This is a genomic window from Streptomyces polyrhachis (genome assembly GCF_042663125.1).
GTDB lineage: Bacteria > Actinomycetota > Actinomycetes > Streptomycetales > Streptomycetaceae > Streptomyces > Streptomyces polyrhachii.
On sequence record NZ_JBHSZO010000033.1, the window covers coordinates 1 to 56,015 of the forward strand.

The following is a 56,015-nucleotide window of genomic DNA, read 5'->3' on the forward strand; positions in this document are numbered from 1 at the left end:
CCAGCAGACCCACAACAAGGTCATCCGCGGCATCCACGGCGTCTGCGAGCGCGCCCACTCCCTGCTCAAGACCACCTTCAAGGCCCTGCGCCGGGTCAGTCCGGACCCCAGCCGCATCACGAAGATCGCCGCCGCAGCCCTCGTCCCGCTCCAGATCGAGTACGACCGCACCATCTGAACGATCACGCAATGCCATGATCCGTTACTGGAAAAGGCTCAGTGCGCTACATGTTCAGCTCCGGCCGGATTCCCAACCAGGCTTCCACCTCTGCACGGAGAGCTTCCTCTAGGCGAGATGAATCAATCCACTCCAATGCAGAGAGGACCCGCTCCACATCTTGCAGCAAGTCGATACGAGGGTCCCGCTGCTCCCGATTTTGACAGGCCACACCGACGGGCGCATAGAAATCGTCACCAGCATCCCGGTAGCGATATGCGCGCTCTCTGGCATAGCCGACTATCTCTTCGCGTGAAGCCGGCATGTTGCTTACAGCCCACCTGACCGCACCTTCTGGTGTAAGCGTCCCAATCAGTCCAGGAAGCCCGGAATCGTAACGCGTAGCGATAACAGCAAGCCGCAGCTGCCAGTAGGCAACCAGGGAAGGTGACAGCTCTCCCCGCGCGCCCCCCGAGGCCAATAGCCGAGCGCCAGCGCCGAGCAGATCACTCCTCTGATCTGGCGAGATGTTCCGCAAGCCACTTGCGTTCGACTCGATGGACTCCAGGATGCCCCACCACCATTGGGGTGATGCGGAAGCATCTGCATGCGCGTCAAGCCATGCGGAAAGCTCGCGATCGCGAAGCGATTGAATACTCCGCAGATCCTCATTAACAGTCATCACGGAGCCATCCCGCCGTAGTCCCTAATTGCGCTCAGTGGAATCCTGATCCCTTGCGCGGCAAACGCATCCACTCCCCTTTGAATGAAGACACATGCGCATTCTGGTGTCGGCGTATAATGCCCCGTCATGTTATCGAAGGAAGTGACCGGGCCACCATTAAAGATTACCTGGCCAGCGGCCATCACGGGTTCCCCACCGGATGCGATTGTGTGGTGGATGCCCGGCGAACTCCGAACCATGTTGAGCTCACCACCTTCACCCACGGTCCAGAGGTAGCTACCATTTCCCGCCGCAGCTTGCGTGAATTCTGACGTTCCAGCCGAGATTTTGGTGACTCCTTCAAAGTCGGCCGCCATCTGCTCGAACGGGAGATCATCCGCCTTGCTGTTCTTTACGGGACCACAGCTGTTGTGCACTAGCACTGGAGTGGTTCCCGCCAGCACATAGTACGTGTGCTCGCGGGATGGCCCTGCCTGTGTTTTCGCAGGTCAGATACGGCGCGTCAGTCCGTAAACGTCCGCTCGGGTGTGCCGGGGTCCGTGGTTGTTGCCGTTACCATTGCCGTCAGGGGTCGGAGCCGGGGTGGCTATTTCAGGAAGCTGTTGAGGTCGTCCACGGTCCAGTCGGCCTGCCGCAGGATGGAGCGCAGGGTGCCGGGCGCGAGCGAGCGGTGCAGGGGCACGATGACGGTGCGGTCGTCCTTGCGGTACTTGGCGTGGCTGCCGCGCGTGGAGATGTGGTCGAAGCCTGCGCGCTCCAGGGCTTTGGCGATCTGGGTGCCGGACAGGCCCGTGGGTACGGCGGGGCTCATGCGACACGGACCTCGACGGGTGCGGTGATCACATCGGTGACTTCGGGGGCCGGGGCGTCCTCGAAGTAGAGTTCCAGGGCTTCGCGAAGGTTGGTGAGGGCCTCCTCGATGGTTTCGCCCTGGCTGGTGACCTCGGCCTGGAGGCAGCGGGCCACGTACCACTCGCCTTCGTGTGTGATCGCGGCGGTGAGATGCAGTGCATGCGACGTCATGGGCAAAGTCTGGCATGCCCGCCCTGTTGTCTTCCGTGCTTTGCCAGCCTGGCCTTGGCGCGCGGGCCTACGAAGCCAAGGCCCCTTGGACCGGGCCCACCGCAAAGGACGCGGCCGGCCCGGCAGACAGACGGCCTGAGTGGGTGGGGTCCCTCGTCGGTCGGGCAGCTTCGCCGTGCCAGGGTTCCCCGGGGGCCGCCAAGGCTCACATCGTGACGCGTGCGCTTGGCCTTGGCGGCCCCCGGGGGTTCCTGGTACGCCTCCGGTGACCGACCGACGAGGGACCCCACCCGCGGCCCCGAACCCCGCACCACGACGAAGCCGCACCCGAAAGTCGGCCCCCTGCCCCTCGGAGGGAGGGCCGGGGTCTAGGGCGGAGCCCCGGAAAAGGTTGGCTGTGCTGGTTGTTGCGCGCCCGGACCGGCGGGCCGTCGGCAAGCGGGGCGGAGACAGGAGCGGGCGGCGGCCCCGCAGGGCCGGGCGCGCGCGGGCCGCGCCAGCGGGCCGCCTTGAAAAAAATCAAGTAAAGAAATTCTGAACAACACTCCCCGTGCTACACGCGCCCCGTGCTATGCGTCCTGCCACTCCGCCGGGTGCGGCAGGTTCAGCGTCGGCGTCTGTCTTCGTTCAGCCGGTCGTATAGGCGCTGGACGCTGGCGGCCTGCTCTTCGGGCGTGTAGTTGCCGCTGAGGCGCTTGCGTTGCTCCATGACGGCGCGCATGGCGTCGCGGTGGGCGGTGGCGGCTTCGAACTCGACGCTCGCCTTGGCGAACCGTTCCTCGGCGGCGGCGAGTTCGGCGGCTACCTCGTCGTCGCTCTTGCCGCTGAGCCGCACCGCTTCCTCATCCGCCCGGCGCTGCGCCGCCATCTCCTCCAGCCCCTCGTTGTAGCGCTTGAGGAACTGATCGCGCGGGCTGAGCTGGCGGACGAAGACGCCCCGGCCCTGCACGGAGTAGATCAGCCCCTCCTCCTTGAGGACCCGCAGGGCGTTCTGCGCGGTGGAGTTGGCGATGCCGTACTGGGCTTGCAGGTCGCGGGCGGACGGGAGCTTGGCCCCCGGCGCGAGCCGACCGTCCTGAATCTGCTTGCGGAGCTCGTCCGCGGTCCGCACGTACGGGGGGCGTGGATCGTCAGCGGGACTGTCGGCGGTCCGCCAGCCGCGCCGGAGGTCGCCGAGACCTGTGTACGCGGGATCGGATTCGCCGGAGTCGGTCTCGTCGCCCGCTGCGGCCTCCGTCTTCGCTTCGGCCGGCGCTTCCTGCGCGCGCACGTAGCTGCCTCGGCCCAGGACGGAGTAGATCAGCCCCTCGCCCTTGAGGAGCCGCAGAGCGTTTTGGACCGTGGAGCTGGCAAGTCCGAAGCGCCGTTGCAGATCGCGCGCGGCAGGGAGTCGCTCGCCGGGGCGCAGCTCGCCGTCGTGGATGGCGGCGCGCAGGACGTCGGCGGCCTGGACGTACGGCGGCCGGGGGTCCTCTCCCAGTGGCAGCTTCATGGCATGAGGGTAGCGGCGTCAGCACTCAGGGCACACCCGGGCGTCCTCGGCGTTCCAGCCGTATCGGCGTAGCGATACGAATCGAGTGTCGCGTGTGTAGCGGGCGTGCCGCTATGGTCATGGTGAGTCGATCAAGCGGCTCCATCGAACGAGGATGTGATGGCATGGCCATGACCCGTATCCGTGTTGCTCTGCTGCCGTCGGCGGTGTGCATCGCGGGCACCGAGCCGGTGCTGAAGATCAAGGACCAGCAGACCGGGGAGGTCGCCACCGACCGGGAGACCGGTGCGTCGCTGTACACGGTGACTGTGATGCTCATGGAGGACGGCCGGGCCGAGGTCCTGAAGATCACCGTCCCGGAGACGGGCCTGGCGGCCGGACTCAAGCCGGGCGCGATGGTGCGGCCCGTCGAGCTGTTCGCGACTCCATGGGCGCGGATCTTCAACGGGCAGCTCTCCGACGGCGTCGCCTACCGCGCCGCCCGCCTGGAGCTGGTGACCGTGGAGGCAACCCAGTGATCCACTTCGAAAACCCCGTGCTGGAACGGGAGTTGTATCCGCTCCGGCCCCTGCCGGGGACCGAGGGCAAGGCCACGTTCGCCGCCTCGGCCACGGTGCTCGATCTGCTCGGCCTGAGCCCGGAGCACGCGGCCCGCCTGGACCTGGCCCACATGCTCCGCCTGATACGAGAAGAGGGGGCCTGATATGGAAACCATCAAGGGATACGCGTCGTACGCGCTGCCGATCGCTACTGCGCTGGTCGGTGTGTGGCTGCTGTGGACGGTGGTGCGCTACGTGCGGGCCGACCGGGGCACGCGGGTCAGCATGCGGCAGGCCGTCCGGGTGCGCTGGGGCTGGGTGCGGCTCGCGCGGATGGCTGGGCTGACGGTCACCGACAAGACGCCGGGCCTGCTCGCGCAGATCACCGCACAGAAGGACGGCCCCGCCCCCGCGCCCCGCGTGCTCACGCCCCGGATCAAGGTGAAGCCGGACCGGTTCGGCGTGGTCGTGCGGGCGAAGACGCTGCCGCAGGTCGGGCTGGAGGAGTACCAGAAGACAGCGCGGTTCCTGGCCGACGCCTGGAAGTGCACGCGGGTCTCCGTCCTGCCGGACGGCCCCGGCAAGGTGGTGATCCGGGGTGTGCGCTCCGACCCCCTGACCACGCCGACCTCACACCGGCCCACCGGCCTCCCGCCCACGGACCTGACGCGTTGGGAGCTGGGCGTGGATGAGTACGCCGCCAAGGTGTGCGTGTCCTTGGCCAACGTGCCCGGCGTGACCGTGGCCGGCACCCCCGGCGCGGGCAAGACCTCGACGGTCAACAAGTTCGTCTGCGACTTCGCGCCCTCCCCGGCCGTGCAGATCGTGACTGCGGACGGCAAGGTGTCCCGCGCCTCTGAGGGTGACTACGCCGACCTGGTCAAGCGGATGTTCGCGTTCTGCGGGGACGACCTCGACGAAGCGAACGCGCTGTTCAAGCGGCTGGTGGAGCTGCGTCGACGCCGGTCCTCGACCATCCGTGACGTGCTGGGGGTGAAGAACATGTGGCACGTCGGCCCCTCGCCGCAGTGGCCGCTCACGGTCCTGATCATCGATGAGGCGCATACGTACTTCCGTGAGTACAAGGGCAGCGACGCCGAGACGAAACGTTTGGGCGCGCTGACGGCGGAGAACGCCCGGCTGGTGGAGGACCTGGTCAAGAAGGGCCGCAGCGTCGGCATCCTGGTGATCCTGATCAGCCAGAAGACCACCGGTGACGCTCTGCCGACCTTCATCCGCGACGTGTGCCCCATCGGGCTGTCCTTCGCGCAGAAGACCGTGGAAGCCGCGGTGGCCGCGCTGGGTGACGACATCCGCAACTGGCCCGACGCCAGCCCGGTCACCTTGCAGGACCCCGCCTACGTCGGCGACGCCAGCCCGGTCACCTTGCAGGACCCCGCCTACGTCGGCGTCGCGGTGATGGCGATGCAGGGCCGCCCCGGCTACACCCGCATCCGCACCCCTTACGTCTCGGACGCTGACGCGGCTCGTGTCGCCGAGGCCACCTCTGATCTGACCGCCGACCCTGCCCTGTGCCTGGATGCCCTCCTCGACTCGACGGGCCGGACGTTCCCCGACGGAGAAGGACCGGACGGCGCCCCTGTCCCGCTCGCCAAGTAGCCCGAACAGCCCATGCCAGAAAGGAGGTTGGAGATATGGCGGAGGAACGGTTCACCCGGCGCACCGTGACCGTGGTCATGGCGGTCATCGCGGCCCTGGCCTTCGTCTTCTCCTTCGGCAACGTCTGGGCCCTCGCCCTGCGGCTCGGCGTCCCCCACCCGATCGCGCCACTGATCGCCCCCATGGTCGACCTGTCCGTCGTCGGACTCCTGGTCGCCCTGCGCTTCCTCGCCCTACACGGCGTACCCAAGGCGGAGTTGAAGGCCGGGACCCGACTGCTGCACCTGTGCGGGCTGCTTACCCTCGCCCTGAACACCGCCGAACCGCTGCTGACCGGACGCTACGGACGGGCCTGCCTGGACACCGTCGCCCCGCTCCTGCTCCTCGGCTGGGGCCACGTCGGCCCCGCCTTCCTCGCCCAGTTCCACACCCTCACCCACCCCACCCCGCACCTGGAGGCCGCCGCCGCCATCTCTGAACCGGTGCCCGACGAAGCACCCGCACCCGAGCCCCCGACGCCCGCCCCGGCCGTCGTCACCTCCCCGGCCGAGGAACTGGAACCCGCCCCGGCTCCGGCTCCGGCCGCTGTTCCGCCCGTCGCCGTCGCCAAGACGACTCGGCCCGCCTCCGGCCCAGCTCTGCCGACCGCGCTGCTGGACGCTGCCCGGCGCATCGCGGACACCCACCACGCCGAGCACGGAACACCGATCACCGCCGCCCACCTGGGCACGCGCCTGGGCATCGCCCTGCCAGTGGCGACCACCGCACTCGCTCAACTCTGAGCCCCGGCCTCACCGGCCGCATCCCCCTCGCTGAACCCACGCCCACCCCCTGGGTCTGGTTCGTCATGCCCCGAGCAGCGCCAACACGCCTACAGATCCGGCTGGTTGCTGCTCGGGGCCACCCGCACGAACAGAAGGGACACGCCCCGAATGGTCACCCTGGACCTGCGCCACGTGGCAAGCCCCGCCGTACGGGACCTGCTCCACCTCGTCAACCACCCCGACTTCAACCGCGCACAGCAGCAGATCGAACGCCTCGGCGGCTGCACCGAACCCATCCGCCTGACCGGCCACACCACCACCGTCGACACCACGACCGGCGAGGTACTGCGCACCTATGCCTCCTCCGAGGAGCCCACGGGCAGCCTGCTCACCGCGTGCGGCAACCGCCGCTCCTCCCGCTGCCCGGCCTGTTCCCGCCTCTACGCCGCCGACACCTACCACCTCATCCGCGCCGGCCTGTGCGGCGGCAAGACCGTGCCCGACACCGTCCGCACCCACCCCCGCGTTTTCGTCACCCTCACCCCGCCGTCCTTCGGCCCCGTCCACAACCGCCTCACCACCCCCGGCGGCGGCATCCGGCCCTGCCGCTGCCGCAAACTCCACGAACCTGGCGACGCTCTGCTCGGGACGCCGCTGAACCCCGCGACGTACGACTACGAGGGCGCGGTCCTGTTCAATGCCCACGCCTCCGCCCTGTGGGCCCGCTTCACCACGTACCTGCGCCGCGAGATCGCCGCCGGGCTCGGCATGACCCAGAAGGATGCCCACGCGGTCCTGCGGGTCTCCTTCGCGAAGGTCGCCGAGTACCAGCAGCGCGGCCTGGTCCACTTCCACGCCGTGATCCGACTCGATAGCCCGGACGGCAACACCGCGCCCCCGCCGCCGTACGCCACCGTCGCCGTACTCACCAAGGCCGCCCGCGCCGCCGCCAAGCGGGTTCACGTCACGGTGAAGTCGGATGCGGTGGGGGAGCGTGAACTCGGCTGGGGCGAACAGTTTGACGTGCGCGAGATCGCCTCGTTCGGAGCCGACGCCGAGTTCACCGACCAGGCCGTGGCCGCCTACGTGGCGAAGTACGCCACCAAGTCCACCGACGCCTCCGGCGCCCTGGACAGTGCACTGTTCTGCCGTCCCTGCCAGGGACGCGGCGCCACCGTGCTGCCCCACGGGACGCCGCTGCCGTGCACCGCCTGCGACGGCACCGGACAGGCCCGCCCGCTGACCCGGCTCCCCGTCGCACGCCACGTGCGACGCATGATCCGCACCTGCTGGGAACTCGGCAAGCTGCCCGAGTTCGCCCACCTCAAGCTCCAGAAGTGGGCACACATGCTCGGCTTCCGCGGCCACTTCTCCACCAAGTCCCGCAGCTACTCCACCACCCTCGGCGCGCTGCGCGACGCCCGCCGCACCTGGCGCACCGAACAGGCCCGCACCCACGCCGGCCTGCCCGAGTCCGACCCGACGACCACTCTCGTCATCGGTCACTGGGACTACCTCGGCTCGGGATACAGCCCCGGCACAGCCCTCCTCGCGGCCGACGTCTGGCACCGCAAGGAACTGGAACGGCAGTTCACGGCCGAAGGGGGCTGCTGATGGCCTCGCCCCCGCCTACCGCCCTCCGCGCCGAGGCGGCACCGGCGCTGGAGCTGCTGACGGTGCCCCAGGTGATGGCCCGCCTCCAGCTCGGCCGCTCCGCCGTCTACGACCTGCTCCGCACCGGCCAGCTCGCCTCGATCATCCTCGGCCGCGCCCGCCGCATCCCCACCCACGCCCTCACCGACTTCATCCACACCCGCCTCGAACAGGAAGCCGCCTGATGACCACACCCCGAGACACCCCCGCCTCCCGCCGCGTCCGCGCCAACGGCGACGGCACCGTCTACCAGCGCAAGGACAGCCGCTGGGAGGCTGCCGGATACGTGCTCGCCCTCGGCAACACCCGCAAGCGCATCCGCGTCTACGGCACCACCAGAAAGGAAGCCCTCGCCAAGCTCACCGAGAAGATCGCCGCCAGCAACCGCGGTCTTCCCGCCCCCTCCGCGCAGGGCAGCCTGGCCGCATACCTGACGTACTGGCTGGAGAACGTCGCCGTCCACCAGCTCCGCGAGAACACCCACACCCGCTACACCGCCGTCGCCCGGCACTATCTCATCCCTGGGCTGGGCAAGAAGAAGCTCGCCAAGCTCACGGCCAAGGACGTCCGCACCTGGCTCACCCAGCTCCGTACTACCTGCCAGTGCTGCACCCGCGGCCTGGACGCGGCCCGCGATGAGCCCCGCTGCTGCGCTGTGGGGAAGTGCTGCGCCAAGCGGCTCTCGCCGCTGACGCTGGCCTACGTGCACTCCGTCCTCAAGTCCGCACTGGAGCACGCGGTGCGTGAGGAGGAGATCCCGCGCAACGTCGCCCGCAACGTCCGCATCGGCACGCCTCGGCCCCGCCGCTTCGAACCCCTCACCGCCGAGGAAGCGCGCCAATTCCTTGCCGCCGCGCGCGGACACCGGCTGCACGCCCTGTTCGAACTCGCTCTCCACACCGGCCTCCGCAAGGGCGAACTCCTCGGCCTGCGCTGGGAAGACCTCGACCTGGCCGGCGGAACCGCCAGCATCCGACGCACCCTCCAACGCACCAACAGCGGTGGCCTAACCGCCCTCCCGACCAAGACCAAGAGCTCGGAGCGGCGAATCGCACTGCCCACCGAGTGCCTGCGCTCCCTCGAACAGCACCGGGACCGCCAGCATCAGGAACGCGAAGCAGCAGGGACGGGCTGGAAGGCGAGCGGCTACGTCTTCACCCGCCCCGACGGCTCCCCGATCGAAGGAGCCACCCTCACCCGCCACTTCAACACCCTGCTCCGCCGGGCCAGGCTGCGCCGCATCCGGTTCCACGACCTTCGCCACTCGGCGGCGACCCTCCTGCTGGAGCAGGGGGTGGAACTCGTCGTGATCAAGGAGCTGTTGGGGCACGCCCACATCGGCGTCACCGCCACCGTGTATGCCCACGTCCGGCTACGCCTCCAGCGCGATGCCATCGACCTCCTCGGCAACGCCCTTCGCACTCCCCACGAGACCGCGATCCGGGCCGACGACGGCGACGAGCCCCCGCGCTATGCAGCACTTGTCCGCTGACGTTGCCGTCAACTACTGCCGTCAGACCCTCGCAGTACGCCGCCAGCGGCCCCGCCGGAGATACTTCCAGTGGGGCCGCTTCCGTCATACCAAGGCGGGTCGAATCGGATCGGTTGGGTCCCATCCAGAATTCCATGCCATTTCAGCCCCGTGGGCATGGAAGAAATTCCTCTCCGCTGGATAGATCGGATACGCCCCAACGAGTTCTACAAAATCAACGACGTCTCGGCCCGGCAAGAATCCAAGATCAATCCGGTGATCCATCGTTAGCTTGGCCTCAGGCGCCCCCAGTAGAAGACTGCTCAAACCAGAGCCTTCAACATATGGCTTCTTGTAGCCAATCACCATTCCGGGCTCAAAAGGACACAAGCCACGCAAGGCGGCCACGGTGATCGCTGGGACCATAGCCCACTCCAGATCATCCGAGTGCATAGAAATGCAAAGCTCGCGCCCCGAAGCCGGTGAATCGACCAACGACGAGAGACCATAGGTAATCCCGGTCACAAACCCCAGCTTCGGCCGATTCGCATATACCAGCGAATAGACTCGCCCGTCGGCCGGGACGCGCGGCACAACCTCACGAACCTCTGCAGTAGCGCCAAGTGCCAGGCTCAAGCGCTCCACGAAGCGAGCGAACCGCTCAGAACCGCCAGACTCAGTCACCTTAAACTCCAACTTTTCTTGCAGCGAGTGGGACAACCCTCCCTCAGGATCATCCCACTCCGGCAGCATCACGGAGAATGTATCGATCCCGGCGGCGGGAAGAAATGACCGTCGGCCGCATCCCACCATTCGGTCAAATCATGATCGATGTAGGAGTTGAACTCATCGAACCGTCCCGCCGGTATCCTCCATTCAGTCAGCCCCTCAGTCAGCCCCATCGAATTCTCCAGCGGGAATTCTAGGTCGCCGAATGCCTCTCGGAATCCCGGTTTCATGGTAAACACATGCATTCCCAGGTCGTGGCCATTGCCCGCATAGTGCGCCGCACCCTCAGGCAAATTAGAGAGATACGCCGTCGGATGGTCACCACCATGATTGGCCGCATTCAGGCCATTAGACTCGCTGGCCTTCTTGCCATTCCCAGGAGATCGATAGAGGACCGCAGGATCGTCGCCGCACGTATTGTGCACCAACACCGGCGTATTTCCGGCGAGTACATAGTACGTGTGGAGTTCGGCGACAGTGAGGTTGTACATGTCCGCGCCGCCGGGGGCGTTGCGGATGGATGCGACTGTGACCTGCTGGTTTTTGTCGGTGGCGAGGGTGTGGCCAGGTTGGAGTTCGCTCGCGGTGACCCAGCGGTGGTCGGTTGCGTCCCAGAAGGGGTGACGCGAGGTAGTGTTGAGCGTGGAGGTTTTGCCGTTGCGGTGGCGAACCCTGACGTCAACTAGGGCCTGTGTGGGGTCGTGATCATCTGGTCGTCGGTATGAGGTCGTTGATCCAGATCATGGAGGCCCTGAGGTGCAGGCCGGCGTCGTAGCTCCCGGGGGTCTTGTCGTAGCGGGTGGCGATACCTCGCCAGGCTTTCAGTTTGTTGATCATGCGCTCGACGGTGTTGCGGTCCTTGTAGAGGTCCGCGTCGTGGGTGACGGGCCGGCCGCCCCTGCGGCCTCTGTTCTTGCGGTGGGCGGCCTAGTCCTTCTTCTCCGGGATGATGGCCTTGATGCCGCGTTTGCGCAGGTAGGCGCGGTTGGCGCGGGAGGAGTACGCCTTGTCCCCGGCCACGGCGGCGGGCCGGGTGCGGGGACGCCCGACGGGCAGCCGGACACGGACCTTCTTCAAGACCGGGACGAACTGCGGGCTGTCGGCGGCCTGTCCGACGGTCACCACGATCGACAGCAAACGGCACCTACGGTCGGACGCGAGATGGACCTTGCAGGTCAGGCCGCCTCTGGATCTGTCGAGCAGGGCCTGTTTCAGGCGGCCTTTTCGTCGGCGCCGGACGCGTCGCCGCTCTTCCCGGCCGGGGTCGTCTACGACATCCTGTCCGTTTCGTCCCTCCGGGCCGCCCCCTTTTTCCGGGCCTGCTCCTGCTCCCGCACGGCTTCCTCCAGGGCCTCCATGACCTCGGGATCGATGTGCATCCCGGCGGCATCGTGATGCGCCCGGACAGTCGTGGAATCCACACTGACCAGCGACAAGTCCGTCTTCCCCCGCCAAACGGCCGCGGCGATCAGACCTTCCAGCAGCGCGGCGAAGACCCCCGCGTCCCGCCAGACCCGGAAACGGCCGTAGACGGTGGGCCAGGGGCCGAACTCCTCGGGCATCTCTCGCCACTGAGCGCCGGACCGGAAGCGCCAGATCACTCCCTCGAACTGGTCACGCAGCTTCACCGGGTAGGGGCCGTACTCACCGATCGGCAAGTACGGCTTGATGAGTTCCCACTGGTCGTCGCTGAGCTGGCGGCGCGTCACACCGGCGTTCTACCGCGATACGTCCCGGCGCGGCAGCGGAATACGAATACTGATCACGACCCCACACAGGCCCTAGCCGCAGTTACCAATAGCTGGTCCCCACGATGCCGTGCGCGGCCTCAGTCACCGCGGCTGATCTGGATGCGGTTGTCGTGGAAGTGCTCCCAGTCCATGACCAGGCGGAAGCGGCGGTGGGCCTCCAGGCGCTCCGCGTCGGCTGGCTCCTGGCCGCGCTGGACACGGGCGTCGCCGGATTTCACGAGTTCCGCGAGAGCGAACCGGACGTCGTCGACGTCCTGGCCTGTGGCTGCCGCAAGCCGGTCCAGGGAGGTGAGGGTCTCTGTCGGTTCACCCAGATCACTGACCAGGTGGTCGATGAGGGTGGCGAGGAGCGGGCCGGTGCGCATCGACCAGCGGATCGCGTCGAGGCGCTCGGTGAGTTCGGGGTCCAAGGGCAGCAAGTCGCCGGGCAGCGGCAGCGCGGCGGGCATCGACCATCGTGTGCCGCCCTGTGTCTCTTCGCGGCGGGCCAGGCCCCATGTCAGGTAGAGCTCGGACAGGTCCCGCACGGTGGTGGGCACCGGGAAGCCGGCGGTCGTCAGCATGGTGCTGAACTGCTCCCAGCGGGCCGCCTCGCATGCTTCGCGGCCCTCCGGCGCGGCCTCGTAGTCCCATTCCTCGTCCGGCCAGGAGAAGGTGAGGGGACCGTCGAGGTCGCCGCCGATCATGTCCCAGTGCCCGTCGAAGATCTCGTGTACCAGGTCGTCCAGGGAGCCGGTGAAACCGGGCTGGCACGCCGTCCCGATCAGCATGGTCAGCGGGAAGCCCTGACGGGGCAGGACGTGCTCCCAGCCTGACACCCACCAGTCGTTGTGCATCGCCATGTCACGGCGCGGTCCGGGAACGGACGCCTTCTCAGTCATCCACAGCTCTTTCTCGAAAATACCTAGATACTCGCAGCGTACGCAGTGAGACGCGGCAGGTTCTCACGGACGTCCCACCCATGCCTGGTGGTGGGGCGACGCGCAGCTGCTCGCGGTGGTGGCCGCGCAGCACTCCGACGCGGGTGCGGCCCTCCAGGACCTGCAGTCCGCTGTCTGCCGGGTTCAGGAGGCGCTGGTCGATGAGGAGCGGCGGGCGCATCCACGTCCCGTGGGCTTCCCAGTGCCGGCCGATGTCCGGGGGCCGCACCTTATGCAGCCGGCGTTGCTCTCGCCGGTCGGCATGGTGGGGAAGGCCGCGGCCGAAGTGATGGTGGAACCTGGGGATGGCGGCGGTGGGTCTGGCGCAGGTGGACGGGGTCCTGGAGGGGGCTCGGCTCGCTGAGCTGCTGCGGGGGTACCAGGAGGTCGCGGCGCTCACTCCGGCCCAACTCGGCCTCTTGGCAGCCGAGATCGAGCACGCGGCACTGATCATCGCCTTCCACCGCTACTACCGGCACTCGGTGCGGTTCCCCGACCCGGCTCGGAGTGCGTACCACCTGGAAATGGTCAGGTTCGTGGAGTCGATCCCCGCTGGGGTGGAACACGCCGCGTAACGCGCGGCCCGCTCCTTCTACGGGGAGCTGGGGTTCGAGGAGTTCGACGGGAAGATCGTGTACCGGACCGGCACCGGTGCGGCGTGAGGGGACAGACGGGCTGTGCACGAGGAACGGTGTGAGCGGTGTGACTGCATCGTGGGGCTGGGATGCGCCTGCTCCGGTAGGGGGCCCGTGCCGCGGGCCCGTACGGCGTCGGCGGAGAGGGCCGCGTGGCAGCGTTTTCCCGCCCAGGCCATCCTGATCGTACGCGCACCTGCCCGGAGCCTGCACCCACGTGGAGGAGCACTACGTCACCGCTCCCCGGTGGGGCTGGATTCCCGACCCGCCGCCCGGGCTCTGGCAGCGTCTCAACGTCGGCTTCCCGGCGGTGGCGACCGCCGGGAACACCGGGCGCTCGGCGATCCAGCGGTGCGAGGAGTGCCGGACGGCGGTGTCGTGACCTGCTGCGACGCACAGTTCACGTCCTCTCCAGCCGGTGTCCCGCCGCTCGGCCTGTCTCGTCCCTGCGCATCGCCGTCAGGTGGAGGTCCGCGAGGCGCGGTGTGAGGGTGACGTCCAGTTGCTCGACGGGGTGGAGTAGGCCGCGGGCGCAGGTCTCCGCTGTCCAGACCGTGTAGTCCAGGCCGGGGTAGGCCGGGTTGATGCCGATCTCGCCCTTCGGGAGTGCGTGGAAGCGCGTGGGGATCCGCCAGCGGTTCCAGTACGTCCACGCCTGGAGCGCCTTGGCCTGCTCGAAGGCCAGGTAGAGCTGGGGGTAGCGGTCCAGGGTGCGCATCTCGCGGAAGAGGAGCTGGCCCAGGAGGTGGGGGGTCTCCGTGAGGAGCCTGTCGGCGTCGGCGTCGCGGAAGCTGTACGTGCTCGTGTCCTGGGTCGGTGCCAGGGCCGTACCGGCGAAGACGTGGGAGAGGCGCTGGCGCGTGTACTCGGCTGCTCCGAGGGCGAGTTCGGGGGCGATGCGCTCGATGATCGCGTACAGGCGGGTGTGGTCGGGGCGGAAGCGGGAGAGGTCGAAGAGCCGGTCCATGCCGTCCACCGCGGCGAAGGCGAGTTGCTTGTAGAGGCGGTTGTCGAGCTCGCCGTTGCGTGCGTACTCCTTCGTGCGCGGGTGGGTGGAGTGGAGCATCAGGTACTCGGACAGCACCTCGAAGTAGAGGTAGCCGAGGAAGGGGAACGCCGGGATCGTCGCCGCGAGTCGGTCGACGAACGCCGCTTCGGGCGTACGGCGGCCGGCCGCGTTGCGTAGGAGGAGGTCCAGGAAGTCGGCCGCGGTCCGTATCCGGGCCATCGCCCGCTCGCGGAGGCCGGCGTCCTCGGCGGGGGTGAGGAGGTCGCGGTGGGCGAGGTAGGTGCGCAGGTGGACGCCGCCCAGGCGTAGGTAGTCGATGCCCAGCGGCGGTACGGGCGCCTGTGGGCGGATCTCGAAGACGAGCGTGCGGGTGTGGGGCTTCGTCTCCAGCAGGTAGCCGCCCAGGTTGTGGGGGCGCAGCCCGGCGGGCTCGGGTGTGAGCGGGGCGCAGTACAGGGCGGCGGCCAGGCAGCCGGTGGACGCGTAGAGCCGGCCGCTGGTTCGGATGGCGTCCAGGGCGACGGTGGTGTGCATCAGGTGGATGGGGCCGCCGCTCGCCAGGGTCCGGGTCATGGCGTTGGAGTGGAGCAGCCAGCCGTTCGGGGCCTGTTCCAGGCGGGCGCGCCAGTCGGCTTCACTGGCGGCGAGGCCGGCAGGCTCGGGGCGGGTCGCTCCCCGGGTGTGGTCGGTGTGGGCGTACTCCCAGTCGGTCAGCACTGCGGGGCCCCCTTCCGGTTCCGGTGGAGGAGCGTCGCTTCCGCGGCCCGCGCCATGGCGTGCTCGGGGTCGGCGCCGTCGAGCCGGGCCTGCTCGCTGGTGACGACGAGGTGGTGGGCGAGCGGGTGGAGCCGGTCGGGGATGGTGGTCCGCAGGCGGGTCGGGTCCGGCCACCAGCGCCGGAGAGGGAGGCGGTAGCGGTCCAGGCAGTCGGCGGCCTTGAGCAGGTCGGTGTGCTGCCGCGCCTGCTCGTGGTCGCGCCGGTCGTCAGGGGTGAAGGCGTCGTACGGGACGTCGTGCAGGGCGATGGCGATCGCGGCCTTCTCAACGGCCCGCGTCGGCAGGGAGGGGGCTATCTCCCCGGCGTGGCCGCGTAACCAGTCGGCGGCCCGGCGCCCGTGGTGGGGATCGTGCCTGTCGTCCAGGCGGCGGCAGTCGTGTACGGCGCCGGCAACGCATAGCGCGGCGGTGTCCTCCCGATCCAGCCCGTGCTGCTCGGCGAGGAGCCGGGCGAGCAGGGAGACGCGGGCTCCGTGCAGGGCGCCGTGGAGGGAGTCGGCGAGCCTGGCGTCCGCGTACCAGCGGGTGCGCGGTACGAGCCACAGCGGCTCGCGGGGGCTGCCCGGGAGGGTTCGCCGCGATCCACGCCAGGGTGTGCCGGTCCATGTACTGGTGGTCCGGAAGGCGGCCCTCCGTGGCCAGTTCCCGCAGCGGGGCCGCGCTAGGCTTCTGCGATGTTCGTGAAGGCATCAGGTCCTCGAAAGTCGGCGTTCGGTGGGCGTTAAGGTCGGCGTGGCCGTCGTGACCATGGGTACGAGGCCGCAGGAGCTCGCGGCGCTGCTCGCCTCGGTCGAGGGGCAGTCGGTCGAGGCGGCCCGCACCGTGGTGGTCGGCAACGGCTGCTCGCTCGCCGGGCTGCCCGACTGGGTGGAGACGGTGGAGCTGCCCGAGAACCTCGGCGTGACCGGCGGTCGCAACGCGGCCATGGAGCGCCTGCGCGACATGGACGTCGTGGTCGACCTCGACGACGACGGCCTGCTGGTCGACGACGGCGTGGTCGCCCACCTGGCCGACCTGTTCGCCGCCGACGAGCGGCTGGGCGTCGTGGGTTTCCGTATCGCCGACGAGACCGGTGTCACCCAGCGCCGCCACGTCCCCCGGCTGCGGGCCGGCGACCCGATGCGCGGCGGTGAGGTGACGACGTTCCTCGGCGGCGGCCACGCGCTGTCGGGCCGGATGCTGGCCCAGGTCGGCGACTGGCCCGACTCCTTCTTCTTCGCGCACGAGGAGACGGACATGGCCTGGCGGGCGCTGGACGCGGGCTGGCGGGTGGTCTACGAGCCGAAGCTGCTGCTCCAGCACCCGAGGACCTCCCCGGCCCGGCACGCGTTCTTCTACCGGATGACCGCCCGCAACCGCGTCTACCTGGCCCGCCGCCATCTCCCCGCTCCCCTGATCCCCGTCTACCTGGGCGTGTGGATCGCGCTCACAGTGCTGCGGACGCGCAACGTCGCGGGGCTGAAGGCGTGGTTCGGCGGCTTCGCAGAGGGCTGGCGCACCCCGTGCGGTCCGCGTCGGCCGATGCGGTGGCGCACGGTGTGGAAGCTGACGCGGTTGGGTAGGCCGCCGATTCTGTAGGTCCTGTCCGGAGTTCCCCGTCGTCCGTGTGAGCACGGGTGCAGCGGTGGTCGGCGCGTGCCTGTCGCGGGTCATGCAACGGCGTGCGGCAGGGGATACCCCCTGCTCGAAGAGCTTGGTGACGTGTACCGGACGCCGGGGCGCAGACAGGGAAGTCCGCACAGCATCTAGGTCGCGTCGAATACCGCCTGCAAAGCGTCCCCTGTGGGAGCTATGACAACCGCGTCTCCCTGAAGCTCCACAGGAAGGTGACGACGCTCCTCCTCGTGGAAGATGAGTGCCCCACTGCTTTGGGGGACGATCGAGGTTCCGAGGGCTGCCGCCAGCCGGGTGAGCACGTTGAGCATCGCGCCAGGGGCAAAGCGCGTCGCCGTCACGCACTGCATCCCGTTCTCGCCGTGAGACTCGTGGTACAGGTCCGCTTCGCCCCCGTCCTCTGCGCGGAGCTGGGAGAAACCCTCCCCCAGCTCTCCCCCCATCACGTACGGCTCCGTCGCCTGCCGAAACCGTTCGGCGTCCAACGCGACAGGCTCGCCGTCTACGAACCTGAGCAGGAAGATGCTGTAACTCACGGACACACTCTGTCATCGTCATGATCCGCCGGACAGGCCCCTAGGCTGCGGCTTCGTGCCGTAGCCATGCGGGGATCGCGTCAGGGGTACGGGTGAGCCACCGCACGTAGCGGGCGACGCCTTCGGGGGCGGTGATGCCGGGGCGCCAGCCCAGTGTCTTGATCATGTGGGTGAGGGAGGCGTAGCCGCCCTCGGGGTCGCCGGGCGGCATCGGGGTCTCGACCAGGTCGCAGCCCGAGTGGTAGCGGGCGACGAGTTCGGCGACCTGGCGGATCGTGGTGGCCACGCCGGTGCCGATGTTCACCGTCTGGCGGTGTGCGCCGGGGGCGGCCAGCGCGTGCAGGGTGCCGGTCGCGATGTCGTCGACATGGACGAAGTCGCGGATCTGGGCGCCGCCGCCGTTGAGGTGCAGGGGCAGTCCGAGCGCCGCGCGCATCGCGAACCAGGCCACCACCCAGGAGTGCGAGCCCTCCTTGACGACCTGCGGCTCCCCGTAGACGGAGAAGTAGCGCACGACGGCGTACGAGACGTCGGCCGCGCCGAGGACGGCGGCGGTCTGGTACTCGCCCCACACCTTGCTGGTTCCGTACACGGACACCGGGTGCACGGCCGCGTCCTCGGTGAAGCGGGTGGGGGCGGGCCCGCTCGTTCCGTTGCCGTAGACGCTGGCGGAGGAGACGAAGACCAGGCGCCGTACGGAGCCCGAGCGGGCCGCGGCGTCCAGGACGTGCTGGGTGCCGGAGACGTTGGCGTCGATGGCCGCGACGGGGGCGCGGGTACAGGCGGCAGCGTGGATGACGTAGTCGCAGCCGCGCATCGCATGTCTGACCAGGCTGGGTTCGGCGATGTCGCCGACGACGAAGTCCGGGTCGTCGGGGTCGATGCCTACCCGCCGGCGGTAGACCTCCGGCGGGTAGGCGTCGAGTTTGCAGACGGATATGGGGCGGGCGCCGAGCTCGCGCAGGCGGGCGGTGACGCGGCTGCCGATGAGGCCGCCGGCGCCGGTGACGAGGACGGTGCTTCCGGCAAGTCGGTGCAGGGACACGGGCGTTCGCTCCTTGGGCGGGGGTGTGCTTTCAGGGGAGGTCGACGAGGGTGCAGTCGTAGAGGGTGATGCTCTGGCTGGCGGCCAAGACCCAGGCCGCCTGGTGGGTGTCGTAGCGGACCACTCCAGGCCCCTGGGCACGCGGGGCGAGGAGACCGGGGGTGTAGCGCTGTCCGTACACGCCCTGGATCTGCGGGTCCTGGGCGCGGACGGCGGCCCAGCCGTCGCGCAGGTGCGGGCACAGGCGGACGGAGACCTCGGCGCACGCCACGCACAGGGGCGGGTGGACGGTGGCGCAGCCCTCGGGCCAGTCCGGCCCCTCCCCGCGGTGGTCCTCGATCAGCCAGAGCGTGCCGAGGGCGGTTCGGGAGGCGGGTCGGGAGCAGATCTGGCACAGGTGGCGGCGCATCACGCGGCGCTGGCGCAGGGGGTGGACGCGGCCGAACTCGGGGCGCCCGCGCGCGCCGTCGGGGTTGCTCGCGACGCGCAGCCACAGGACGCCGCGGCGGTCGCGGTCGGCGGGGTGCTCCTTCGCGTAGCCGATGCCTGAAGGGCGCTGGACCAGCGGCGGCGTGGTGGTGAGCTCGACGGTGCCGCTGACGATGTCGGGTACGACCGCCGGTCGGCGGAGTCGGCTATCCCGCATGGCCGACTCCCCCGCCCTGTACGGAGCCGGCCCGGTGGCGGGGGCACTGGCAGGCGGGCCAGCGGGCGGTGAGGGGTGGTTCGGAGGAGTCCGCGTAGAGGTGGCAGACGCTGCTCCAAGTGCGGCCGCTGTCACGGGAGATTCGGAAGGTGAGTTGCGATCGTGGAGTCTCGGCGTCCACGGTCCGGTGTGAAGTCGCCATGGTGGGGACGCTACGGACGGCGGTTGTGCGCCCGCCACGCATGTGCACTTCTGTGCATGCAGACTTCGGGGCTCCCGCAAGACTCCTCACGCACTCTTGACGGCGTCCCCGGTGCGGAGAATTCTGGTGCACGGAAATGCACACCACCGGCCAGGGAGGTCCCCATGTCGTTAGTGTTCATCGGCGTCGACCCCAACTCGGAAGTGGGCCAGAGCCCGACCGTCTGGGTGGACACCGACACGCAGGAGTTCGTCATCCAGGGCTGGAGGGCGAGCACCGAGGACGAGGCCCGCTGCTACGCCGCCGCGGTGCCGGGCCACGCGGCGGGCGTGCCGGCGCACGAGGCGCTCGTGCGCGTTCCGGCCCGCATGGTGCACATGTTGAGGGAGGCGTGCAATGCGCTCGACGCGGGAGATCCCGACGTTCGATGAACTCCTCGACGGCGCACGGGAGTCGGCCGTGCACCTGGAAATGCGTGACACGTACGCCGTGGACTACGAGAGCCCCCACTTCCGGTCCTGGCGGGCCACCGGCACGAGGACGATTGACCCGCCGCCGGACTACTTCGAGAGCTGGGTGGATCTCATCCGGCGCACGGTCGCGCGCGGGGTGCGGGTGCGCCGGGCCCGTATCGTCTCCGAGCCGGTCACCGAGTACATCCGCTACGAGCACGCGGGCACCCCGATCATCGTGGGCGCCGGCGAGCAGGTGCGCTGGCTGCCGCGTCGGCAGGCGTCGGACCTGTGCCTGCCGGGGAACGACTTCTGGCTGATCGACGGGGAGCTGATCCGCTGGAACCACTTCACCGGCGACGGCGCCTCCGCGGGCGGGGAGATGAGCGAGGACCCGGCGGCTGCGAAACTGTGCGGTGCGGCATTCGAAGCCGTGTGGGAGCGCGCAATCGACCACGTCCGCTACCGGATCCGCTGACCGCACCCCAGACAGGCCCGCCCATGCCCCTCTCCCCCTCGTCCTCCGCGCAGGCCGCGCGCGAGGCGGTCGCCGCCCGCCTGCGGGAACTGCGCAGGAACGCGGGGCTGACGGTGGCGGAGCTGGCCGGCCGGTGCGGGTGGCACCACTCGAAGACCTCGCGCATCGAGAACGCCCGCACCGCGCCCAACGCCACGGACATCCGCCTGTGGTGCCGGGCCTGCGAGGCTCCTGAGCAGGTGGCGGACCTGGTGGCGCAGTCCGTCCACGCTGGCTCGCTGTACATGGAGTGGCGCCGCAGGACTCGGGCGCGGCTGCGGCAGTTGCAGGAGAGCTACGGGCAACTCCACCAGGAGACAAGGGTCTTCCGCGTCTACTCCGCCCGCGTCCTGCCGGGGCTACTGCAGACGGGCGGGTACGTCGGCGCCCTGCTGTCGGGGATCTCCGCCTTCCACGACATCCCCGACGACGTTCCCGCGGCGGTCGAGGCCCGACTGGCCCGTTCCCGGATCATCCACGAGCCGGGCCACCGCTTCCTGTTCCTCGTCGAGGAGGCCGCACTGCACTACCGCCTCGGCGACGCGGAGGTGATGGCGGCCCAACTCGGCCATCTCCTCACCGCGGGCGCCCTCCCCCAGGTCTCCCTCGGCATCATCCCGGCCGACACCCCGTCCCGCCCCATCCGCCCACTGGAGACCTTCCACGCCTACGACGACACGCTGGTGTCGGTGGAACTCCTGACGGCACAGGTGAACGTCACGCAGCCGTCGGAGATCGCGCTGTACCTGAAGGCGTTCGAGGAGCTACGGCAACTGGCGGTGTACGGGGCGCAGGCACGGGGGTTGATCCTGGGGGCGGCTGGAGGGCTGGGGTGAGTAGCTGCGCTCCGCCATAGCCACCTGGAGAGACTCAAGCCTTCCAGGTGAGGCCCTGCCATGGACCATTTACTCCGATGTAGCGCACCCTCGCCCAGTTCCTATCGTCGGAGTGTAATTCCTTCGCCTCCGGCCTCTGTGCAGGTGGTCTAGCCAGGTAGGCGTCCACTACCGGAGACGGCCAGGACGCCCGAGACTGACTCAGTCGTTTCTCGTAGTACCCAAGGCGGGTGTTGCACGGCGAACAGAGTAGGCCGCGCACGCAGCTGGGACACCCCTTGCAGCACTTGTGGTCGTGGTCGATGTTCCACCAGATGGGGCCATAGAGCGCATCGTCGCCCGGTCCGTCATCACACAAGGGGCAGCAGTCGCCTTGGACACGCAGGATCGCGTTGACGTGGGGGACCGAGAGGCCATAGCGCTTCGCCTGCCGAACAGCGGGAGAACAATTACGACAAAGCCTACCCTTGTATCCCGAGTCGCCTTCGTCGAGCCAAGAATGGCATATTTTGCAGAAATCGTCATAAATGGGGGAAGATTCATTTGTCATACGGCGGATGATATTGGAGGGGACTGACATCTCGTCGGGGATGCAGGCACCGACCGTACGAGCATAGGCTCGGGCATGACGGTGCAGCGCTTTCAACTGCGGTTTGACGGGCGGCAGTACGCCGCAGCACTCGGCGGAGTCGACATAAGCTGTTACGTCACGGCTGTGGATGTACGCGCCGACTCACACGGGTTGCCCTCCGTCGTGCTGCACCCCTCCCCCACGCAGGTGCGGCCCGCCGGACTCGACCCCCTGGCCCGCGTGGAGGTCGCGGACGAGCACCGTATGGACGCCGTCTCCTTCCTGGCCGCACTCGATCCCGTTGAGATGGAGCGGGCCGCCCTCGCGCGCAACGACCTGGAGTCCGTGCCTGCCGGCGTCACCGCCGCCGTGCTGCGGCAGCTCGTGGAATGGGCTCGTGGCGATTAACCTCTCCGGGGTACAGCGGGTTGTCGAGGGGACCCTTCTCGATCGAGTCCAGCTTCGTCGTGACGTGCTCGGACACGGGGACGACGTGCTCGATGAGGAGACAGGCGAGTTGGTGACCGTGCCGCCTGCGTGCGTGATCGTGTGGGAAGGGGCCGGAGCAGTCATGCCACACGGCGTTCCCCGTGCATCGGCCCTCCTGGACAACGTGCTCACCGCGCCGGCTCCATCTCTCGACTACCGGGGCTTTCTGCCGCTGTCCGCACCTCCGGCCCGACCCGGCGATGCCCTGTGGGTGATCGGCTCATCACGCAGCGATAGCCTCCGGGATCCGTATCTGGTGGGACGGGCGTTCCGGGTTGGCGAATCGGACACGGGGAGCTTCGCCGTCGTCCGCACCGTGCTCCTGCAGGCGATCGACTAACTGTCAGGTACCGGACGAGGGTTCGATAGTCTCTCCCCGTCTTGGCAGAGTGGGTCAGGGATGCGGGTGGGGACATGGGGCTGAGGGCAGGAGATCCGGAGTCGATCGGCGGGTACGTGCTGCTGGACCGGCTCGGCGCGGGCGGGATGGGCGTGGTCTACCTCGCCCAGGCGCATTCGGGGCGCTATGTCGCGATCAAGGTTGTACACCAGCAGCTTGCCGAAGACGTCGAGTTCCGCATCCGTTTCCGGCACGAGGTAGCCGCTGCACGGCGGGTCTCAGGTGCCTTTACCGCGCCAGTGGTCGACTCCGATCCGGACGCGGACCGCCCCTGGATGGCCACCCTGTACACGCCCGGGCAGAGCCTGCGCGAACGCGTCCAGCACGGAGGGCCGCTTCCGCCCGGCGAGCTACGCCTGCTCGCCGTCGGGCTCGTCGAAGCCCTGCGCGACCTGCACAAGGTCGGCGTGATCCATCGGGACCTCAAACCGGACAACATCATGCTCACCGATGATGGGCCCCGCGTCATCGACTTCGGCATATCCCGCGCCCCGGAGCAGCAGACCCTCACCGTCACCGGTCGCATCCTCGGTACACCGCCGTACATGTCGCCCGAGCAGTTGACCTCTGCTCGCCGGGTCACTCCTGCTTCCGACATCTTCGCTCTCGGCTCGGTCCTGACGTACGCGACTCTGGGCCGCGGCCCCTTCGACGCCGACAATCACTACCTCACCGCCTACAACGTCACCCAAGAGGTGCCGGACATCGCCGCGCTCTCCGGCACCGTGCGCGAGATCGTCCAGTGGTGCCTGGCCAAGGATCCTAGCGAGCGGCCCGGGCCAACTGACCTCCTGGCTGCCTTTCATCGCGTTCCGCCGGAAGATTGGGGCCCGAGTCCCGTCAACACTCCGATCTCCGAGGAGATGCCGGCGCCTCCTCCGGAACAGGGGCGGCGGCGCAGCCGACATGTGGTTGCGCTTCTCACTGCCGGAGCGATCGTCGTGTGCGCGGGAGCAGTGTGGGGAACCGGTCTCTTGGATAAAAATCCTGCCACTCCGCCCATAAATGCCGACAGCCGCCCACCAGCACCGGCAAAGCCTTCATTTAAACCCAAGCCGGAAGTCGAACAGATCACAGAATTTGAACCCAAGGGGTGGGCCCTTTGGGAGATGCAGCCACAAGTCGCCGCAAGCCACGTGCAGGAATTGAGCCCCGATGCGCAATGTGCCACCTCTCCGGAAATTCTGTTCTGTTCAATTTATGGAAATTTTGTCACCTACGACGCGGAAACCGGAAAAAAGCGGTGGAACCAAAGCTATCCACCGGGAGAGAACGTGCGGATCCATGGAATTGCACCGTTTCGGAATTTCGGACTCTACTCCACCGAAAAACCGGGCACCGGAATCCGGGAGTTGCACGCCGTGGATTTGCGAGCAAAAAATATAGTTTGGTCAAAAAGCATCCCGGCAGATCTGTCTGGAGAGTATTTTGTAACAGTCACCGATGAGGTGATCGTTGCAACCTGGGGAGGCATCCTAGAAGGGTTCGCCGCTTCTACCGGACGGCGTCTTTGGAAAGTACTCCCAGGGCGACAAAAGATAGCCACGAAATCGTACGAAGAAATTCCAAGTAGAGATAAACGATCATTTGCCGTATACGGTCGCCCTGCTTCTAGCGCACTACGCGTCAATATCGCTACTGGTGAGGTAATTTCCTCAGTTTCGATCAAAAATGCATCGATAGTAGCCACGTCCGACACCAGCGCCCTCGCCCAACCTATCGACGAAGAGTTCGAACCTAGCGGTTCGCCCATACTGATTGACTTCGCAACAGGAAAGAAGATCGCTACCAATTTGCCTGGCGAATATCACTATATTGCCAGCGATGCTGGCTATATAGGATTCAACGCATCGGGCCACATGATAAGAGCGTCTCTCTTCACTGGAGAAATTCTCGAATCAATCAAAACTGGAATTGAGGTGGGAAATCAAAAACCTTTTCCCTCCGGTAGGGAACTGTATCTTAAGACCCTCGATTCCAAAATCTACTGCATAAATGCATATAGTGGCCTGGTTCAATGGCACACTGCAGCTCGCCGAGATCCCAATCGATCCCTCAGCGATGGAACAGATCCATACGGTTCGCCGTTTAAAATTCTGGGAATTCAGAACGGCGTCATCTATGCATTTTCTGCTCGCGATACTATTTTCGCCATTGGAAAGTGAAATTCTATTCCCCATACCCAACCACAGGGAATGTTCGGACAATAATAAATTTCTGGACATTTGTCCGCATCCGATGTCGCATTAAGCTCCGGCATGTCCTTCGCACGCAACACTCACCCGCACGCTCATCCCAATGCAGCACCGTTCCGTGATCCGATCACCCTGTCTGCCGCATTGTCCGGGCTTGGACCAGCGGTACGAGCCCGGACGCGGGCCATCGCCCGGCATCACGCCACGCTGCTGCGAGTGCGGATCCAGCGGCACGCGTCCGGGCGGCCAGGGCCCAACGTCATCACCGGGCGGTACCGGGCGTCCTGGCAGGTGAAAGTCGTCGTCGAGGGTGGGCAGGTCACCGCTCGGGTCTTCAGCGATGCTCTGCGGGCGTGGCGGTTGGAGTACGGGTTCGTCGGTGTGGACAGCCTTGGGCACCACTACCGGCAGCCGCCCTCCCGCACGTCGAGCCCGCCGCAAGCAACAAGACCAAGGCGTTCCGGGAAGGCACGCTGGGTCGTCAGACAAGCTGGGAGCACGGTCCGACCGGGGGCTGCCGCCCCGGCGGCTGACAGCAATTCTGACAGCCACCGAGGCGGGAGTCGGTGCGTTTTCATGGGCCCGAGTGGTCTACCAAAACGGGGCAGATCATGCATCAATGCAGGTGGGGGCAATGCGATTTAGAGATCAGGATCTTCATGCCCCAGACGGTACGCGGTCGGCGCGGACCGGGAAAGCCCTGTGGATAACTATAGTGGTCCAGACCATTTGCCCGGGTCCCGTCAGGGCCTACGCGCTCGCCGCCCGCCCCGTGACCAGCCATTTCGACGGGAGGACCAGGCGCGTGCCGTCCGCCTCGAACTCCGTCGTGGCCAGCGGGAGTTCGCCTTCCGCCAGTACGCTCAGGCCCGCCTCGCGGAAGAGCCGGGGCAGCGCCTCGTCGCTCACCTCGCCCGGGGCGATGCCGTGCCGCAGCACCGGCAGCAGTGTGCGCGGCGGTCCCTGCGGGCGTCGCGCCAGGGCCGCCAGTACCTCCTTCGCCGCCTCGGCCGGCTCCACCGCGAAGATCCGCCCCCGGCTCCCGGCCAGTACCGCCAGCCCGCGTACCAGCCCGGCCCGGTCGGCCTCGGGCACCTGGTGCAGCACTCCGCGCAGGTAGACGTCGCAGTCGCCGAGCCGCTCGTGCAGCGCCGCCGTCGCCGCCTCGTCCGCCGCGTCGAGCTGCTCGTACGAGGCGTGCCCGGCGGCGTCCGCCTCGTCGGCCCGTACGATCGCGGCGGCCGACAGGTCGACCCCGTGCACCTGCGCGAACCGGCCGGCCAGGAAGCGCGTCTGCGTGCCGTTGCCGCAGCCCACGTCCACCAGCGGCAGTCCGCCGCCCAGGTGACCGGCGAAGAGCGGGAGATGGAGCGCCACGGCCAGCTCGGGGGCCGTGTCCCACAGGACGTCGCCCACGCCGCGCGGCGCCTCGCTCCAGAAGCCCTCCCACGCCTTCAGACTGTCAGCGGACACACTCATGGGGCTACCTCCCGCGTGGGGGCGCCGGGGCGCCCGGGGATCGATCGTCTCCACGTGACTACTGGTGGAGCGGCCGCTCCGCAAGACCCCGCGGCAGCGTCTGCTCGAACCAGACCGACTTCCCCCGCGCGGTGCGCGCCGCCCCCCAGCCCGCGGCCAGCCGGCTCACGATCCGCATCCCGCGCCCGAACTCGTCCTCCGCGCCCGCCTCCAGCAGCACCGGCATCGTGTGCTCGTCGTCGGAGACCTCGCACTGCAGCGCCCCGCCGGAGCGCACCAGCCGCAGCCCCACGTACGGGCCCACCGCGTGGCGCACGGCGTTGGTGACGACCTCGTCCACCAGCAGCTCCGCCGTGTCGGCGGACTCCGCCAGCCCCCACTGGGCCAGTTGGTCCCGTACCAGCCGCCGCGCCCGGCCGGCCGAGCTCGCGGTGCGCTCCAACTCCCAGGAGGCGGTGTCCGATCGGGGGATCCCGCTGAGCCGCGCCATCAGCAGTGCCACGTCGTCCTTGCGCGCGCCGCCGCCGAGCGTGCGGATGATCCCGTCGCAGGCGGCGTCCATGGAGGCGGCCGGATGCGCCGCGGACTCGCAGAGCGCGGCCAGGCCCACCCCCAGGTCCTCCCCGCGCATCTCGACCAGCCCGTCCGTGCAGAGCACCAGCCGGTCACCGGGCGCCACCGCGAACCCGGCCATCTCGAACGGCACTCCGCCGACCCCTATCGGCGCACCCGTCGGCACGTCCAGCAGCTCGCCGCGCCCGTCGCCGGCGCGGACCAGCACGGGCGGGATGTGCCCGGCGTTGGAGATCACCAGGGTGGAGTCGACCGGGTCGTAGACGACGTACAGGCAGGTCGCCAGATAGTGCTCGCCGAGCCGCTGGGCGAGGTCGTCGAGGCTGCGCAGCAGCTGCGCGGGCGGCAGGTCCAGCGCCGCCATGGTCTGCACCGCCGTCCGCAACTGGCCCATCATCGCGGCCGAGTTGAGACCATGGCCCATCACGTCGCCGACCACCAGGGCGATGCGCGAGCCGGGCAGTTTGATCGCGTCGAACCAGTCGCCGCCGATCCGCCCCAGCCGGGTGCCCGGCAGGTAGCGGGTGGCCACCTCGCAGCCGGCCATCCGGGGCGCGACCTGCGGCAGCATGCTGCCCTGCAGGGTCTCGGCGACGCTCTCCTGGTGCGTGTACATGCGCGCGTTGTCCAGCACCAGACCGGCCCGCGCGGCCAGTTCGGCGCCGGTGACGCGGTCCATGTCGTTGAAGACGGGCCGGTCGGCGTGGCGCAGCAGGATCATGAAGCCCAGCACGACGGTGCGCGCCTTCAGCGGGACGACGAGCATGGAGCGGCCGGTGATGAGCGGCCGGATGTCGCGCTTCTCGAACTGCGCGGCTATGGCGTGGCCCAGCTCCTCGGTGATGCGCTCCACCAGCACCGGCTGACCGGTGGTCATGCAGCGGAAGAAGGGCGTCTGCTCGGGGAAGGGCATCGACTCCCCCACCGGGATCACGTCGTCCCAGCGGCCCGGCTCGTCGTTGTGCTCGACGGCGACGCGGTGCCACAGCGTCCGCGCGTCGGGCGGCCCGTCGGGGAACCCCTCGCCGGCGATGACCTGTTCGCGCAGGTACGTCCCCGCGACGTCGGTGAAGCGCGGCACGACGGCGGCGCTGACCTCCTCGATCGTACGGGCCAGGTCGAGGGAGGTGCCGATGCGCCCGCTGACCTCGTTGAGGAACTCCAGCCGCTCGCGCACCGCCGCGTACTCGAGGTCGTGCTCCACCGCGAGGGCCACCGGGTGGTGCTCCGCCGGCCCGCCCGGATCGTCCTGCCCGTACACATCCTCCTGCCCGTACGGATCCCCCTCCCGCGGGCCCTCCTGGTACGGAACGGAGCCGCGGCGCGCCATCCGCGCGACCCGCTGGGGCACACCCCAGTCGGGGGTGACGGGCACCCGGCGCTGGCGGCTGATCTCCAGGACGGGATAGCCGAGTTCGAGCAGCTGGTCGACGACCCGGCCACTCTCCGCGGTGCTCATGTTCGGCAGGATCTCGGGGAGTCCGCCGGCCAGGGCGGCGGCGTCGGGGAAGTCGGTGTGCAGGGCGAAGCCGGGCGCGATGCGCTCGTCCGCTATCTCAAAGCCGGTGATCTGCGCGGTGTCGGCGGCCAGCACCAGCAGCCGCCCGGCACCGGGGCCGACCAGCGGATAGGCCCACCACAGCACGTCGCCGACGCCGCGCTCCGGGGCGGCGATACGGGCCCGGCCGGCGGTGGGGTAGGCGGCGGGGACGGTCCGCAGGTCCAGCTCGGGCTCGAACTCCTTGTAGGCCCCCATGGGCTCGTCGCCCGCGATGTCGCTGTCGCGGCCGCGCACCACGAGCGCGCCGGCGACCGGCATCAGCTCGGCGGCGGGGGCGCCGACGGCCTCCTCGCGCGAGGGGCCGAAAAGCCGGCGGGCGCCCGAACTCCAGTGGGTGATCAGGCCGTTGCCGTCCACCACGACGACGCCCAGCGGGATCCGGCCGGGCATCATGTCCCACGGCGTGGCGCTTGTGCCTGGGGCCATGGTCGGACTCCTTCAGCGATGTGCCGAACCCGTGGGCGGCCGTACGTGGGCCCACAGTAGTCCTGGCCACGGGTTGCCCGGGCGCCAACCGGTCAATCCCACCCGGGACCCGCGCTGCGGAGCGTACAGTTCCGGACACGCCGCTCGAAAACACTAGTGAACGGTAGTTCCGTGGGCCGGGCAGGGCAGGGCCAGGCAGGGCCGGGCACCAGCCGCCCCCCTTACTCCTCGTGCCCCAGCCGTACGTCCCGCTCGGTGCGTCCGCCGCCCACGAGTCGCAGCACCGTGGCCACCGGCGGATAGCCGGCCGCGACCACCGTGTACTCGCCCGCCGCCAGGTCCACGAAGCGGAACACCCCGTCGGCGCCGGTCGTACCGGAGTCGACCACCGTGCCGGCGGCGTCCATCAGCGTCACCCGGGCGTCCTCGACCGGGCGCCCGTTGCCGCCGCGTACGGTGCCGCGCAGCACCGCCCCGCCGGTCAGCTCCACGTCCTGGCGCGTCTCGCGCGCCGCCCGGACCCGCACCGGCGTCGCGGTCGGGCGGTGGGCGGCGGCGCTGGCGGCGAGCGTGTACTCCCCGGCGGGCAACTCCCCGATGGCGTAGTGCCCGTCGGCGTCGGTGCGGGTGGAGGCGACGACCTCGCCGCGCGCGTCCGCGAGGGTGACGTTGACCTCGGCGAGCGGGACGCCCCCGGCGGCGGCGATCCGCCCGGTGAGGCGCCCCGCGCCGCCGAGCACCAGGTCGACCTCAACCGGCCGCTCCCCCACGCTGACCGTGACGGCCTGCGGCTGGCGGCCCCCGGCGGCGGCGATGAGCGTGTACGCGCCGGGGTCGGGGGCGCTGAGCAGGAAGCGGCCGTCCGAGGTGCTGGTGTCCCGGCCCGTCTGGCGCCCCTGGGCGTCGATGAGGGTGAGCGCGGCGCGCGGCAGGGAGCTGCCGTCGGCGTTGCGCACGGCTCCGTGCACGGGCACGCCCACCCGGCCGGGCGCGGGAGCCGCACCGGGAGCCCCGTCGGAAGGGGGGGCCTCACCGGCTACGGAAGCCTCCTCGGGCGCCAGAGCCTCCTCGATCGCGGGAGCCGCGGTGGCCTGGACGCCGCGGGCCGCCGGGATGGACCCTGCGGGACCCGGCGCGGGCGCCGCCTGCGCCCCGTCCGCGGTGAGGGTCTCGGTGATGTCGTACGACACGAGGGGTTTCTCCTTCAGCCAGCATGCGAAGAGCAGCCCGAGCAGGAGCACGGGCACCAGGTAGAGGAAGATCGCCGGCATGGCGTCGGCGTAGGCGCGGATATAGCCGTCGCGGACCTCGGCCGGCAGTGCGTAGACCGCCTGCGGGGTGATGGACTGCGGATCCAGCAGCGGGACGCCGGAGTCGCGCGGCACCTCGTCCGCCAGCCGCGCCGCCAGCCGGTCGATGAGCAGGGTGCCGAAGACGGCGGCGCCGATGCTGCCGCCGATCTGCCGGAAGTAGTTGTGCGCGCTGGTGGCGGAGCCTAGGTCGGCCGGGCGCACGGCGTTCTGCACGGCGAGGATCAGTACCGGCAGCACCATGCCGATGCCGATGCCCAGGACGGCCATCCAGACGCTGTAGGTCACGCGGTCGGTGTCGATGCGCAGTTGGGCCAGCAGCCACATCCCGGCGGCGCTCACCGCGCAGCCGGCGATCGGGTAGACGCGGTAGCGGCCGGTGCGGGTGATGAGCTGGCCGCTGACGATGGAGGCGAGGACGACGCCGCCCATCATCGGCAGCATCAGCAGCCCCGACTCCATCGCGCCGGCGCCGTCGACCATCTGCAGGTACGTGGGCAGGTAACTGGCCGCCCCGAAGAGGGCGATGCCGATGCAGCCGCCGACCAGGCTGGTGACGTTGAAGACGCTGCTGCGGAAGAGGTGCAGCGGGATGACGGCCTGCGGGGCGAAGCGCTCGATCAGTACGAAGAGCACGCCGCCGGCCAGCGCGCCGCCGCCCAGGCCCAGGATCACCGGGTCGCTCCACGCGTACTCCAGCCCGCCCCAGGTGGTGAGCAGCACCAGGCAGGTGGAGACGGCGGCCAGCAGCAGCGCGCCGAGGATGTCCAGGCGCGGGCGTGCGGTGGGCTTGGGGAGCTTCAGGACGAGGGCGACGACGACGAGGGTGAGCAGGCCGAAGGGGACGTTGAAGTAGAAGCACCAGCGCCAGGAGGCGTGGTCGGTGAAGAAGCCGCCGAGCAGCGGGCCGGCGACGGAGGCCACGCCGAAGGCGGCGCCGATCAGGCCCATGTAGCGGCCGCGCTGCCGGGGTGGCACGATGTCCGCCATGATCGCCTGGACGCCGATCATCAGCCCGCCGCCGCCGACGCCCTGCACGGCGCGGAAGGCGATCAGCTGGTCCATCGAGCGCGACCAGCCGGCCAGTCCGGAGCCGACGACGAAGACGACGATGGCGAAGAGGAAGACGCCCTTGCGGCCGAAGAGGTCGCCGAGTTTGCCGTAGACCGGCATGGCGATGGTGGCGGCGAGGAGGTAGGCGGTGATCGCCCAGGACATCCGGTCCAGACCGTGCAGGTCGCCGACGACCTCCGGCAGGGCGGTGGCGACGATCATCTGCTCCAGCGCGGCGAGGAGCAGCGCGAGCATCAGGCCGAGGAAGACCAGGCGCACCCGGCGGGGGTCGAGGGCCGCGTCCGCGGGCGGCGGGGGCGGGGCGTCGGCAGCCGGGGAGGGTTTCAGTTCCTCGGCCGTACTCAGGCTCGGTCCCACCTGTCACTCCCCGTCGTCACCTGTCGGCCTTCCACGGCACCTGCCATGGCGGGTGCCATTTCTCGCACTTGATGACAACCGGGGGCAAACGAGGTGACGTCGGCGTCGGAGCGCCGGGCTCGGGGGCCGGCGCCCCGCGCGTACGGTCCCAACTGGGCGTTTGATGCCGTGCGTACGGGGCGGACCCGTCAGGTCCGCCCCGGCGCAACCACCCGATCCGGTGAGCGGCGCGGGGGCCGCCCGGGTGACGGAGCCGCTCTTCTCAGGCGCGCGTCTCGGCGGCGAGGTTCGCCAGCAGTTCGTCGTAGATCCGCGCAAGGCCCTTGGGCGCGAAGGTCCGTTCGAAGAAGCCGCCGATGCCGCCGGCGCCGTCCCAGGTGGTGGTGACGACGACGCGGGCGCTGCCCTCGCCGGCCGGGGTGACGGTCCACCGGGTGACCATGGTGGAGTTGCGGTCCGTCTCGACCAGCTCGCCGTCGCTCGGCTCGCTCGCCTCGATCAGGCAGTCCCGCACGCGCTTCTTGGTGGCCTGGAGCTTCCAGGCGACGAGGCTGCCCTCGCCGTCCCCGCCCTCGCGGATCTCGTACGCGCTGAAGCTGGCCGGCATGACGCGCCGCCGCGCTCCGGCGTAGTCCGCCAGGGCGTCGAAGACGTCCTCGGGCTTGGCGTCGATGACGCGCTCAGTGGTGGCTTCGACCTGTCCCATGCCCCCAGCCAATCACCGTCCCCCTACGGGGTCCAAATCGCCGAAAGCCCACTCGACATTATGAGAACAGGTGTTCTATTGTCGGGTCCGTCGATACAGGAGGTCCCATGCCTGGAAATCCGAACGCCGACGCCGCCTGGAAGGGCATGACGCGGTCGTCCCTCGCCCGGGAGCGCACCGCTTCGCGGAGGTCGACCGCCTACGCCGTCCTCATGCGGGCCGCGGGCCGACCGCCGCGCCCCCGGCCCGAAGCGCACGATCACGCCGAGGGCGACCCCCGCCAGATCCGGGCCAGCGCCTCCCCCGCCGCCGTCCGCAGCTCGGGGTAGACCCGGGCTGCGCTGAGCGCGGGGACGGCCCGCTCGTCGCCCAGGGCGCCCAGTCCCTCGATGCAGGCGGCGGCGACCTCCCAGTGCCGTCCGGGCTCGCCCACCAGCCGCTCCAGCGTCCCGATCAGCGTCGGTACGGACTCGGGGGCGCGCAGCGCCGCCAGCAGCCGCACCGCGTGCAGGGCGTAGGAGGTGCGCAGCGGATTGGCGGCGAGCGCCGCCGCCGCGCGGGCCGTGCGGGCGTCGCCCAGGCGGGCCAGAGCGGCGCCGGCCGCGGCGGCGCGGACCGGATCGCGGTAGTTGAGCAGCAGCACCAGCGGCTCGAAGGCCCGCCGGTCGCCGAGCGTCCCGAGCGCGAAGGCGGCCAGCTCGCGCACCCACAGCGGCTGCCCGGCCGTCTCCAGCATCCGCGCCAGCTCCTCGCGGGCCGCCGGGGTGCCCTCGCGGGCGCACGCCACCGCCCGCTCGTAGAGCGCCCGTTCGGCGGGCGTGGCCGCCTCCCCGCTCAGCCGCTCGGCCAGCGCCGCGAATTCCTCGTCCATACGCCGCCCCCTCGCCGCTTCCAGGTTAGGACGCCGGCCCGCACGGCCGGGCGCGTTCACTCCAACGGTTCACCCCGACATGTGGACGCCGGGCGGCCCGGCGGCGGGAGGCACCCGGCCAACTCCCCCCTGGCGCGCTGGTTACTCGTGAGTTAATCTGCTCGTACGAGCGAAACCCCGCTCCTGTGACCGGTGACGCGGTCACCGTGTTGCACCCCGGTTCAGTGACTTCAGCACGGCCAGGCCCCGGGACAGGGCCGGCCGGCCCCTCATCTCAGTTCACTCCGCCGCGCGTGAGCGCACCCGCCCCGCGGCAGCCGACTGTGCTTGGAGTCCCGCCATGTCTCCTGACGTCTCCCCCGCCATCCCCGCCGCCGAGGGCACCCCCCTGCGCACCATCGCCGTCATCGGCCTGGGCACGATGGGCTCGGGCATCGCCGAGGTCCTCACCCGGGCCGGCCGCGAGGTCATCGGCATCGACATCGACCCCGAGGCCACCGTCCGCGCGGTGGGGGCCCTGGAGCGCTCCACCGCCCGCGCGGTGGAGCGCGGCAAGCTCGGCGAGGCCGAGCGCGCCGACGTCCTCGCCCGCTTCCGCACCTTCACCGAGATCGACGCCGCCGCCGCGGCGGACCTCGTCATCGAGGTGGTCCCGGAGAACTACGAGATCAAGTGCGAGGTCTTCGCCGCGCTGGACCGCGTGGTGCGCCCGGACACGGTCATCGCGACCGGCACCAACGCGCTCTCCGTAACCCGGCTGGCCGCCGACTCCGCACACCCCGAGCGGGTGCTGGGCCTGCACTTCTTCGCCCCCGTGCAGGCGATGAAGCTGGTCGAGGTGGTCAGCTCCGTACTCACCGAGCCGCGCGCCACCGACCAGGTCACCGACCTGGCGCTGGAGCTGGGCAAGGAGCCCGTCGCGGTCGGCGACCGCCCCGGCTTCATCGCCGACGGCCTCCTCTTCGGCTACCTCAACCAGGCCGCCGCGATGTACGAGTCGCGCTACGCCACCCGCGAGGACATCGACGCCGCGATGAAGCTGGGCTGCGGCCTGCCCATGGGCCCGCTCGCCCTGCTGGACCTGATCGGCATCGACACCGCGCGCACCGTGCTGGAGGCGATGTACGCCGCCTCCCAGGACCGGCTGCACGCGCCCGCCCCGATCCTGGGCCAGCTCGCCGACGCGGGGCTGACCGGCCGCAAGGCGGGCCGCGGCTTCTACACCTACGAGACGCCCGGCAGCGCGGCGGTCGTCGCCGACGCCCTCACCCCCGACACCGCGGCGGGCGCGGGCGGCGGCCGCCGGGTCACCCGGGTCGGCGTGGCCGGCAGCGGCACGATGGCCAGCGGTATCGCGGAGGTCTTCGCGAAGTCCGGCTACGAGGTCGTGCTCGCCGCCCGCGGCCAGGAGAAGGCCGAGGCGGCCAAGGCCCGTATCGCCAAGTCCTTCCAGCGCTCCGTGGACCGGGGGCGCCTCAGCGCCGCCGACGCCGAGGCCGCGCTGGAGCGCGTCACCCCGGCCGGCTCGCTGGACGCCTTCGCGGACGTGGACCTGGCGGTGGAGGCGATCGCCGAGGACCTGGCGGTCAAGCAGCAGCTCTTCCAGACCCTGGACAAGGTCTGCAAGCCCGGCGCGGTGCTGGCCACCACCACCTCCTCGCTGCCCGTCATCGCCTGCGCCCGCGCCACCTCGCGCCCGCAGGACGTGATCGGCATGCACTTCTTCAACCCGGCCCCGGCGATGAAGCTGGTCGAGGTGGTGAGCACGGTGCTCACCGGCGAGGACGTGCGTACCACGGTCCACGCGGTCTGCAAGGAGGTCCGCAAGCACGCGGTGGACTGCGGCGACCGGGCGGGCTTCATCGTCAACGCGCTGCTGTTCCCGTACCTGAACAACGCGGTGAAGATGGTCCAGGAGCACTACGCCACGGTGGAGGACATCGACACCGCGATGAAGCTCGGCGGCGGCTACCCGATGGGCCCCTTCGAGCTGCTGGACGTGGTGGGCCTGGACGTCTCGCTGGCCATCGAGCAGGTGCTGCACCGCGAGTTCCGCGACCCGGGCCTGGCGCCGGCGCCGCTGCTGGAGCACCTGGTCGCGGCGGGCTGCCTGGGCCGCAAGACCGGGCGCGGCTTCCGTGAGTACGCCCCCCGCCGCTAGCGCGAATACGCCCGCTGCCAGAGCAATGGAGTACGTTCACCCTCATGTCGCAGCCTGCCAAGCCCACCCGTACCAGCGCCGCCGAACAGCGGCTGAAGATGCGCCGCGAGCTGGCCGCCGCGGCGATGGAGCTCTTCGCGACCAAGGGCTACGAGGCGACGACGGTCGACGAGATCGCCGCCGCGGCGGGCATCGCCCGGCGCACCTTCTTCCGGCACTTCCGCTCGAAGGAGGAGGCGATCTTCCCCGACCACGACGACACCCTGGAGCGGGTGACGGCGGTCCTCGACGCGGCGCCGCCGCACGAGAACCCGCTCGACACGATCTGCCGCGGGATCAAGGAGGTCATGCGGATGTACGCGGCCTCCCCCGCGGTGTCGGTCGAGCGCTACCGGCTCACCCGCGAGGTGCCGACGCTGCGGGAGCGGGAGATCGCCTCGGTCTCCCGCTACGAGCGGCTCTTCACCCGCTACCTCCTGGGCCACTTCGACGAGGGGGCGCACCGCGACGGCGGCTGGTCCTCGGACGAGCCGCTGCTGGCGGAGGTCGCCGCCTCGGCGGTCGTCACCGCGCACAACCACGTGCTGCGGCGGTGGCTGCGCGCGGGCGGACAGGGCGATGTGGAGGGGCAGTTGGACCACGCCTTCGACGTGGTGCGCGAGACCTTCGGCGCGGGGATCGGCCCGTGGGGCCGCGCGGAGACCCCGCCGCACGGCCTCTCCGGCTCCGGCTCCGGCGGTGAGGCGGGCGACGAGGTGCTGGTCGCGGTAGCGCGTACGGGCGCGCCGATCGGCGACGTGATGCGCTCGATCGAGAAGGCACTGCGCAAGGGGTAGCGCCAACGCCCCGCAGGGGGCGGGAGAACACGCGCCGGAGGGTCCTTTACGGGGCCCTCCGGCGCGTTTCGTCATGCGGCGGGCGGCGGGTATGGGCAGGGTGGCCCGTATGACCCGGGAATCACGCGCCCCCGCTCCTCGGGTAGCGCTCATGCGTGACACCGTGATGACATCTGAGAGAAATTCCTGGCACCCAGTGTCTTGTCAGGTGGCACGGCGTGCCATACGTTGGGCGTGTCCGGGCGGCCGGCGCACTGCGACCAGTGCGTGTGCCGGCTGTCCCCGCAACGCATCACCGCGCGCCCGGACACGCCTCGTCACAGGCGCCCGCACGCACACCACGCGCGCACCGCACGCCCACTGAACCGACGGACAACACCCCCGACGTCCCCTCAAGCGTCCCGTAACGCGCTTCGCCGGAGGCCCACCGTGAACCACATCCTGGACGCCGTGATGGCGACCGACACCACCGCCGCGGACTTCGCCGCGCTGACCATCCCCGAGTCCTACCGCGCGGTGACCGTGCACAAGGACGAGGCCGACATGTTCGCCGGGCTCGACAGCCGCGAGAAGGACCCGCGCAAGTCGCTGCACGTCGAGGAGGTGCCCGTACCGGAGCTGGGCCCGGGCGAGGCGCTCGTCGCCGTCATGGCCAGCTCGGTCAACTACAACTCGGTGTGGACGAGCATCTTCGAGCCGATGTCCACCTTCGGCTTCCTGGAGCGCTACGGCCGCCTGAGCGAGCTGACCCGGCGCCACGACCTGCCCTACCACGTCATCGGCTCCGACCTGGCGGGCGTCGTGCTGCGCACCGGCCCCGGCGTCAACGCCTGGCAGCCGGGCGACGAGGTCGTCGCGCACTGCCTGTCGGTGGAGCTGGAGAGCTCCGACGGCCACAACGACACGATGCTCGACCCCGAGCAGCGCATCTGGGGCTTCGAGACCAACTTCGGCGGCCTGGCGGAGATCGCGCTGGTGAAGTCCAACCAGCTGATGCCCAAGCCCAAGCACCTCACCTGGGAGGAGGCGGCGGCGCCCGGCCTGGTCAACTCCACCGCCTACCGCCAGCTCGTCTCGCGCAACGGCGCCGGCATGAAGCAGGGCGACAACGTGCTGATCTGGGGCGCCAGCGGCGGCCTGGGCTCGTACGCGACCCAGTTCGCGCTGGCCGGCGGCGCCAACCCGATCTGCGTGGTCTCCAGCGACCAGAAGGCGGACCTGTGCCGCGCGATGGGCGCCGAGGCGATCATCGACCGCAACGCCGAGGGCTACCGGTTCTGGAAGGACGAGCACCACCAGGACCCGCGCGAGTGGAAGCGCTTCGGCAAGCGCATCCGCGAGCTGACCGGCGGCGAGGACGTGGACATCGTCTTCGAGCACCCGGGCCGCGAGACCTTCGGCGCGAGCGTGTACGTCACCCGCAAGGGCGGCACCATCGTCACCTGCGCCTCGACCTCGGGCTACAACCACGAGTACGACAACCGCTACCTGTGGATGTCGCTGAAGCGGATCATCGGCTCGCACTTCGCCAACTACCGCGAGGCGTGGGAGGCCAACCGCCTGGTCGCCAAGGGCAAGATCCACCCGACGCTCTCCAAGACGTACTCCCTGGAGGACACCGGGCAGGCGGCGTACGACGTGCACAAGAACCTCCACCAGGGCAAGGTCGGCGTGCTGTGCCTGGCCCCCGAGGAGGGCCTGGGCGTACGCGACGAGGAGCTGCGCGCCACCCACATCGACGCGATCAATCGCTTCAGGAACGTCTGATGGCCGCGCCGAAGGACCGTCCGTGGCTGATGCGGACGTACGCCGGACACTCCACCGCTGAAGCCTCGAACGAGCTCTACCGGCGCAACCTCGCCAAGGGCCAGACGGGCCTGTCCGTCGCGTTCGACCTGCCCACCCAGACCGGATACGACCCCGACCACGTCCTCGCCCGCGGCGAGGTCGGCCGGGTCGGGGTCCCGGTCTCCCATCTGGGCGACATGCGGCGGCTGTTCCAGGACATCCCCCTGGAGCAGATGAACACCTCGATGACCATCAACGCCACCGCCATGTGGCTCCTGGCGCTCTACCAGGTCGTCGCCGAGGAGCAGGGCGCCGACCTCACCAGGCTGTCGGGCACCACGCAGAACGACATCGTCAAGGAGTACCTCTCCCGCGGGACGTACGTCTTCCCGCCGGGCCCGAGCCTGCGCCTGACGACCGACATGATCGCGTACACCGTCGCGAACATGCCCAAGTGGAACCCGATCAACATCTGCAGCTACCACCTGCAGGAGGCCGGCGCGACGCCCGTGCAGGAGATCGCGTACGCGATGAGCACCGCGATCGCCGTGCTCGACGCGGTGCGCGACTCGGGGCAGGTGCCGGCGGAGAAGATGGGCGACGTCGTCGCCCGCATCTCCTTCTTCGTCAACGCCGGGGTGCGCTTCGTCGAGGAGATGTGCAAGATGCGGGCCTTCAACCGCATCTGGGAGCGCATCACCCAGGAGCGCTACGGCATCACCGACCCCCGGCAGCGCCGCTTCCGCTACGGCGTGCAGGTCAACTCCCTGGGCCTGACCGAGGCGCAGCCGGAGAACAACGTCCAGCGCATCGTGCTGGAGATGCTCGCCGTCACCCTCTCCAAGGACGCCCGCGCCCGCGCCGTGCAACTCCCCGCCTGGAACGAGGCGTTGGGGCTGCCCCGGCCCTGGGACCAGCAGTGGTCGCTGCGCATCCAGCAGGTCCTGGCGCTGGAGTCGGACCTGCTGGAGTACGAGGACATCTTCGAGGGCTCGAAGGTCGTCGAGGCCAAGGTCGACTCGCTGGTGGAGGAGTCCCTCGCCGAGATCGAGCACATCCAGCAGCTCGGCGGCGCGATCGCGGCGGTCGAGTCGGGCTACCTCAAGGCCCAGCTGGTCTCCTCGCACGCCGAGCGCCGGGCGCGGATCGAGTCCGGCGAGGAGAAGATCGTCGGCGTCAACTCCTTCACCCAGACCGAGCCCTCCCCGCTCACCTCCGACCTGGACGCCGCGATCATGACGGTGGACCCGGCGAACGAGCACCGGGTGGTCTCCGCCCTGCACGACTGGCGCCTCCACCGCGACGAGCAGCGCGCCCAGCGGGCGCTCAGCGAGCTGCGGGCCGCCGCCGCGGGCACCGGCAACCTGATGCCGGCCACCCTGGAGTGCGCCCGCGCCGGCGTCACCACCGGCGAGTGGTCCTGGGCGCTGCGGGACGTCTTCGGCGAGTTCCGCGCGCCGACGGGCGTCTCCTCCGCCCCGGTGGCGGTCGCCGCCGAGCCGGGCGGCGAGCTGTCGGCAGTACGGGCCAAGGCGGCCCGCACCGCCGAGGAGCTGGGCGCCAAGCGGCTGCGGCTGCTGGTCGGCAAGCCCGGCCTGGACGGCCACTCCAACGGCGCCGAGCAGATCGCGGTACGCGCCCGCGACGCCGGCTTCGAGGTGGTCTACCAGGGCATCCGCCTGACCCCCGAGCAGATCGTCTCGGCGGCCGTGGCGGAGGATGTGCACTGCGTCGGACTGTCGATCCTCTCCGGCTCGCACACCGAGCTGGTGCCGGACGTACTGGAGCGGCTGCGCCGCGCGGGGGTGGACGACATCCCCGTGGTCGTCGGCGGGATCATCCCGCTCGCGGACGCCAAGGCCCTGAAGGACGCCGGGGTGGCCGCCGTCTTCACCCCGAAGGACTTCGGAATCACGGAGATCATCGGCCGTATCGTCGACGAGATCCGCCAAGCGAACAAGCTCGACCCACTGGAGGTCCCCGCATGACTGGCCCCGTCAACCGCCTGCGCCCGCGGCGCTCGTGTCTCGCCGTCCCGGGAAGCAACCCCCGCTTCCTGGAGAAGGCGCAGGGCCTGCCCGCCGACCAGGTCTTCCTGGACCTGGAGGACGCCTGCGCCCCGCTGGCCAAGCCCGAGGCGCGGCACACCATCGTCAAGTTCCTCAACGAGGGCGACTGGACGGGCAAGACCCGCGTGGTCCGCGTCAACGACTGGACGACCGAGTGGACCTACCGCGACGTGGTGACCGTCGTGGAAGGCGCCGGCGCCAACCTCGACTGCATCATGCTGCCGAAGGTCCAGGACGCCCAGCAGATCGTCGCGCTGGACCTGCTGCTCACGCAGATCGAGAAGACGGTCGGCCTGGAGGTCGGCAAGATCGGCATCGAGGCGCAGATCGAGAACGCCAAGGGCCTGATCAACGTCGACGACATCGCCGCCGCCTCGCCGCGGCTGGAGACGATCATCTTCGGCCCGGCCGACTTCATGGCCTCCATCAACATGAAGTCCCTGGTCGTGGGCGAGCAGCCGCCGGGCTACGACGCCGACGCGTACCACTACATCCTGATGCGCATCCTGATGGCCGCACGCGCCAACGACCTGCAGGCCATCGACGGCCCGTACCTGCAGATCCGCAACGTGGACGGCTACCGCACGGTCGCCGGGCGCTCCGCGGCGCTGGGCTTCGACGGCAAGTGGGTGCTGCACCCGGGCCAGGTCGAGGCGGCGAACGAGATCTACTCGCCCTCGCAGGAGGACTACGACCACGCCGAGCTGATCCTCGACGCCTACGACTACTGCACCTCCGAGGCGGGCGGCAAGAAGGGCTCGGCGATGCTCGGCGACGAGATGATCGACGAGGCCAGCCGCAAGATGGCCCTGGTCATCTCCGGCAAGGGCCGCGCGGCGGGTATGAAGCGCACCTCCACCTTCAAGATCCCGGAGGCCTGAGCGATGCAGTTCGGACGCACCTTTGAGGAGTTCGAGGTCGGCGCGGTCTACAAGCACTGGCCCGGAAAGACGGTCACCGAGTACGACGACCACCTCTTCTGCCTGCTGACCATGAACCACCACCCGCTCCACCTGGACGCCAACTACGCGGAGCAGACGACCGACTTCAAGCGCAACGTCGTCGTCGGCAACTACGTCTACTCGCTGCTGCTGGGCATGTCCGTGCCGGACGTCTCCGGCAAGGCGATCGCCAACCTGGAGATCGAGTCGCTCAAGCACGTGGCGCCGACCTTCCACGGCGACACGATCTACGGCGAGACGACCGTGCTGGACAAGTGGCCGTCCAAGTCCAAGGACGACCGGGGCATCGTCTACGTCGAGACCAAGGGCTACAAGCAGGACGGCACCCTGGTGTGCGTCTTCAAGCGCAAGGTCATGGTCCCGACGGCCACGTACATCGAAGCGCGCGGCGGCGAGCAGGCCGGCCGCCCCGAACTCCAGGAGCGGTGATGGGACGGCTGGCGCAGACCGAGGGCCTGACCGAGATCCAGCAGGAGATCGTCTCCACGGTCCGCAGTTTCGTGGACAAGGAGATCCTGCCGGTCGCCACGGAGCTGGAGCACCGCGACGAGTACCCGTACGAGATCGTCGAGGGCCTCAAGGAGCTGGGCGTCTTCGGGCTGATGATCCCGGAGGAGTACGGCGGCCTGGGTGAGTCCCTTCTCACCTACGCGCTGTGCGTGGAGGAGATCGCCCGCGGCTGGATGAGCGTCTCGGGCATCATCAACACCCACTTCATCGTGGCGTACCTGCTCAAGCAGCACGGCACGCAGGAGCAGAAGGACCACTACCTGCCGCGGATGGCGGCCGGCGAGATCCGCGGCGCCTTCTCCATGTCGGAGCCGGCGCTGGGCTCGGACGTGTCGGCGATCACGTCCAAGGGCGTGCGCGACGGCGAGGAGTTCGTCCTCACCGGCCAGAAGATGTGGCTGACCAACGGCGGTACGTCCTCCCTGGTCGCGGTGCTGTGCCGGACGGACGAGGGGCAGCCCGAGGGCTCCGCGCCGCACAAGTCGATGACGACCTTCCTGGTGGAGAAGGAGCCCGGCTTCGGCGAGGTCCGGCCCGGTCTGACCATCCCCGGGAAGATCGACAAGATGGGCTACAAGGGTGTCGACACCACCGAGATGATCATGGACGGCCTGCGCATTCCGGCCGATCGGGTCCTCGGCGGCACCACCGGCCGAGGTTTTTACCAAATGATGGACGGCGTCGAGGTCGGCCGGGTCAATGTCGCCGCGCGTGGCTGCGGCGTCGCGCAGCGTGCCTTCGAGCTGGGTGTCGACTATGCCCAGCAGCGCCATACTTTCGGCAAGCCGATCGCCCAGCACCAGGCGATTCAGTTCAAGCTCGCCGAGATGGCTACCAAAGTCGAGGCCGCTCATGCGATGATGGTTCGAGCAGCACGCAAAAAGGACACTGGGGAACGTAACGACCTTGAAGCGGGGATGGCGAAGTATCTCGCCTCCGAATACTGCAAGGAGGTCGTTGAAGACGCGTTCCGCATCCATGGCGGATACGGCTTCTCCAAGGAGTACGAGATCGAGCGCCTCTACCGCGAGGCCCCGATGCTCCTGATCGGAGAGGGCACGGCCGAGATCCAGAAAATGATCATCGGTCGCCGTCTCCTGGAGGAGTACCGAAGCCAGGGGTGAGTGTCTTTTTTGTGGGGACAAGCCGGGAACACAACGGCGGTGCTTAGTCGTTGTGATGCCAGGCTGTCCCCACAAGCTTGCCCAGGTGCCGGTCACAACCGGTAACATCCCGGGAAGCCGCCGTCCCCCTTGTCTACGCGGCACCCTCCGCTACGAAGGTCATTCATGCCCCACAGCAACTCCGAAGAACCGCGTCGCAAGGTCCGCCTGGCCCGCGGTGCGTCGCCGTGGCTCCTGCCGACCTTGGCAACCGCAGCCCTCAGCCTCGCCCGCTCCCGCCGCTCCGGCAAGTGGGCGGCCGTGGCCGTGCCCTCCACCGCACTCGCGGCGGGCATGCTGTGGTTCTTCCGCGACCCCGAGCGCGAGATCACCCAGGGCCGGGTCATCTCCCCCGCCGACGGCGTGGTGCAGAGCATCATGCCGTGGAAGGACGGGCGCACCCGGGTCGCGATCTTCATGAGCCCGCTCAACGTCCACGTCAACCGCGCGCCCCTGGCCGGCACGGTGACCTCGGTGGAGCACATCCCCGGCGGTTTCGTCCCGGCGTTCAACAAGGAGAGCGAGAACAACGAGCGGGTCGTGTGGCACTTCGACACGGAGATCGGCGATGTGGAGATGATCCAGATCGCCGGCGCCGTGGCGCGCCGCATCGTCCCGTACCTGCCGGCCGGCACCAAGGTCGAGCAGGGTGAGCGCATCGGCCTGATCCGCTTCGGCTCGCGCGTCGACGTCTACCTCCCGGCGGGCGTCGAGGCCGACGTCGAGGTGGGCCAGGTCACCGTGGCGGGGGTGACTCGCCTTGACCGTGATTGATCCCGACAGCAAGACCGTCCCCAAGGGCAACTGGGTCGACGAGGCCGTCGAGGAGGCGGTGGAGGACATGCCGCTCTCCACGCGGCTCTCCATCGCCGACGGCCTGACACTGGCGAACGCCACCTGCGGCTTCCTCGCGGTGTACTTCACCACCACCGGTGTGCTGATGCCGCACCTGATGGGCACGGACGGTGACGGCGGCATCGCACGGCACTCGGCCGCCACGGCCGTGATGCTGATGCTGCTGGCCTCGGTCTTCGACCTCTTCGACGGGCTGGTGGCGCGCAAGCTGCGCTCCTCGGCGATGGGCGCGGAGCTGGACAACCTCTCCGACCTGATCAGCTTCGGGCTGGCGCCGGCGTACTTCGTGCTGGTCTACGGCATCGTCGCGGTCGACGCCCACGAGCGCTTCTCCACGGTGGCGGCGGTCGTCGTCCTCCTGGCGGTGGTGCTGCGGCTTGCGCGCTTCTCCTGCGTGACCGTGCGCGACGGCGTCTTCCAGGGGATGCCCTCGCCCTTCGGGGCGCTGACGGTCGTCTCGATCGTGCTGCTGGAGCTGCCCTTCGTCCCGACGCTGACGGCGATCGTGGGTGTGGCGTGGCTGATGGTGAGCCGGGTCGAGTACCCCAAGCCGCGCGGCCGGCTGGCCGTGGCCACCCTGGTGTGGATCTTCGTCAGCATGGGCTGCCTGACCGCGTGGGCCTTCGACGCACCGGGCGCGGACGCGCTGCTGCAGACGGGCTGCGCGCTGCAGGTCGTCACGGCGGCGACGATCCCGCTCTTCGCCACGGCGCGCCGGGTGAACACCATCCGCGACAACCGCCGCGAGGCGCGGGCCGCGGCGCAGGGCTGAGACGCGGGGCTGAGGCGGGGGGCTGCTGCACCGGCTGGGACGCAGAACGAACGTGAGAGGGGCCCGGGGACATCCCCGGGCCCCTCTCACGTACCTGGTGAGCCGCGTCCGGGCGTCTCCCGTGAGCCTCATCTAGGTGTCGGATTCTCGCTAGCTTCGGGTCTCGCGGTCGGGGAGGCTGGGGGTGTGTACAGGGACAGGGAACGATGTGTCAGGGCCGTTCAGGCCAGGGACGCGCGCTTCGACGGGTGGTTCTTCATCGCGGTGCGGACCACCGGGATCTACTGCCGGCCGAGCTGCCCGGCCGTGGCGCCCAAGCCGGAGAACATGACCTTCCACCCGAGCGCCGCCTCCGCGCAGGGCGCCGGGTTCCGGGCCTGCAAGCGGTGCCGGCCCGACGCCAGCCCCGGCTCGCCCGAGTGGAACGTGCGCGCCGACGCCGTGGCGCGGGCGATGCGCCTCATCGGCGAGGGCGTGGTGGACCGCGAGGGCGTCGGCGGGCTGGCGCGGCGGCTGGGCTACAGCGCCCGGCAGGTGGAGCGCCAGCTCAAGGCGGAGCTGGGCGCCGGCCCGCTCGCCCTGGCCCGCGCCCAGCGGGCGCAGACCGCGCGGCTCCTCATCGAGACCTCCGCGCTGCCGATGGGCGACATCGCCTACGGCGCGGGCTTCGCCTCCATCCGGACCTTCAACGACACCGTCCAGGAGGTCTTCGCCCTCTCCCCCACCGAGCTGCGCGAGCGCGCCGCACGGGGCCGGTCCGGGCGCCCGGCGGCCGTCCCCGGCGTGATCGGCCTGCGGCTGCCCTTCCGGCGCCCGCTCACCCCCGACAACCTCTTCGGGCATCTGGCGGCCACCGCCGTCCCCGGCGTGGAGGAGTGGCGTGCGGGCTCCTACCGGCGCACGCTGCGGCTGCCGTACGGGCACGGGGCCGTCTCGCTGGCGCCCGCGCCCACGCACATCGACTGCCGGCTCGCGCTGACCGACCAGCGCGACCTGACCGTCGCCATCGCCCGCTGCCGGCGGCTGCTCGACCTCGACGCGGACCCGGTGGCCGTCGACGAGCAGCTCAGCCGCGATCCGCAGCTGGCGGAGCTGGTCGCGAAGGCGCCGGGGCGGCGGGTGCCGCGGACGGTGGACGCGGCGGAGTTCGCGGTGCGGGCGGTGCTCGGGCAGCAGGTCTCCACGGCCGCCGCGCGCACCCATGCGGCGCGGCTGGTACGGGCGTACGGGACGGAGGTCGAGGACCCCTTCGGCGGGGGGCTCACCCACCTCTTCCCCGACATGCAGACGCTGGCCGGGCTGGATCCGGAGGCGCTCGCCATGCCGCGTTCGCGCCGCGGCACCCTGACCACGCTCATCGCCGCCCTGGCCGCCGGCGAGGTGGATCTCGGGGGCGGCAGCGACTGGGCGCGCGCCCGGCGGACGCTGGGGGCGCTGCCGGGGATCGGGCCGTGGACGGTGGAGGTGGTGGCGATGCGCGCGCTGGGCGATCCGGACGCCTTCCTCGCCTCCGACCTGGGCGTACGCAAGGCCGCCGCCGCGCTCGGGCTGCCCGTCTCCCCCGGCGCGCTCACCCGCCGCGCGGCGCTCTGGCAGCCGTGGCGGGCCTACGCGGTCCAGTACCTCTGGGCCACCGACGACCACCCCATCAACCTCATGCCCCAGGAGTGAACGACATGCGCACCCACACCGTCATCGACAGCCCCGTCGGCCCGCTGACCCTGGTCGCGGACGGCGGCCACCTCACCGGCCTGTACATGGTCGGGCAGCGCCACCGTCCCGGCGAGGAGACCTTCGGCGGGCCGGGTGATCCGGGCGAGGAGCCCTTCGCCTCGGCGGCCGGGCAGCTGCGGGCGTACTTCGCCGGGGAGCGGACCGGCTTCGACCTGCCGCTGCGGCTGGAGGGCACGGACTTCCAGCGCCGCGTCTGGGCCGGGCTGCTGGAGATCCCGTACGGCGAGACGGTCTCGTACGGGGAGCTGGCCGAGCGGATCGGCAGCCCGGCGGCCTCGCGGGCGGTGGGGCTGGCCAACGGGAAGAACCCGGTGGGGATCATCGTCCCGTGCCACCGGGTGGTCGGCGCCGACGGGAGCATGACCGGGTACGGGGGCGGGATCGGGCGCAAGCGCTATCTGCTGGGCTTCGAGGCGGGGGCGGAGGTGGAGGCGGCTCTCTTCTGAGCGGCGTACGCTGCTGGTCCTCTACGGGATCGGGGGCTCATCGTGGCTGGTACGGCGGGTGGCGGAGCGCGTGTGCTCATCGCCGCGGACAAGTTCAAGGGGTCGCTCACCGCTGTGGAGGTCGCCGGGCGGGTGGCGGCGGGGCTGCGGCGGGCGCGGCCCCGCACCGCCGTCGAGGCGCTGCCCGTCGCGGACGGCGGGGAGGGGACGGTGGACGCCGCGGTGGCCGCCGGGTTCGAGCGGCGGGAGGTGGTCGTCGGCGGGCCGCTGGGGCGGCCGGTCCGCGCCGCCTTCGCGGTGCGCGGGGGGACGGCCGTGGTGGAGATGGCGCAGGCGTCCGGGCTGGGACTGCTGCCGGCCGGGCGGTTCGCGCCGCTGGCCGCGAGCACGTACGGCAGCGGGGAGCTGCTGCGGGCGGCGCTGGACGCGGGGGCACACACGGTGGTCCTCGGCGTCGGCGGCTCGGCCGGCACCGACGGCGGGGCGGGGATGCTCACCGCGCTCGGGGCGCGGCTGCTCGACGGCGCGGGGGCGGCGGTCGGGCCGGGGGGCGGCGGGCTGGCCTCGCTGGCGTCCGCCGACCTGTCCGGGCTGGATCCGCGCCTGGGCGGGGTCGAGGTGGTGCTGGCCGGCGACGTGGACAATCCGCTGACCGGGCCGGCGGGGGCGGCGGCGGTGTACGGGCCGCAGAAGGGGGCGGGGTCGGCGCAGGTGGCGCTGCTGGACACGGCGCTGGAGCGGTTCGCCTCGGTGCTGGCGGAGTCGGTGGGGCCGCGCGCGCTGGAGCTGGCCGGGCGGCCGGGCGCGGGGGCGGCCGGCGGACTCGGGTACGGGGCGCTGGTGGGGCTGGGGGCGCGGTTCCGGCCGGGGATCGAGGTGCTGCTTGAGGTGCTGGGCTTCGAGGCTGCGCTGGAGCGCGCCTCGCTGGTCGTCACCGGGGAGGGCTCGCTCGACGCGCAGACCCTGCGCGGGAAGGCACCGGCGGGCGTCGCGGCGGCAGCCCGGGCGGCGGGGCGCCCGGTGGTCGCGGTCTGCGGCCGACTGGCGCTGGACGAGGATCAGTTGCGGTCGGCGGGAATCCAACAGGCTTACCCACTGGCCACGTTGGAGCCAGACCCGGCCAAGTCGATGTCACACGCGGGTGAGCTGCTGGAACGGGTGTCAGAGCAGCTGGGACAAGACTGGCTCTAATCGCGGTTGTGCCGGCGCCCAAGACTCCACCGCGGCGTCCGGTGCCTCCCCAAGCTCTTCGAGCAGGGGATACCCCAGCTCTCGGCGTGCGGTGGCCTTGGTCATGAATGGGGTATCCCCTGCTCGAACAAAGTTGAGAGCTTGGGGAAGGAGCCACCTGTCCTTGACCCCCGCACGCCGAGAGTGCGTGCCGGGCGTCGCGGGTCAGGGTTTGCCTTGTGGGGGTCTGCCCGCGTCCAGGGCCAGGGTCATCTCCACCAGGTCGCGGGGGCGTGACAGGGAGCGCTCGGTGAGCTGCTCCAGGCGGCGCAGGCGGTTGAAGACCGTGTTGCGGTGGCAGTACAGGCGCGTCGCCGCGCGGGCCGCCGAGCCGCCGCACTCCAGCCAGGTCTCCAGCGTCTCCAGCAGCACCGACCGGTCCGCGGCCTCCAGCGCGTCCAGGCCGCCGAAGACGTCCTCGACCAGCAGGCCGGCCAGCTCCGGCTGGGCGGTGACCAGGGCGGCGGGCAGGCACCGGTCGAGTCGTACCAGACCCGCGGCGCCGGCCGGCAGCGTCCCCAGCGCCAGTTCCGCCTGGCGCCGGGCGCGGCCCAGCTCCGCCAGGCCGCCGACCACCGTGGAGATCCCGCCGGGGCCGCCGCGGCGGGCCGCCACGCAGCCCACCAGGTCCGCCAGCCCCGCCGACTCGCCGAGCGCGACCACGCCGACCTCGCCGTCGGTGCGCATCCGCCACAGGAAGCGCAGCCCGTCGCCGTCGGCGACCCGCGCCGGTGCGCGGTCCTCGGCGCGCAGCACGAGCACCGCGTAGCGGCCCTGCTCGGGCAGGTCGAGGGCGGCGGAGGCGCGGCGCACGAGCGCGGCGTCGCGCTGGCCCGCCAGCAGCGCGTCGAGCAGCGCCTGCACCCGCTCGTCGGTGCGCCGCAGCAGTTCCCGCTCGGTGGCGCGGTACGCATCCGCGGCCTTCGTCGCCTGGTCGTCCACGCCGGCCCAGACCGTGACCGCGGTGCGGCCCAGCAGGGAGAGCGCGGCCGGGTCGCGGGCGGAGACGGTGTCGGTCAGCTCGTTCCACAGCAGGTAGCCGGCGCGGCGGAAGGCGTAGAGCAGCAGGTCCAGGGAGATGCCCTGCTCGGCTCGGCGGCGGCCCAGTTCGGCGACGTAGGCGAGGTCGGGGCGGGGGGCGCTGCGCGAGGCGGTGAGGGCGTCGATGCCGTGGCGCAGCGCCTCGCAGATCTCGCGCCAGTGCTCGTCGCGGGGTACGGCGACCGCGTAGGCCGGGGAGTGCGCGTCCAGCTCGGCCAGCAGCAGGTCCGCCAGCTCCGGAACCCGCGTGGTCAGCTCGCGGGAGGCGCTGGCCAGGACCGCCCACTCCTGCTCGCTGCGACTTCTTCTGGTGCTCACGGGCCCAAAGATGACATCCGTTGTGCGCCGGCACAACGGTTCGGGCACGCCGATGGTCATCCGCAGCGATTCCGGTCATGACCGTGGACGTCGGCCCCGCGCGATGGTGTGCTGTGCGCCAACCAGGAGCCGACCGGAAAGAGAGTGCCGATGACTGCTGCCTCGCTCTCGGTGAGTGGGCTCACCGTCGGGTACGGGCCCGTCCAGGCGTTGGACGGGGTCTCGATCGAGGTGCCCGAGGGCGCCGTGGTCACGGTACTCGGCGGGAACGGGGCCGGGAAGTCGACCCTGATGCGCGCGATCTCGCACACGCTCGGGTTCTCCGGCGGCGCGATCCGCGGCGGGACCGTGAGTTTCGGCGGCCAGCGGCTCGACCGGCTGGCGCCGGACCGGGTCGTGGCCACCGGTGTCGTACAAGTGCCGGAGGGGCGGCGGGTGTTCGCGCGGATGAGCGTGGCGGACAACCTGCGTGCCGGAACGCTGGGCGCCTCGGGCGGGCGGCGGGCCGCGGCCCGCGCGCTGGACCGGGTGCACGAGCTGTTCCCCGTGCTGAAGGACCGGGCCGGACAGGTCGCGGGGCTGCTCTCCGGCGGGGAGCAGCAGATGCTGGCGCTGGGGCGGGCCCTGATGGCCGGCCCGAGGCTGCTGCTGCTCGACGAGCCCTCGCTGGGGCTCGCGCCGCTGATGGCCAAGCGGATCGCCGAGGCCGTGCGGGAGATCAACGCGCAGGGGACCTCGGTGCTGCTGGTCGAGCAGAACGCCGCGCTGGCGCTGGGGGTGGCCCGGTACGCCTATGTGCTGGAGGTCGGGAAGGTCACGCTCGCCGGCACCGCCGCCGAGCTGAGCGGTTCCGACGAGGTACGGCACCGCTATCTCGGTGTCGTCGACGAGACGGTGGCGGCCGAGACGGAGCAGGAGGTGGCGGCGCTCACCGCCGCCACCTCGGCGCCGGCGCTGCGGAGGTGGGTGTCGTGAGTACGCAGACGGAGAGCGCCGCCGGCCCCCCGGCCGGGGCGCCCGCCCCGCCGGCGCTGGCGGTGCGCGAGCTGACGGTGCGCTTCGCCGGGCTGCTGGCCCTGGACTCGGTGTCGTTCACCGTCGAGCCGGGCAGCCTGCACGCGCTGATCGGGCCCAACGGCGCCGGTAAGTCCACCACGTTGAACGTCCTCTCGGGCGTCTACCGGGCGACCTCCGGCAGCGTGCGCCTCGGTGGGGAGGAGCTGACCGGGCGCTCGCCGCACGAGATCGCGCGGCTGGGCGTGGCCCGTACCTTCCAGAACCTGGCCGTCTCGCCGTACGCGACGGTGGCCGACACCCTGCTGCTGGGCCGCCACCGGCTGACCCGCACCGGCTTCCTCGCCGCCGGGCTGCGGCTGCCGTCCGCCGCCCGCGAGGCGGCGCGCCACCGTGAACGGGTGGTGGAGATCGCGGAGTTCACCGGTCTCGCGCCCTATCTCGACCGGCCGGCGGCGGCGCTGCCGTACGGGCTGCGCAAGCTCGTGGAGCTGGGCCGGGCGCTGTGCATGGAGCCGGAGGTGCTGCTGCTCGACGAGCCGGTGGCCGGGATGACCTCCGACGAGCGGCGCCGTACGGCCTCGGTGATCGCGCGGGTGCGCGAGAGCCTCGGTATCTCGATCGTGCTCGTGGAGCACGACATGGGGATGGTCATGCGGCTCGCGGACGCCGTGACGGTGCTCGACTTCGGGCGGTGCATCGCCGACGGGCCGCCCGCGGTGGTGCAGAGCGACCCGGACGTCATCCGGGCCTATCTCGGGGCCGAGGCGGCCGAGGATTCCGAGAACCCTGAGGGCGCCGGGTCGGAAGAGGTCCCGCAGCCGCGGGACGGTGCCGAGGAGACCACGAAGGAGGTGCGCTCGTGACGACGTTTCTCGAACTGCTCATCAACGGTGTCTCGCTGGGCGCCGTGTACTCCCTGATCGCGCTCGGTTTCGTGATCATCTTCAAGGCCACCGAGGTGGTCAACTTCGCCCACGCCTCGCTGCTGCTGGCGGGCGGCTTCATCGCCGCCAAGCTCAGCGGCGAGATCGGCTTCTGGCCGGCGCTCGGGGCCGGGATCGCGGGGGCCGCGGTGCTCGGCGCGCTGGTCGAGTTCCTCGTCATCCGCCGCTACCGGGGCAGCGACCACAGCGTGCTGGCGATCGTGACGATCGGCGTGGACATCCTGCTCTTGACCGAACTCACCCGCCGCATCGGCCCCGACGTGCTGCCGCTGGGCGACCCGTGGGGCGACCGGCTGCTCACCCTGGGCTCCGTGTCCGTCCCGCAGACCCGCGTCGCGGCGCTGGTCGTCGCCGCGCTGGTCATCACCGTCTTCCTGCTGGCGTTCACCTACACCTCCTGGGGTGTGGCGATGCGGGCGGCGGCGGAGGACCGGGAGACGGCCGCGCTGATGGGCGTACGGCTGGGGCGGGTGTCGATCGCGGCGTGGGCGGTGGCCGGTTCGCTGGCCGCGGTCGCGGCGCTCTTCCTCACCGTGTTCCCCACCCCGGGGCTGGCCGCGGCGACGTCCTTCGCCGCCTTCAAGGCCTTCCCCGCGGCGATCATCGGCGGCCTGGACTCCACCACCGGCGCCCTCGCGGGCGGCCTGATCGTGGGCGTGACCCAGGCGCTGGCCACCGGCTACCAGGACGAACTGTCGTTCCTGGGACGGGGGATCGGCGAGGTGGCACCGTACCTGGTGATGCTGCTGGTGCTGCTCGCGCGGCCGGCCGGGCTGTTCGGAACGAGGGAGCTGACCCGTGTCTGACGTGAAAGAGGCCCCGGCCGCGGCGGTCAAGGCCGCCGAGACGGGCGGGCGTTCGCGCATACCCCTGGGGCCGCAGGTGTGGCTGGGCGCGGCGGGCACGGTGCTGCTGCTCGTCCTGCCCTTCTACGCCGACCGGTTCTGGCTGCAGAGCGGGCTGTTCGCCATGGGCGCCGCCATCGGCGCCATCGGGCTCAACCTGCTCGCCGGCGCCACCGGCCAACTCTCCCTCGGGCACGCCTTCTTCGTCGCCGTGGGCGCGTACAGCTACTGCGCGCTGGCCGGCGACGGCAAGGACGGACTGACCGGCCTGGGCGTGCCCACGCTGCTCGCGATGGCCGGCGCGGTGCTGATCGCCGGGCTCGCGGGCGGGCTGCTGAGTCCGATCGCCGGGCGGCTGCGTGGCTCGTACCTGGGCATCGCCACCCTGGCGCTGATCTTCATCGGCCAGCACGTGCTCTTCAACGCCAGTGATCTGACCGGTGGTTACAACGGGCGCGACGTGCCGCCGCTGAACGTGCTGGGGCTGCGGCTGGACGACTCGGAGCAGGTCCTCATGGGCGTGCCCTTCCAGTCGATGGAGAAGCTCTGGTACCTGGGCCTGGTGCTGCTCGCCGTCAGCGCCTTCTTCGCCCGGGGCGTGCTGCACGACCGGCCCGGCCGGGCGATGAACGCCATCCGCGACCACCAGATCGCCGCCGGTGTGATGGGCGTGCCGGTGGCGCGGGTGCGCGGCCAGGTGTTCGTGCTGTCCTCGATGTACGCCGGGCTGGCGGGCGTACTGCTCGCGCTGGTCTTCCAGCGCACGGTGCCGGAGTACTTCGGCCTCGTGCTCTCGCTGGAGTTCCTCGCCATGATCGTGATCGGCGGTCTCGGCTCGGTCTCGGGCGCGGTGCTGGGCGCCGCCTTCGTCTCCCTGCTGCCGCAGCTCATCGACCACTACAGCGACTCGCTGCCCCTGGTCTCCGCCCCCGGAACGGGCGGCATCGCACCCGGGGAGGCGTCCCGGTACCTGTACGGGGCCGCCGTGGTCGTGGTGGTGCTCTTCCTACCGGGAGGGCTTGCCCGACTGCGGCTGCGGGGCCGGTCCTCATAGGGGCCCGGACCCGCGCGCACTGCCCGACTGCTCCACCCCCATCCACCGAACCCGTCACCCTCAGGGAGCACTTCATGCAGACTCCGTTCTCCAAGGCCGCCTCGCGGCAGGCCGCCGTCGCACTGGCCGCGGTCCTCGCGCTCGCCGGGGCCGGGTGCAGCAGCAAGGCGAAGGACGACGGCAAGGACGACGGTGGCAAGGGCGGCGCCTCCTCGGTCAAGACCGACAAGGGCGTCAGCGCGGACACCATCACCCTGGGCGCCCTCACCGACATGACCGGTGTCTACGCCACGCTGGGCAAGAGCATCACCCAGGCCCAGCAGCTGTACGTCAAGGAGGCCAACGCGGCGGGCGGGGTGTGCGGCCGGCAGCTGAAGCTGGAGATCCGCGACCACGGCTACAACCCGCAGAAGGCCGTCTCCGCGTACACCGAGCTGGCGCCCGAGGTGCTGGGCTTCCCGCAGTTCATCGGCTCGCCGTTCGTGGCGGCCGTGAAGCAGAAGATCGACACGCAGGACAAGGCGCTCGTCATCCCGCAGGCCTGGTCCGCCGCGCTGCTGGGCAGCGAGTCGATCCGCGAGATCGGCGCCACATACGACGTGGAGATGATCAACGCCGTCGACTACCTGGTCAGCGACAAGGGCATCAAGAGCGGCGACAAGGTCGGCCACGTCTACTTCGAGGGCGACTTCGGCGAGAACGCGCTCGCCGGCTCGAAGTTCGCCGCCGAGAAGGCCGGGCTCACCATCGTCGAGCAGCGCATCAAGCCCACCGACCAGGACATGACCGCGCAGGTCACCGCGCTGAAGAAGGCCGGTGTCAAGGCCGTCCTGATCAGCGCCGGCCCCGCGCAGACCGCCTCGCTCGTCGGGGTCGCCGCCGCCGCGAAGCTGGCCGCGCCCGTCGTGGGCTCCAACCCGACCTACGCCCCGCAGCTGCTGAAGACGCAGGCCGCCCCCGCGCTGCTCGCGAACTTCACCTACGCGGTGTCGGCGCTGCCCATCGGCTCCACCGAGCCGGGCCCGTCGAAGCTGGTGGCCTCGTACGAGAAGGAGTACCCCGGTCAGCTGGTCGACAGCGGTGTGATCGCCGGCTACTCGGCCGTGACCGCCTTCGGCGACGCGCTGAAGGCCGCGTGCGAGGCCAAGGACCTGACGCGGGCCGGCGTGACGAAGGCGATGCTCTCCCTCACGGACGCGGACCTGGGCTTCGGCATCAAGCACGACTTCTCCAAGCCCGACCAGCCCTCCACCCGCGAGAGCTTCATCCTGCGCCCCGACGACAAGGCCAAGGGCGGCGCGTCGGTGGTGAAGGAGGCGTTCACCGCGGAGGCGGCGGCGTCCTTCACGCCGGGCGGCTGACGCACGGCGCACGCCGCTGAGGCGATGACACCACCCGGGCTTCCGTGGGTACGTATCCACGGAAGCCCGGGTGGTGTGCTGTCAGTCCCGCAGCAGGCCGAGCAGCCGGCGGGCCGTCGACTCGTCGCGCGCGGTGACGAACGGCAGGGCGTTGCCCCCGGCGACACGGAACGGCTCGTCCGCCACGGTCGCGTTCACCCCGCCCGCCTCGGCGACCAGCAGCAGCCCCGCGGCATGGTCCCAGGGGCTCTCCCACGTATAGGCAGTCGAATCCAACTCCCCCTTGGCGATGCGCAGATACTCAAGCCCCGCCGAGCCCGTGTCGCGGCGGGCCACGCCCTCGGTCTCCAGGCGCAGCAGCCGGCGGTGCTCCTCGTCGGAGATGTACTGCGGGCTGGAGGTGGCGACCGTGAGGTCGGCGCCCGGCGCGGGCGAGCCGGCCGTCAGCCGCTCGCCGTCCGCCCAGGCGCCGGCGCCGCGGATGGCGACGGCCATCTCGTCGTACGCCGGGGCGTACGTCCACGAGGCGAGCACCTCCCCGTGGTGCGCGAGGGCGACCAGCATGGCGAAGCCGGGCTCGCCGTGCGCGAAGAACCAGGTGCCGTCGACCGGGTCGACGATCCACACCGGCGCCTCGCCGCCGACCGCCTCCAGCAGCGCGGGGTCCTCGGAGACGCCCTCCTCCCCGACGAGCACCGAACCGGGCAGCAACGCCGTGAGCGAGCGCCCGAGATGGCGCTCGGCGCCCTGGTCTGCCACCGTCACCAGGTCGTACGGACCGCGCTTCTCGGCGATCTCGTGCGCCTCCAACTGCCGGAACCTCGGCATCACCTCGTCCGCGGCGGCCTGCCGCATCGCCTGCTCCACCTTGGCCGGGCCATAGCCGGCGAGAAACTCCTCGATCATGTGCCCATCGAACCACGGGGGGCTGACAGGGGGTGGCTGCGCGGTGTTCCGCCGGCGAAGTCCCCGCGGCAAGGTGGAGGCGGACATGATCCATGCCACAGGGGGCGCTTTTCCCGCCGTGTGAACCACGGGGGCGCGGTGGGCGTGCTACTTATCGATGCAGGGGGACGGACCGGGAGGGGGCCGCAGGGTGACCGTGGGGGATCGGGCGCCGCAGGGGACGGCGGGCGCCGAGGCGCGCCGGCTGGTCGCGGAGGGGCGCGCGCTGCTCGGGCAGGGGCGCCACGCCGAGGCACTGGGGTCCTTCCAGGAGGTCTGCCGGCTGGACGGGGCGTGCTGGGAGGGCTGGTACTGGTCGGGGTGCGCCGCCGCCCACGCGGGCGAACACGCCGCCGCCGTCGCGCACTTCACCGCCGCCCTGGAGCGTGACGCGACGCTCGGCCGGGCGTACGTGCAGCGCGCCTACGCCCGGTTGCGGTGCGGTGAGACGGGCGCGGCCCGCGCCGACCTGCTCGCCGCCGCCCGCCATCGCGGTCTGGACGACGACGCCCGCTGGGTGTCGGCGCTGCTGCAGCTGAACGCCGGGGAGTGGGCGACGGCGGAGCTGTCGTTCACCCAGCTGCTCCCCCGCGCCGGGGCGCGCGCCGGCCTCGCGCGCACCCTGGTCGCGTACGCGCAGGAGCGGCGCGGGCTTCCGCAGGCCGCGCTCGCCTCGTACGAGCAGCTCGCCTCGGACGGGGCGGCCTCGGTCGACGACGCGGCGCTGCACCGACACGCCCTGCTGGCGCGGCGCCTGGAGCGGCACGGGGAGAGCGCCGCGCTCTGGCGGCAACTCGCCGCGCGGCGCCCGGACTTGCCGCAGGTAGGGGACCTCGCCGCCGGGGCCGCCCGGCTGGCGTCGCGCGAGGCGGCGCGGGA

The 56,015-nt window shown here is 70.5% G+C and carries 54 protein-coding genes and 3 pseudogenes (1 of these 57 running past the window's edge); 36 read left to right on the forward strand and 21 right to left on the reverse strand.

What is annotated here, in order from left to right; all coding sequences use genetic code 11:
* Positions 1-178 (forward strand): annotated as a pseudogene (locus ACFQLX_RS19600) (IS5/IS1182 family transposase); the annotation flags it as partial.
* Between the two features lie 46 nt (positions 179-224).
* Here the strand turns inward: ACFQLX_RS19600 and ACFQLX_RS19605 are convergent.
* From ACFQLX_RS19605 to ACFQLX_RS19625, 5 genes are all read right to left on the reverse strand, one after another.
* The gene (locus ACFQLX_RS19605) at positions 225-839 is read right to left on the reverse strand and encodes a hypothetical protein (protein WP_386416974.1); all 615 of its coding nucleotides are present in this window, start codon (positions 837-839) and stop codon (positions 225-227) included.
* Positions 839-1,264, reverse strand: a complete 426-nt coding sequence (locus ACFQLX_RS19610; protein WP_386416976.1) for a hypothetical protein — start codon at positions 1,262-1,264, stop codon at positions 839-841. Before ACFQLX_RS19610 ends, ACFQLX_RS19605 begins: the two co-directional genes overlap by 1 nt.
* 164 nt (positions 1,265-1,428) lie before the next feature.
* The gene (locus ACFQLX_RS19615; protein ID WP_386416977.1) at positions 1,429-1,653 is read right to left on the reverse strand and encodes a type II toxin-antitoxin system HicA family toxin; all 225 of its coding nucleotides are present in this window, start codon (positions 1,651-1,653) and stop codon (positions 1,429-1,431) included.
* On the reverse strand, positions 1,650-1,865 hold the full coding sequence (locus ACFQLX_RS19620) for a type II toxin-antitoxin system HicB family antitoxin (RefSeq protein ID WP_037691773.1): 216 nt from the start codon (positions 1,863-1,865) through the stop codon (positions 1,650-1,652). The genes ACFQLX_RS19615 and ACFQLX_RS19620 overlap by 4 nt, the downstream gene beginning before the upstream one ends.
* A 604-nt stretch (positions 1,866-2,469) precedes the next feature.
* Entirely contained in the window at positions 2,470-3,357 is an 888-nt protein-coding gene (locus ACFQLX_RS19625) for a GntR family transcriptional regulator (protein WP_386416979.1), read from the reverse strand.
* A 164-nt stretch (positions 3,358-3,521) separates the two neighbouring features.
* On the opposite strand from ACFQLX_RS19625, the gene ACFQLX_RS19630 reads away from it, so the two are divergent.
* The 7 genes from ACFQLX_RS19630 (at position 3,522) to ACFQLX_RS19660 (ending at position 9,425) form a co-directional block, all read left to right on the forward strand.
* Positions 3,522-3,875: an SCO3933 family regulatory protein gene (locus ACFQLX_RS19630; protein ID WP_356082372.1), complete on the forward strand. Its 354-nt coding sequence runs from the start codon at positions 3,522-3,524 to the stop codon at positions 3,873-3,875.
* A complete protein-coding gene (locus ACFQLX_RS19635; protein WP_386416982.1) occupies positions 3,872-4,060 on the forward strand; it encodes a hypothetical protein in 189 nt (62 codons plus the stop codon). The genes ACFQLX_RS19630 and ACFQLX_RS19635 overlap by 4 nt, the downstream gene beginning before the upstream one ends.
* Before the next feature lies 1 nt (position 4,061).
* Positions 4,062-5,516, forward strand: a complete 1,455-nt coding sequence (locus tag ACFQLX_RS19640; protein WP_386416984.1) for an FtsK/SpoIIIE domain-containing protein — start codon at positions 4,062-4,064, stop codon at positions 5,514-5,516.
* A 35-nt stretch (positions 5,517-5,551) separates the two neighbouring features.
* Entirely contained in the window at positions 5,552-6,298 is a 747-nt protein-coding gene (locus ACFQLX_RS19645) for a DUF2637 domain-containing protein (RefSeq protein ID WP_386416986.1), read from the forward strand.
* 150 nt (positions 6,299-6,448) lie between these two features.
* Entirely contained in the window at positions 6,449-7,894 is a 1,446-nt protein-coding gene (locus ACFQLX_RS19650) for a replication initiator (protein ID WP_386416987.1), read from the forward strand.
* The gene (locus ACFQLX_RS19655; protein WP_386416989.1) at positions 7,894-8,118 is read left to right on the forward strand and encodes a helix-turn-helix domain-containing protein; all 225 of its coding nucleotides are present in this window, start codon (positions 7,894-7,896) and stop codon (positions 8,116-8,118) included. Before ACFQLX_RS19650 ends, ACFQLX_RS19655 begins: the two co-directional genes overlap by 1 nt.
* Positions 8,118-9,425, forward strand: a complete 1,308-nt coding sequence (locus ACFQLX_RS19660; protein ID WP_386416991.1) for a tyrosine-type recombinase/integrase — start codon at positions 8,118-8,120, stop codon at positions 9,423-9,425. The genes ACFQLX_RS19655 and ACFQLX_RS19660 overlap by 1 nt, the downstream gene beginning before the upstream one ends.
* An 84-nt stretch (positions 9,426-9,509) precedes the next feature.
* On the opposite strand, the gene ACFQLX_RS19665 is transcribed toward ACFQLX_RS19660, so the two are convergent.
* The 4 genes and pseudogenes from ACFQLX_RS19665 to ACFQLX_RS19680 form a co-directional block, all read right to left on the reverse strand.
* The gene (locus ACFQLX_RS19665; RefSeq protein WP_386416993.1) at positions 9,510-10,157 is read right to left on the reverse strand and encodes a suppressor of fused domain protein; all 648 of its coding nucleotides are present in this window, start codon (positions 10,155-10,157) and stop codon (positions 9,510-9,512) included.
* A pseudogene (locus tag ACFQLX_RS19670) lies at positions 10,157-10,822 on the reverse strand (polymorphic toxin-type HINT domain-containing protein); the annotation flags it as partial. The pseudogene ACFQLX_RS19670 and the gene ACFQLX_RS19665, both read right to left, overlap by 1 nt.
* A gap of 16 nt (positions 10,823-10,838) precedes the next feature.
* A pseudogene (locus ACFQLX_RS19675) lies at positions 10,839-11,842 on the reverse strand (IS5 family transposase).
* Between the two features lie 119 nt (positions 11,843-11,961).
* Complete coding sequence (locus ACFQLX_RS19680; RefSeq protein WP_386416995.1) at positions 11,962-12,765, reverse strand: DUF6042 family protein; 804 nt, start codon at positions 12,763-12,765, stop codon at positions 11,962-11,964.
* A gap of 344 nt (positions 12,766-13,109) precedes the next feature.
* Here ACFQLX_RS19680 and ACFQLX_RS19685 point away from each other — a divergent pair, with 344 nt between their 5' ends.
* Entirely contained in the window at positions 13,110-13,379 is a 270-nt protein-coding gene (locus tag ACFQLX_RS19685) for an aminoglycoside phosphotransferase/kinase family protein (RefSeq protein ID WP_386416997.1), read from the forward strand.
* 277 nt (positions 13,380-13,656) lie between these two features.
* On the forward strand, positions 13,657-13,821 hold the full coding sequence (locus tag ACFQLX_RS19690) for a hypothetical protein (protein ID WP_386416999.1): 165 nt from the start codon (positions 13,657-13,659) through the stop codon (positions 13,819-13,821).
* An 18-nt stretch (positions 13,822-13,839) separates the two neighbouring features.
* On the opposite strand, the gene ACFQLX_RS19695 is transcribed toward ACFQLX_RS19690, so the two are convergent.
* Complete coding sequence (locus tag ACFQLX_RS19695) at positions 13,840-15,165, reverse strand: hypothetical protein (RefSeq protein ID WP_386417001.1); 1,326 nt, start codon at positions 15,163-15,165, stop codon at positions 13,840-13,842.
* A gap of 23 nt (positions 15,166-15,188) precedes the next feature.
* Here ACFQLX_RS19695 and ACFQLX_RS19700 point away from each other — a divergent pair, with 23 nt between their 5' ends.
* The gene (locus tag ACFQLX_RS19700; protein WP_386417002.1) at positions 15,189-15,542 is read left to right on the forward strand and encodes a hypothetical protein; all 354 of its coding nucleotides are present in this window, start codon (positions 15,189-15,191) and stop codon (positions 15,540-15,542) included.
* A gap of 430 nt (positions 15,543-15,972) precedes the next feature.
* Positions 15,973-16,803: a glycosyltransferase family 2 protein gene (locus ACFQLX_RS19705; protein WP_386417067.1), complete on the forward strand. Its 831-nt coding sequence runs from the start codon at positions 15,973-15,975 to the stop codon at positions 16,801-16,803.
* A 167-nt stretch (positions 16,804-16,970) separates the two neighbouring features.
* On the opposite strand, the gene ACFQLX_RS19710 is transcribed toward ACFQLX_RS19705, so the two are convergent.
* From ACFQLX_RS19710 to ACFQLX_RS19720, 3 genes are read right to left on the reverse strand one after another with little or no spacing between them, the layout of a single operon-like run.
* Positions 16,971-17,375, reverse strand: coding sequence for a hypothetical protein (locus ACFQLX_RS19710; RefSeq protein ID WP_386417004.1), 405 nt, complete (start codon positions 17,373-17,375; stop codon positions 16,971-16,973).
* A gap of 40 nt (positions 17,376-17,415) precedes the next feature.
* Entirely contained in the window at positions 17,416-18,420 is a 1,005-nt protein-coding gene (locus tag ACFQLX_RS19715) for an NAD-dependent epimerase/dehydratase family protein (RefSeq protein WP_386417006.1), read from the reverse strand.
* Between the two features lie 31 nt (positions 18,421-18,451).
* Positions 18,452-19,066 carry a hypothetical protein gene (locus ACFQLX_RS19720; RefSeq protein ID WP_386417007.1) on the reverse strand — a complete coding sequence of 205 codons (615 nt, stop codon included), beginning with the start codon at positions 19,064-19,066 and terminating at the stop codon, positions 18,452-18,454.
* 366 nt (positions 19,067-19,432) lie between these two features.
* On the opposite strand from ACFQLX_RS19720, the gene ACFQLX_RS19725 reads away from it, so the two are divergent.
* Genes ACFQLX_RS19725 through ACFQLX_RS19735 form a run of 3 tightly spaced genes read left to right on the forward strand, consistent with a single transcriptional unit; the run spans position 19,433 to position 21,073 of the window.
* Positions 19,433-19,699 carry a hypothetical protein gene (locus ACFQLX_RS19725; protein WP_386417008.1) on the forward strand — a complete coding sequence of 89 codons (267 nt, stop codon included), beginning with the start codon at positions 19,433-19,435 and terminating at the stop codon, positions 19,697-19,699.
* The gene (locus ACFQLX_RS19730; protein ID WP_386417009.1) at positions 19,665-20,198 is read left to right on the forward strand and encodes a DUF6879 family protein; all 534 of its coding nucleotides are present in this window, start codon (positions 19,665-19,667) and stop codon (positions 20,196-20,198) included. The genes ACFQLX_RS19725 and ACFQLX_RS19730 overlap by 35 nt, the downstream gene beginning before the upstream one ends.
* 23 nt (positions 20,199-20,221) lie before the next feature.
* Positions 20,222-21,073: a helix-turn-helix domain-containing protein gene (locus tag ACFQLX_RS19735; RefSeq protein WP_386417010.1), complete on the forward strand. Its 852-nt coding sequence runs from the start codon at positions 20,222-20,224 to the stop codon at positions 21,071-21,073.
* Positions 21,074-21,107: 34 nt separating this feature from the next.
* Here the strand turns inward: ACFQLX_RS19735 and ACFQLX_RS19740 are convergent, their stop codons facing one another.
* Complete coding sequence (locus ACFQLX_RS19740; RefSeq protein WP_386417012.1) at positions 21,108-21,653, reverse strand: endonuclease domain-containing protein; 546 nt, start codon at positions 21,651-21,653, stop codon at positions 21,108-21,110.
* 162 nt (positions 21,654-21,815) lie between these two features.
* Here ACFQLX_RS19740 and ACFQLX_RS19745 point away from each other — a divergent pair, with 162 nt between their 5' ends.
* From ACFQLX_RS19745 to ACFQLX_RS19755, 3 genes are read left to right on the forward strand one after another with little or no spacing between them, the layout of a single operon-like run.
* A complete protein-coding gene (locus ACFQLX_RS19745; protein WP_386417014.1) occupies positions 21,816-22,052 on the forward strand; it encodes a hypothetical protein in 237 nt (78 codons plus the stop codon).
* Positions 22,042-22,473, forward strand: coding sequence for a DUF6093 family protein (locus tag ACFQLX_RS19750; RefSeq protein ID WP_386417015.1), 432 nt, complete (start codon positions 22,042-22,044; stop codon positions 22,471-22,473). Before ACFQLX_RS19745 ends, ACFQLX_RS19750 begins: the two co-directional genes overlap by 11 nt.
* Positions 22,474-22,514: 41 nt before the next feature.
* A complete protein-coding gene (locus tag ACFQLX_RS19755; protein ID WP_386417017.1) occupies positions 22,515-24,698 on the forward strand; it encodes a protein kinase domain-containing protein in 2,184 nt (727 codons plus the stop codon).
* Between the two features lie 780 nt (positions 24,699-25,478).
* Here ACFQLX_RS19755 and ACFQLX_RS19760 read toward each other — a convergent pair.
* From ACFQLX_RS19760 to ACFQLX_RS19780, 5 genes are all read right to left on the reverse strand, one after another.
* Entirely contained in the window at positions 25,479-26,207 is a 729-nt protein-coding gene (locus ACFQLX_RS19760) for a class I SAM-dependent methyltransferase (RefSeq protein WP_386417018.1), read from the reverse strand.
* 58 nt (positions 26,208-26,265) lie between these two features.
* Positions 26,266-28,767, reverse strand: a complete 2,502-nt coding sequence (locus tag ACFQLX_RS19765; protein WP_386417020.1) for a SpoIIE family protein phosphatase — start codon at positions 28,765-28,767, stop codon at positions 26,266-26,268.
* A gap of 221 nt (positions 28,768-28,988) precedes the next feature.
* Positions 28,989-31,478: an MFS transporter gene (locus ACFQLX_RS19770; protein WP_386417069.1), complete on the reverse strand. Its 2,490-nt coding sequence runs from the start codon at positions 31,476-31,478 to the stop codon at positions 28,989-28,991.
* Positions 31,479-31,770: 292 nt separating this feature from the next.
* Complete coding sequence (locus ACFQLX_RS19775; RefSeq protein WP_386417021.1) at positions 31,771-32,214, reverse strand: SRPBCC family protein; 444 nt, start codon at positions 32,212-32,214, stop codon at positions 31,771-31,773.
* A 259-nt stretch (positions 32,215-32,473) separates the two neighbouring features.
* On the reverse strand, positions 32,474-33,085 hold the full coding sequence (locus ACFQLX_RS19780; protein ID WP_386417023.1) for a HEAT repeat domain-containing protein: 612 nt from the start codon (positions 33,083-33,085) through the stop codon (positions 32,474-32,476).
* Positions 33,086-33,425: 340 nt separating this feature from the next.
* Here ACFQLX_RS19780 and ACFQLX_RS19785 point away from each other — a divergent pair, with 340 nt between their 5' ends.
* The 12 genes from ACFQLX_RS19785 (at position 33,426) to ACFQLX_RS19840 (ending at position 47,572) form a co-directional block, all read left to right on the forward strand.
* On the forward strand, positions 33,426-35,246 hold the full coding sequence (locus ACFQLX_RS19785; protein WP_386417025.1) for a 3-hydroxyacyl-CoA dehydrogenase family protein: 1,821 nt from the start codon (positions 33,426-33,428) through the stop codon (positions 35,244-35,246).
* Between the two features lie 44 nt (positions 35,247-35,290).
* Positions 35,291-36,082, forward strand: a complete 792-nt coding sequence (locus tag ACFQLX_RS19790; protein ID WP_386417027.1) for a TetR family transcriptional regulator — start codon at positions 35,291-35,293, stop codon at positions 36,080-36,082.
* 429 nt (positions 36,083-36,511) lie between these two features.
* On the forward strand, positions 36,512-37,849 hold the full coding sequence (ccrA, locus tag ACFQLX_RS19795) for a crotonyl-CoA carboxylase/reductase (protein ID WP_386417028.1): 1,338 nt from the start codon (positions 36,512-36,514) through the stop codon (positions 37,847-37,849).
* Entirely contained in the window at positions 37,849-39,858 is a 2,010-nt protein-coding gene (locus ACFQLX_RS19800; RefSeq protein ID WP_386417030.1) for a protein meaA, read from the forward strand. The genes ccrA and ACFQLX_RS19800 overlap by 1 nt, the downstream gene beginning before the upstream one ends.
* A complete protein-coding gene (locus tag ACFQLX_RS19805; RefSeq protein WP_386417032.1) occupies positions 39,855-40,820 on the forward strand; it encodes an HpcH/HpaI aldolase/citrate lyase family protein in 966 nt (321 codons plus the stop codon). The genes ACFQLX_RS19800 and ACFQLX_RS19805 overlap by 4 nt, the downstream gene beginning before the upstream one ends.
* A gap of 3 nt (positions 40,821-40,823) precedes the next feature.
* Positions 40,824-41,330 (forward strand): MaoC family dehydratase, encoded by a 507-nt coding sequence (locus tag ACFQLX_RS19810; protein WP_386417033.1) that lies wholly within the window; start codon positions 40,824-40,826, stop codon positions 41,328-41,330.
* On the forward strand, positions 41,330-42,535 hold the full coding sequence (locus tag ACFQLX_RS19815) for an acyl-CoA dehydrogenase family protein (protein WP_386417035.1): 1,206 nt from the start codon (positions 41,330-41,332) through the stop codon (positions 42,533-42,535). The genes ACFQLX_RS19810 and ACFQLX_RS19815 overlap by 1 nt, the downstream gene beginning before the upstream one ends.
* A 165-nt stretch (positions 42,536-42,700) precedes the next feature.
* Positions 42,701-43,348 (forward strand): phosphatidylserine decarboxylase, encoded by a 648-nt coding sequence (locus ACFQLX_RS19820; protein WP_386417037.1) that lies wholly within the window; start codon positions 42,701-42,703, stop codon positions 43,346-43,348.
* Positions 43,335-44,201, forward strand: coding sequence for a CDP-diacylglycerol--serine O-phosphatidyltransferase (gene pssA, locus ACFQLX_RS19825; protein ID WP_386417039.1), 867 nt, complete (start codon positions 43,335-43,337; stop codon positions 44,199-44,201). The genes ACFQLX_RS19820 and pssA overlap by 14 nt, the downstream gene beginning before the upstream one ends.
* A gap of 186 nt (positions 44,202-44,387) precedes the next feature.
* Positions 44,388-45,872: a DNA-3-methyladenine glycosylase 2 family protein gene (locus ACFQLX_RS19830; protein ID WP_386417040.1), complete on the forward strand. Its 1,485-nt coding sequence runs from the start codon at positions 44,388-44,390 to the stop codon at positions 45,870-45,872.
* A 5-nt stretch (positions 45,873-45,877) separates the two neighbouring features.
* Positions 45,878-46,381 (forward strand): methylated-DNA--[protein]-cysteine S-methyltransferase, encoded by a 504-nt coding sequence (locus ACFQLX_RS19835; protein ID WP_386417042.1) that lies wholly within the window; start codon positions 45,878-45,880, stop codon positions 46,379-46,381.
* Positions 46,382-46,453: 72 nt separating this feature from the next.
* Complete coding sequence (locus ACFQLX_RS19840; protein ID WP_386417044.1) at positions 46,454-47,572, forward strand: glycerate kinase; 1,119 nt, start codon at positions 46,454-46,456, stop codon at positions 47,570-47,572.
* A gap of 204 nt (positions 47,573-47,776) precedes the next feature.
* Here ACFQLX_RS19840 and ACFQLX_RS19845 read toward each other — a convergent pair whose 3' ends face one another.
* Positions 47,777-48,970 carry a PucR family transcriptional regulator gene (locus ACFQLX_RS19845; protein ID WP_386417045.1) on the reverse strand — a complete coding sequence of 398 codons (1,194 nt, stop codon included), beginning with the start codon at positions 48,968-48,970 and terminating at the stop codon, positions 47,777-47,779.
* A 150-nt stretch (positions 48,971-49,120) separates the two neighbouring features.
* Here ACFQLX_RS19845 and ACFQLX_RS19850 point away from each other — a divergent pair, with 150 nt between their 5' ends.
* The 5 genes from ACFQLX_RS19850 to ACFQLX_RS19870 all read left to right on the forward strand — a co-directional run bounded on the left by ACFQLX_RS19850 (position 49,121) and on the right by ACFQLX_RS19870 (position 54,191).
* The gene (locus ACFQLX_RS19850) at positions 49,121-49,945 is read left to right on the forward strand and encodes an ABC transporter ATP-binding protein (protein WP_386417047.1); all 825 of its coding nucleotides are present in this window, start codon (positions 49,121-49,123) and stop codon (positions 49,943-49,945) included.
* The gene (locus tag ACFQLX_RS19855; protein WP_386417048.1) at positions 49,942-50,850 is read left to right on the forward strand and encodes an ABC transporter ATP-binding protein; all 909 of its coding nucleotides are present in this window, start codon (positions 49,942-49,944) and stop codon (positions 50,848-50,850) included. The genes ACFQLX_RS19850 and ACFQLX_RS19855 overlap by 4 nt, the downstream gene beginning before the upstream one ends.
* Positions 50,847-51,737 carry a branched-chain amino acid ABC transporter permease gene (locus ACFQLX_RS19860; RefSeq protein ID WP_386417050.1) on the forward strand — a complete coding sequence of 297 codons (891 nt, stop codon included), beginning with the start codon at positions 50,847-50,849 and terminating at the stop codon, positions 51,735-51,737. Before ACFQLX_RS19855 ends, ACFQLX_RS19860 begins: the two co-directional genes overlap by 4 nt.
* Before the next feature lie 58 nt (positions 51,738-51,795).
* Positions 51,796-52,830, forward strand: coding sequence for a branched-chain amino acid ABC transporter permease (locus ACFQLX_RS19865; RefSeq protein ID WP_386417071.1), 1,035 nt, complete (start codon positions 51,796-51,798; stop codon positions 52,828-52,830).
* A gap of 74 nt (positions 52,831-52,904) precedes the next feature.
* A complete protein-coding gene (locus ACFQLX_RS19870) occupies positions 52,905-54,191 on the forward strand; it encodes an ABC transporter substrate-binding protein (RefSeq protein ID WP_386417052.1) in 1,287 nt (428 codons plus the stop codon).
* Between the two features lie 81 nt (positions 54,192-54,272).
* On the opposite strand, the gene ACFQLX_RS19875 is transcribed toward ACFQLX_RS19870, so the two are convergent.
* Positions 54,273-55,097, reverse strand: coding sequence for an inositol monophosphatase family protein (locus ACFQLX_RS19875; RefSeq protein ID WP_386417053.1), 825 nt, complete (start codon positions 55,095-55,097; stop codon positions 54,273-54,275).
* 190 nt (positions 55,098-55,287) lie between these two features.
* On the opposite strand from ACFQLX_RS19875, the gene ACFQLX_RS19880 reads away from it, so the two are divergent.
* Positions 55,288-56,015, forward strand: partial view of a tetratricopeptide repeat protein gene (locus ACFQLX_RS19880; protein WP_386417055.1) — the start only. 2,332 nt of this gene lie beyond the right edge of the window; only the first 728 of its 3,060 coding nucleotides appear in the window; it begins with the start codon at positions 55,288-55,290; the stop codon falls past the right edge of the window.

Bases quoted from the DNA above. Each gene is read 5' to 3' on its own strand.
- ACFQLX_RS19605 (WP_386416974.1), bottom strand. From the start codon at position 839: ATGACTGTTAATGAGGATCTGCGGAGTATTCAATCGCTTCGCGATCGC.
- ACFQLX_RS19615 (WP_386416977.1), bottom strand. From the start codon at position 1,653: ATGAGCCCCGCCGTACCCACGGGCCTGTCCGGCACCCAGATCGCCAAA.
- ACFQLX_RS19620 (WP_037691773.1), bottom strand. From the start codon at position 1,865: ATGACGTCGCATGCACTGCATCTCACCGCCGCGATCACACACGAAGGC.
- ACFQLX_RS19625 (WP_386416979.1), bottom strand. From the start codon at position 3,357: ATGAAGCTGCCACTGGGAGAGGACCCCCGGCCGCCGTACGTCCAGGCC.
- ACFQLX_RS19630 (WP_356082372.1), top strand. From the start codon at position 3,522: ATGGCCATGACCCGTATCCGTGTTGCTCTGCTGCCGTCGGCGGTGTGC.
- ACFQLX_RS19640 (WP_386416984.1), top strand. From the start codon at position 4,062: ATGGAAACCATCAAGGGATACGCGTCGTACGCGCTGCCGATCGCTACT.
- ACFQLX_RS19645 (WP_386416986.1), top strand. From the start codon at position 5,552: ATGGCGGAGGAACGGTTCACCCGGCGCACCGTGACCGTGGTCATGGCG.
- ACFQLX_RS19650 (WP_386416987.1), top strand. From the start codon at position 6,449: ATGGTCACCCTGGACCTGCGCCACGTGGCAAGCCCCGCCGTACGGGAC.
- ACFQLX_RS19655 (WP_386416989.1), top strand. From the start codon at position 7,894: ATGGCCTCGCCCCCGCCTACCGCCCTCCGCGCCGAGGCGGCACCGGCG.
- ACFQLX_RS19660 (WP_386416991.1), top strand. From the start codon at position 8,118: ATGACCACACCCCGAGACACCCCCGCCTCCCGCCGCGTCCGCGCCAAC.
- ACFQLX_RS19665 (WP_386416993.1), bottom strand. From the start codon at position 10,157: ATGCTGCCGGAGTGGGATGATCCTGAGGGAGGGTTGTCCCACTCGCTG.
- ACFQLX_RS19680 (WP_386416995.1), bottom strand. From the start codon at position 12,765: ATGACTGAGAAGGCGTCCGTTCCCGGACCGCGCCGTGACATGGCGATG.
- ACFQLX_RS19685 (WP_386416997.1), top strand. From the start codon at position 13,110: ATGGCGGCGGTGGGTCTGGCGCAGGTGGACGGGGTCCTGGAGGGGGCT.
- ACFQLX_RS19705 (WP_386417067.1), top strand. From the start codon at position 15,973: ATGGGTACGAGGCCGCAGGAGCTCGCGGCGCTGCTCGCCTCGGTCGAG.
- ACFQLX_RS19720 (WP_386417007.1), bottom strand. From the start codon at position 19,066: ATGCGGGATAGCCGACTCCGCCGACCGGCGGTCGTACCCGACATCGTC.
- ACFQLX_RS19725 (WP_386417008.1), top strand. From the start codon at position 19,433: ATGTCGTTAGTGTTCATCGGCGTCGACCCCAACTCGGAAGTGGGCCAG.
- ACFQLX_RS19730 (WP_386417009.1), top strand. From the start codon at position 19,665: ATGCGCTCGACGCGGGAGATCCCGACGTTCGATGAACTCCTCGACGGC.
- ACFQLX_RS19735 (WP_386417010.1), top strand. From the start codon at position 20,222: ATGCCCCTCTCCCCCTCGTCCTCCGCGCAGGCCGCGCGCGAGGCGGTC.
- ACFQLX_RS19740 (WP_386417012.1), bottom strand. From the start codon at position 21,653: ATGTCAGTCCCCTCCAATATCATCCGCCGTATGACAAATGAATCTTCC.
- ACFQLX_RS19760 (WP_386417018.1), bottom strand. From the start codon at position 26,207: ATGAGTGTGTCCGCTGACAGTCTGAAGGCGTGGGAGGGCTTCTGGAGC.
- ACFQLX_RS19765 (WP_386417020.1), bottom strand. From the start codon at position 28,767: ATGGCCCCAGGCACAAGCGCCACGCCGTGGGACATGATGCCCGGCCGG.
- ACFQLX_RS19775 (WP_386417021.1), bottom strand. From the start codon at position 32,214: ATGGGACAGGTCGAAGCCACCACTGAGCGCGTCATCGACGCCAAGCCC.
- ACFQLX_RS19780 (WP_386417023.1), bottom strand. From the start codon at position 33,085: ATGGACGAGGAATTCGCGGCGCTGGCCGAGCGGCTGAGCGGGGAGGCG.
- ACFQLX_RS19785 (WP_386417025.1), top strand. From the start codon at position 33,426: ATGTCTCCTGACGTCTCCCCCGCCATCCCCGCCGCCGAGGGCACCCCC.
- ACFQLX_RS19790 (WP_386417027.1), top strand. From the start codon at position 35,291: ATGTCGCAGCCTGCCAAGCCCACCCGTACCAGCGCCGCCGAACAGCGG.
- ACFQLX_RS19800 (WP_386417030.1), top strand. From the start codon at position 37,849: ATGGCCGCGCCGAAGGACCGTCCGTGGCTGATGCGGACGTACGCCGGA.
- ACFQLX_RS19805 (WP_386417032.1), top strand. From the start codon at position 39,855: ATGACTGGCCCCGTCAACCGCCTGCGCCCGCGGCGCTCGTGTCTCGCC.
- ACFQLX_RS19810 (WP_386417033.1), top strand. From the start codon at position 40,824: ATGCAGTTCGGACGCACCTTTGAGGAGTTCGAGGTCGGCGCGGTCTAC.
- ACFQLX_RS19815 (WP_386417035.1), top strand. From the start codon at position 41,330: ATGGGACGGCTGGCGCAGACCGAGGGCCTGACCGAGATCCAGCAGGAG.
- ACFQLX_RS19820 (WP_386417037.1), top strand. From the start codon at position 42,701: ATGCCCCACAGCAACTCCGAAGAACCGCGTCGCAAGGTCCGCCTGGCC.
- ACFQLX_RS19835 (WP_386417042.1), top strand. From the start codon at position 45,878: ATGCGCACCCACACCGTCATCGACAGCCCCGTCGGCCCGCTGACCCTG.
- ACFQLX_RS19850 (WP_386417047.1), top strand. From the start codon at position 49,121: ATGACTGCTGCCTCGCTCTCGGTGAGTGGGCTCACCGTCGGGTACGGG.
- ACFQLX_RS19870 (WP_386417052.1), top strand. From the start codon at position 52,905: ATGCAGACTCCGTTCTCCAAGGCCGCCTCGCGGCAGGCCGCCGTCGCA.
- ACFQLX_RS19875 (WP_386417053.1), bottom strand. From the start codon at position 55,097: ATGATCGAGGAGTTTCTCGCCGGCTATGGCCCGGCCAAGGTGGAGCAG.